This is a genomic window from Microbulbifer sp. ABF4_107 (assembly GCF_056312215.1).
Map to the genome: position 1 here is coordinate 3167403 of NZ_CM149983.1, position 57671 is coordinate 3225073.

The 57671-nt window shown below is 58.5% G+C and carries 46 protein-coding genes (2 of these 46 cut by a window edge); 24 read left to right on the forward strand and 22 right to left on the reverse strand.

The window, feature by feature from the left end; all coding sequences use genetic code 11:
- The 11 genes from gad to ACYX4K_RS13090 form a co-directional block, all read left to right on the forward strand.
- Positions 1–463, forward strand: partial view of a glutamate decarboxylase gene (gene gad / locus ACYX4K_RS13040; protein ID WP_475091691.1) — the final stretch only. It extends 947 nt beyond the left edge of the window; 463 of the gene's 1410 nt are visible here — the last part of the coding sequence; its start codon lies beyond the left edge, outside the window; it ends in the stop codon at positions 461–463.
- Between the two features lie 153 nt (positions 464–616).
- The gene (locus tag ACYX4K_RS13045) at positions 617–985 is read left to right on the forward strand and encodes a PH domain-containing protein (protein ID WP_475091690.1); all 369 of its coding nucleotides are present in this window, start codon (positions 617–619) and stop codon (positions 983–985) included.
- A 2-nt stretch (positions 986–987) separates the two neighbouring features.
- Positions 988–1419 (forward strand): DUF1294 domain-containing protein, encoded by a 432-nt coding sequence (locus ACYX4K_RS13050; RefSeq protein ID WP_475091689.1) that lies wholly within the window; start codon positions 988–990, stop codon positions 1417–1419.
- A 41-nt stretch (positions 1420–1460) separates the two neighbouring features.
- The gene (locus ACYX4K_RS13055) at positions 1461–2183 is read left to right on the forward strand and encodes a polyamine aminopropyltransferase (protein ID WP_475091688.1); all 723 of its coding nucleotides are present in this window, start codon (positions 1461–1463) and stop codon (positions 2181–2183) included.
- A gap of 93 nt (positions 2184–2276) precedes the next feature.
- Positions 2277–3626, forward strand: coding sequence for a DEAD/DEAH box helicase (locus ACYX4K_RS13060; protein ID WP_475091687.1), 1350 nt, complete (start codon positions 2277–2279; stop codon positions 3624–3626).
- A 297-nt stretch (positions 3627–3923) separates the two neighbouring features.
- A complete protein-coding gene (locus ACYX4K_RS13065; RefSeq protein ID WP_475091686.1) occupies positions 3924–5531 on the forward strand; it encodes an ABC-F family ATPase in 1608 nt (535 codons plus the stop codon).
- A gap of 260 nt (positions 5532–5791) precedes the next feature.
- On the forward strand, positions 5792–6001 hold the full coding sequence (locus ACYX4K_RS13070; RefSeq protein ID WP_043319538.1) for a cold-shock protein: 210 nt from the start codon (positions 5792–5794) through the stop codon (positions 5999–6001).
- Positions 6002–6190: 189 nt separating this feature from the next.
- Positions 6191–6610: a hypothetical protein gene (locus ACYX4K_RS13075; protein WP_475091685.1), complete on the forward strand. Its 420-nt coding sequence runs from the start codon at positions 6191–6193 to the stop codon at positions 6608–6610.
- A 239-nt stretch (positions 6611–6849) separates the two neighbouring features.
- On the forward strand, positions 6850–7191 hold the full coding sequence (locus ACYX4K_RS13080) for a DUF3574 domain-containing protein (RefSeq protein ID WP_475091684.1): 342 nt from the start codon (positions 6850–6852) through the stop codon (positions 7189–7191).
- A gap of 18 nt (positions 7192–7209) precedes the next feature.
- Positions 7210–7614 (forward strand): hypothetical protein, encoded by a 405-nt coding sequence (locus tag ACYX4K_RS13085; RefSeq protein ID WP_475091683.1) that lies wholly within the window; start codon positions 7210–7212, stop codon positions 7612–7614.
- A gap of 195 nt (positions 7615–7809) precedes the next feature.
- Positions 7810–8739 carry a tetratricopeptide repeat protein gene (locus ACYX4K_RS13090; protein WP_475091682.1) on the forward strand — a complete coding sequence of 310 codons (930 nt, stop codon included), beginning with the start codon at positions 7810–7812 and terminating at the stop codon, positions 8737–8739.
- A gap of 20 nt (positions 8740–8759) precedes the next feature.
- On the opposite strand, the gene ACYX4K_RS13095 is transcribed toward ACYX4K_RS13090, so the two are convergent.
- The 6 genes from ACYX4K_RS13095 to ACYX4K_RS13120 all read right to left on the reverse strand — a co-directional run bounded on the left by ACYX4K_RS13095 (position 8760) and on the right by ACYX4K_RS13120 (position 16362).
- On the reverse strand, positions 8760–10400 hold the full coding sequence (locus ACYX4K_RS13095; RefSeq protein WP_475091681.1) for an acetolactate synthase large subunit: 1641 nt from the start codon (positions 10398–10400) through the stop codon (positions 8760–8762).
- A gap of 103 nt (positions 10401–10503) precedes the next feature.
- Positions 10504–12321: an ABC transporter transmembrane domain-containing protein gene (locus tag ACYX4K_RS13100; RefSeq protein ID WP_475093920.1), complete on the reverse strand. Its 1818-nt coding sequence runs from the start codon at positions 12319–12321 to the stop codon at positions 10504–10506.
- 189 nt (positions 12322–12510) lie between these two features.
- Complete coding sequence (locus ACYX4K_RS13105) at positions 12511–13422, reverse strand: DUF6999 family protein (RefSeq protein WP_475091680.1); 912 nt, start codon at positions 13420–13422, stop codon at positions 12511–12513.
- A 41-nt stretch (positions 13423–13463) separates the two neighbouring features.
- Positions 13464–14144, reverse strand: a complete 681-nt coding sequence (locus ACYX4K_RS13110) for an iron-containing redox enzyme family protein (RefSeq protein WP_475091679.1) — start codon at positions 14142–14144, stop codon at positions 13464–13466.
- Between the two features lie 11 nt (positions 14145–14155).
- Positions 14156–15283 carry a 3-oxoacyl-[acyl-carrier-protein] synthase III C-terminal domain-containing protein gene (locus ACYX4K_RS13115; RefSeq protein ID WP_475091678.1) on the reverse strand — a complete coding sequence of 376 codons (1128 nt, stop codon included), beginning with the start codon at positions 15281–15283 and terminating at the stop codon, positions 14156–14158.
- A 152-nt stretch (positions 15284–15435) separates the two neighbouring features.
- Entirely contained in the window at positions 15436–16362 is a 927-nt protein-coding gene (locus ACYX4K_RS13120; RefSeq protein WP_475091677.1) for a LysR family transcriptional regulator, read from the reverse strand.
- Between the two features lie 160 nt (positions 16363–16522).
- Here ACYX4K_RS13120 and aptA point away from each other — a divergent pair, with 160 nt between their 5' ends.
- Together aptA and ACYX4K_RS13130 are read left to right on the forward strand one after the other, a co-directional pair.
- Complete coding sequence (gene aptA, locus ACYX4K_RS13125; protein ID WP_475091676.1) at positions 16523–17860, forward strand: omega-aminotransferase AptA; 1338 nt, start codon at positions 16523–16525, stop codon at positions 17858–17860.
- A gap of 315 nt (positions 17861–18175) precedes the next feature.
- Entirely contained in the window at positions 18176–19669 is a 1494-nt protein-coding gene (locus ACYX4K_RS13130; protein ID WP_475091675.1) for a CoA-acylating methylmalonate-semialdehyde dehydrogenase, read from the forward strand.
- 63 nt (positions 19670–19732) lie between these two features.
- Here ACYX4K_RS13130 and ACYX4K_RS13135 read toward each other — a convergent pair whose 3' ends face one another.
- Positions 19733–20848 carry a hypothetical protein gene (locus ACYX4K_RS13135; RefSeq protein ID WP_475091674.1) on the reverse strand — a complete coding sequence of 372 codons (1116 nt, stop codon included), beginning with the start codon at positions 20846–20848 and terminating at the stop codon, positions 19733–19735.
- Positions 20826–23651 carry a hypothetical protein gene (locus ACYX4K_RS13140; protein ID WP_475091673.1) on the reverse strand — a complete coding sequence of 942 codons (2826 nt, stop codon included), beginning with the start codon at positions 23649–23651 and terminating at the stop codon, positions 20826–20828. Before ACYX4K_RS13140 ends, ACYX4K_RS13135 begins: the two co-directional genes overlap by 23 nt.
- 446 nt (positions 23652–24097) lie before the next feature.
- Between ACYX4K_RS13140 and ACYX4K_RS13145 the strand changes: the two genes are divergently transcribed.
- Positions 24098–24475: a RidA family protein gene (locus ACYX4K_RS13145; RefSeq protein ID WP_406828384.1), complete on the forward strand. Its 378-nt coding sequence runs from the start codon at positions 24098–24100 to the stop codon at positions 24473–24475.
- Positions 24476–24536: 61 nt separating this feature from the next.
- Here the strand turns inward: ACYX4K_RS13145 and ACYX4K_RS13150 are convergent, their stop codons facing one another.
- On the reverse strand, positions 24537–26747 hold the full coding sequence (locus tag ACYX4K_RS13150) for an MltF family protein (protein WP_475091672.1): 2211 nt from the start codon (positions 26745–26747) through the stop codon (positions 24537–24539).
- 311 nt (positions 26748–27058) lie between these two features.
- Here ACYX4K_RS13150 and ACYX4K_RS13155 point away from each other — a divergent pair, with 311 nt between their 5' ends.
- The gene (locus ACYX4K_RS13155) at positions 27059–29326 is read left to right on the forward strand and encodes a serine hydrolase domain-containing protein (RefSeq protein ID WP_475091671.1); all 2268 of its coding nucleotides are present in this window, start codon (positions 27059–27061) and stop codon (positions 29324–29326) included.
- Positions 29327–29551: 225 nt separating this feature from the next.
- Complete coding sequence (locus ACYX4K_RS13160; RefSeq protein WP_475091670.1) at positions 29552–32065, forward strand: choice-of-anchor D domain-containing protein; 2514 nt, start codon at positions 29552–29554, stop codon at positions 32063–32065.
- An 81-nt stretch (positions 32066–32146) separates the two neighbouring features.
- On the opposite strand, the gene ACYX4K_RS13165 is transcribed toward ACYX4K_RS13160, so the two are convergent.
- The 4 genes from ACYX4K_RS13165 to ACYX4K_RS13180 all read right to left on the reverse strand — a co-directional run bounded on the left by ACYX4K_RS13165 (position 32147) and on the right by ACYX4K_RS13180 (position 35910).
- Complete coding sequence (locus ACYX4K_RS13165; RefSeq protein WP_475091668.1) at positions 32147–32905, reverse strand: TerC family protein; 759 nt, start codon at positions 32903–32905, stop codon at positions 32147–32149.
- A gap of 321 nt (positions 32906–33226) precedes the next feature.
- Complete coding sequence (locus ACYX4K_RS13170) at positions 33227–34744, reverse strand: aldehyde dehydrogenase (RefSeq protein WP_475091666.1); 1518 nt, start codon at positions 34742–34744, stop codon at positions 33227–33229.
- Between the two features lie 106 nt (positions 34745–34850).
- Positions 34851–35375 carry an asparaginase gene (locus ACYX4K_RS13175; protein ID WP_475091665.1) on the reverse strand — a complete coding sequence of 175 codons (525 nt, stop codon included), beginning with the start codon at positions 35373–35375 and terminating at the stop codon, positions 34851–34853.
- A gap of 127 nt (positions 35376–35502) precedes the next feature.
- On the reverse strand, positions 35503–35910 hold the full coding sequence (locus ACYX4K_RS13180) for an OsmC family protein (protein WP_043320461.1): 408 nt from the start codon (positions 35908–35910) through the stop codon (positions 35503–35505).
- Between the two features lie 336 nt (positions 35911–36246).
- On the opposite strand from ACYX4K_RS13180, the gene crp reads away from it, so the two are divergent.
- From crp to ACYX4K_RS13195, 3 genes are all read left to right on the forward strand, one after another.
- Positions 36247–36882, forward strand: a complete 636-nt coding sequence (gene crp / locus ACYX4K_RS13185) for a cAMP-activated global transcriptional regulator CRP (RefSeq protein WP_475091664.1) — start codon at positions 36247–36249, stop codon at positions 36880–36882.
- Between the two features lie 292 nt (positions 36883–37174).
- Positions 37175–39643: a TonB-dependent receptor gene (locus ACYX4K_RS13190; RefSeq protein ID WP_475091663.1), complete on the forward strand. Its 2469-nt coding sequence runs from the start codon at positions 37175–37177 to the stop codon at positions 39641–39643.
- An 86-nt stretch (positions 39644–39729) separates the two neighbouring features.
- A complete protein-coding gene (locus ACYX4K_RS13195) occupies positions 39730–41304 on the forward strand; it encodes a tetratricopeptide repeat-containing sulfotransferase family protein (protein WP_475091662.1) in 1575 nt (524 codons plus the stop codon).
- A 60-nt stretch (positions 41305–41364) separates the two neighbouring features.
- Here ACYX4K_RS13195 and trpC read toward each other — a convergent pair whose 3' ends face one another.
- The 8 genes from trpC to ACYX4K_RS13235 all read right to left on the reverse strand — a co-directional run bounded on the left by trpC (position 41365) and on the right by ACYX4K_RS13235 (position 49669).
- Positions 41365–42159, reverse strand: coding sequence for an indole-3-glycerol phosphate synthase TrpC (gene trpC / locus ACYX4K_RS13200; protein ID WP_475091661.1), 795 nt, complete (start codon positions 42157–42159; stop codon positions 41365–41367).
- Between the two features lie 4 nt (positions 42160–42163).
- Positions 42164–43198: an anthranilate phosphoribosyltransferase gene (gene trpD / locus ACYX4K_RS13205; RefSeq protein ID WP_475091660.1), complete on the reverse strand. Its 1035-nt coding sequence runs from the start codon at positions 43196–43198 to the stop codon at positions 42164–42166.
- 207 nt (positions 43199–43405) lie between these two features.
- Positions 43406–43984 carry an anthranilate synthase component II gene (locus tag ACYX4K_RS13210; RefSeq protein ID WP_475091659.1) on the reverse strand — a complete coding sequence of 193 codons (579 nt, stop codon included), beginning with the start codon at positions 43982–43984 and terminating at the stop codon, positions 43406–43408.
- The gene (locus tag ACYX4K_RS13215) at positions 43981–44835 is read right to left on the reverse strand and encodes an ion transporter (protein WP_475091658.1); all 855 of its coding nucleotides are present in this window, start codon (positions 44833–44835) and stop codon (positions 43981–43983) included. The genes ACYX4K_RS13210 and ACYX4K_RS13215 overlap by 4 nt, the downstream gene beginning before the upstream one ends.
- Positions 44836–44884: 49 nt before the next feature.
- Entirely contained in the window at positions 44885–46366 is a 1482-nt protein-coding gene (trpE, locus tag ACYX4K_RS13220) for an anthranilate synthase component I (RefSeq protein ID WP_475091657.1), read from the reverse strand.
- Between the two features lie 608 nt (positions 46367–46974).
- Entirely contained in the window at positions 46975–47643 is a 669-nt protein-coding gene (gene rpe, locus ACYX4K_RS13225) for a ribulose-phosphate 3-epimerase (protein ID WP_475091656.1), read from the reverse strand.
- Positions 47644–47842: 199 nt separating this feature from the next.
- A complete protein-coding gene (gene murU / locus ACYX4K_RS13230) occupies positions 47843–48538 on the reverse strand; it encodes an N-acetylmuramate alpha-1-phosphate uridylyltransferase MurU (protein ID WP_475091655.1) in 696 nt (231 codons plus the stop codon).
- Positions 48539–48562: 24 nt separating this feature from the next.
- Positions 48563–49669, reverse strand: a complete 1107-nt coding sequence (locus ACYX4K_RS13235) for an aminoglycoside phosphotransferase family protein (protein ID WP_475091654.1) — start codon at positions 49667–49669, stop codon at positions 48563–48565.
- A 351-nt stretch (positions 49670–50020) separates the two neighbouring features.
- Here ACYX4K_RS13235 and lptD point away from each other — a divergent pair, with 351 nt between their 5' ends.
- The 5 genes from lptD to ACYX4K_RS13260 are packed head-to-tail and all read left to right on the forward strand — an operon-like array spanning position 50021 to position 56713.
- On the forward strand, positions 50021–52624 hold the full coding sequence (lptD, locus tag ACYX4K_RS13240; RefSeq protein ID WP_475091653.1) for an LPS assembly protein LptD: 2604 nt from the start codon (positions 50021–50023) through the stop codon (positions 52622–52624).
- Positions 52624–53994: a peptidylprolyl isomerase gene (locus ACYX4K_RS13245; protein ID WP_475091652.1), complete on the forward strand. Its 1371-nt coding sequence runs from the start codon at positions 52624–52626 to the stop codon at positions 53992–53994. Before lptD ends, ACYX4K_RS13245 begins: the two co-directional genes overlap by 1 nt.
- Before the next feature lie 4 nt (positions 53995–53998).
- Positions 53999–55000, forward strand: coding sequence for a 4-hydroxythreonine-4-phosphate dehydrogenase PdxA (pdxA, locus tag ACYX4K_RS13250; protein ID WP_475091651.1), 1002 nt, complete (start codon positions 53999–54001; stop codon positions 54998–55000).
- Between the two features lie 57 nt (positions 55001–55057).
- A complete protein-coding gene (gene rsmA, locus ACYX4K_RS13255) occupies positions 55058–55876 on the forward strand; it encodes a 16S rRNA (adenine(1518)-N(6)/adenine(1519)-N(6))-dimethyltransferase RsmA (RefSeq protein WP_475091650.1) in 819 nt (272 codons plus the stop codon).
- 12 nt (positions 55877–55888) lie between these two features.
- Positions 55889–56713 (forward strand): symmetrical bis(5'-nucleosyl)-tetraphosphatase, encoded by an 825-nt coding sequence (locus tag ACYX4K_RS13260; RefSeq protein WP_475091649.1) that lies wholly within the window; start codon positions 55889–55891, stop codon positions 56711–56713.
- Between the two features lie 24 nt (positions 56714–56737).
- Here the strand turns inward: ACYX4K_RS13260 and ACYX4K_RS13265 are convergent, their stop codons facing one another.
- On the reverse strand, positions 56738–57671 hold the 3' portion of the coding sequence (locus ACYX4K_RS13265) for an anti-sigma factor family protein (RefSeq protein ID WP_475091648.1). It continues 77 nt past the right edge of the window; only the last 934 of its 1011 coding nucleotides appear in the window; the start codon falls outside the window, past its right edge — the gene reads right to left on this strand; the stop codon is at positions 56738–56740.

Consider the following 57671-nt stretch of genomic DNA (forward strand, 5'->3'; position numbering starts at 1 on the left):
GAATTTCAGCCGCCCCGGGGGGGAAGTCGTTGCCCAGTACTACAACTTTGTACGCCTGGGCGTGGAGGGTTACCGGGAGATTCAGCAGGCCTGTATGGATACCGCCGCATGGCTCGGTGAACAGGTGGCCGATATGGGCCCATTTGATCTTTTCTACGACGGAAGAGGCGGGTTACCGGCCATCAGCTATTCCCTCAAGCCGGGTAAATGGGGATTCGATCTCTACGACCTTTCCGACCGGCTGCGCATGCGGGGCTGGCAAATTGCCTCCTACCCACTCCCGTCCAACCGCAAAGGGACGGTTATCCAGCGTATCATGATCCGCCATGGTATCAGTCGGGATATGGCGGCACTGCTGGCGCAGGATATTCGCCGGGCCGTTGAATATTTTTCTACGCACCCGGCGACACCATCGGCACCTCGCCCCACCAGCAGTCACTCAGGACGCAAATCTCCCGGCTGATACCCGTCTGTAATTGGAGGCATTCACAGCGTGAGGGCATTTCAGCCACACACACCGCTTCGCCACTCAGAGCAGTTGATTTAAATGCAGTCTTGTCGCAGTCTACCTGGATATCACATATAACTTTCCAGACAATTCAGCGACCACTCGCCCATGATCGATTTTGACAATAAAAGCCTGTTCAAGCTCAAGCAAAACCCGGGGTTTGCAGAGAAAGTAACGCCACTCCTGATTGATGGCGAGGAAGTGCTAGATTCCTTCAAGTCCATGCGCGACGGAGTGGTATTTACCAGCAAACGCATTATTGCGGTCAATGTACAGGGCATTACCGGCAGCAAAAAGGATTTCACCTCCCTGCCCTATAAAAACATCATCGCCTACTCCGTGGAAACCACCGGCACACTGGACATCGACAGCGAACTGGAATTGTATTTCTCCGAGCTAGGCAAAGTCCGCTTCGAATTCAGCGGCAAGTGCCGCCTAATGGATATTGCGCATTATATTGCGCGATACGCGCTCTAGGCATGCGACGCAGTCAAGGCAAGCACGGCAACTTCCAAACCGGAACCTCCCGCACGCTATTGATAGCGGGATCTTTTTTTGGCCTTGTCACGTTATCCACGCTATTTGGTCGGCTTCCTCCCCTGGTACTTTTACTCTACGTCGGGATGAGTCTGCTGACTTACCTGATCTATTTTCTGGATAAATTGGCCGCTCGCAGGGGGAGCCGGCGCACCAAAGAGAACAGTCTGCATCTTTTTGCACTGGTGGGCGGTTGGCCCGGTGCATTGGTGGCACAGCAGTACCTGCGGCACAAAACCAGGAAGCAACCATTTCGGTTGATTTTTTGGCTTACGGTTGCCGCAAATATTGTTGCGTTAGCCTGGCTGCATTCCGCAGATGGCACCGCCTACCTGAACCATCTTCTGGGCGCCCACATTAACACCCCTTTTTAATAGGTATTACGGCGATACTTTTCGCGCAGGACAGTTACACCATGTCACTCTTATTTGAAGAAATCGATAGCCAGCCCTCAGCTCTGGGTGAAATCTCTCTACGCCGGCGGCGCATTCCGGCGCTGGGTGACCGCGACATCTACGAAGTGAAGCTCGGCGATGAGTTTTTGATGTCGAGTATGTTTGTAGAAGCGGAGGAAGCGCTGTCGACGCTTGGCCTGGCGCAAACCCAGGGCGATGCGCTTGACGTGGTGGTTGGCGGACTGGGACTGGGGTATACCGCGGTGGCAGCACTGCAGGATGCTCGGGTTGCCGAGCTGCTTGTTGTGGATGCCCTGGATACGGTGATTGGCTGGCACAGGGATGAAAAGGTTCCACTGGGAAAAGTACTCAATGCGGATAAGCGCAATCGCTATGTGCACGGCAGCTTCTTCGATCTGGCTACCAACCCGGCGAAAGGATTTGACCCAGAGTGCGCCGGGCGCAAGTTTGATGCCATTCTCCTGGATATCGATCACTCGCCGACGGAATATCTGAATGCGGACAACGCTGGCTTCTATACCACTAGAAACCTTTCTCTGATGGCAAAGCAGCTGAAGCCCAAGGGCGTCTTCGCCATGTGGTCACAAAATTTGCCGGAAGTCGATTTCGTCGCCCTGCTGAAAACGGTATTTGAAACGGTGGAGCCCCATGTGGTCTCTTTCTACAACCCGTTTCTCAGCGGGGAGTCCACCAACTCGGTGTATGTTTGCGTAAAAGACTAAGCTGGGATTATTCGATACCGCGATCGGGCATTGCTGGTACCATGCGCGGCAATTCCCGGCGCGGCCGCCGGCCCCGCCAAGCAGAGACACCAGATGACCTTTCAATCATTAGGATTGGGCACCCCAATCCTGCAGGCCCTTGAAAAAAAGGGCTATATCACTCCCACCGAGATTCAGCGCAAAGCGATCCCCGCCATCCTCAAGGGGCGGGATATTATCGCGACCGCACAGACAGGTACCGGCAAAACCGCGGCCTTCGTACTGCCGATGCTTGCGGCATTGAGTGGCGAGCGCAAGCGGCGGGCCAAACGCTTCCGCGCACTGGTTCTGGTTCCCACCCGTGAGCTGGCCATGCAGGTGGAAGAGAATATCCAGCAGTACGGAAAGCATCTTACCGTTGCGTCCATGACGATGGTGGGTGAGGTGGATCTTGAACCGCAAAAGCAGCGCTTGATTGAGGGTGTGGACATTGTGGTCGCCACCCCAGGGCGCCTTTTGGACCTGGCGCACCAACGCGCACTCTACTTTGATGAGTTACAGATGGTAGTGCTGGATGAGGCCGACCGAATGCTCGACATGGGCTTCATCGACGATCTCAACAAAATCATCGACCGCCTGCCCGCACAGCGTCAAAGCCTGCTGTTTTCCGCCACGCTGTCCAGCCAGGTTGGAGCGCTGGCAAAATCCGTGGTGGACAACCCTGTTGAGGTCGCCATCGCCGGGGACCAGAAAAGTGCACCGAAGATTGCCCAGTGGCTGGTGGCCGTCGACAAGCACAACAAATCGGCCCTGCTCAGCCATTTGATCAATGCGCGGGACTGGAACCAGGCCCTGATCTTTATTCGCACTCAGCACGGCGCAGCCAAGCTGGCCAGCCAGCTGGAAAAGCGCGGTATTCAGGCGGAGTCTATCCACGGCGGCAAGAGCCAGGCCTCGCGCAGTAAAATCCTGGCCGCGTTCAAGTCCGGTGAAATTCGTATTTTGATTGCCACCGGCGTTGCCGCACGCGGCATCGATATTGATGCGCTGGCACGGGTGGTCAACTACGATATGCCCGACGATGCCGACGAATATATCCACCGCATTGGTCGCACCGGCCGCGCCGGCTCCTCCGGTGAGGCCGTGTCACTGGTTTCCAAGGATGACTTCAAGCGGCTGTGTGCGGTGGAGCGGCGGCTGGGTAAGATCATTGACCGGGTGCAGGTTGCCGAATTTCCGGTGGTGAAGGATTTGCCAGAATCCAACCTCAACTTTTCCACCAAAGCCCGAGATCAATATTCCGGTGCTGGGGGCAAATCAAAAAGCCGCGTGAAAAAGGCTTCAGAGAAGGCTCCCATAAAGAAGACACGGGAAAAAGCACCGGAGAAACCGTCCGCACAGTCACCTGATAAACCACGGGCTAAAACTCCCTGGGGGAGCCCCTGGGGTAGTATCAAAAAATAGAGAACCCCGAATATACCGGCGCTATCTACCCGTTGAGCCCCCATTGAACCTCCCATTGAACCTCCCATTGAACCACCCATTGAACCACCCATTGAACCTCCCATTGAAAAGGGCCGCACACAGCGGCCCACCTGCTCAATAATCAGACAATATTCTCGACACCCCACCTCAAGCCCCGTATAGTGCGCGGCCCGCCATCCCTCTGGATTATGGCGACGCCGGCTAGCCGCACAGGGCATAGGCCGCCGACTATTCGCCTGCAAACGATTCACCTCAATAAGCCCCGGGAAGACACTCTTGATCACCACCGCCAATATCACCATGCAGTTTGGTGCCCAGCCGCTGTTTGAAAACATCTCCGCAAAATTTGGCAACGGCAACCGCTATGGACTGATCGGGGCCAACGGCTGTGGCAAGTCCACCTTTATGAAGATCCTGAGCGGAGCGCTGGCGCCGACTTCCGGCAATGTCTCCATGGCACCGGGGTGCACCCTGGGCATTCTGAGCCAGGACCAGTTCGCGTTCGAGGAGTACTCGGTAGTCGATGCAGTGATCATGGGTGATACGCGCCTGTGGGCGATCAAGCAGGAGCGCGACCGGATCTATTCCCTGCCGGAAATGAGCGAGGAAGACGGCATGCGGGTGGCGGACCTCGAAGTGCAGTTTGCCGAGCTGGATGGCTATACCGCCGAGAGCCGCGCAGGGGAAATTCTGCTGGAGGCCGGGATCGAGGAATCCCTCCACTTTGGCCTGATGAAGCAGGTGGCACCGGGCTGGAAACTGCGTGTGCTGCTTGCCCAGGCCCTGTTTGCGGATCCGGACATCCTGCTGCTGGACGAGCCCACCAACAACCTGGATATCCACACCATCCACTGGCTGGCGGAAGTGCTCAACCAGCGCAAATCCACCATGATCATCATTTCGCACGACCGGCACTTCCTGAACCAGGTGTGTACCCATATGGCGGATATCGATTACGGCGAGCTGCGGGTATTCCCGGGCAACTATGAAGATTTTGTGGCGGCGTCCACCCTGATCCAGGAGCAGCTGCACGCGGAGAATGCAAAGAAATCCGCGGAACTGGAAGAGTTGCAATCCTTTGTAAACCGCTTCTCCGCCAACGCCTCCAAGGCCAAGCAGGCCAGCTCGCGTGCGAAGAAGATGGAGAAGATCAAGCTGGACGAGGTAAAGCCCTCCAGTCGGGTCAAACCGTACATCACCTTCCAGCAATGCAAGAAGCTGCACCGGCAGGCACTGACTCTGGAAGACCTGGCACACGGCTTCGACGGCGAACCGCTGTTTGCCGGTGGCGAGTTGATTCTGGAGGCGGGGGCGCGCCTGGCGGTCATTGGCGAGAACGGCGTGGGCAAAACGACCTTCCTGCGCTGCCTGGTCGACCAGATTCAGGCCAACAACGGCGTGGTGAAATGGTCCGAGAACGCCGCCATCGGCTATTGCCCCCAGGACGCCAGCGCCGACTTCGACAACGACCTCACCATCTTTGAGTGGATGTCCCAGTGGCGCACGCCCAAGCACGATGACCTGACCGTACGCGGTATGCTCGGTCGCCTGCTGTTTACCGCCGACGACGCCAACAAGAAAGCGCGGGTCTGCTCCGGTGGCGAGAAGAACCGCCTGCTGTTTGGCAAGCTGATGATGATGGATACCAACGTGCTGATCATGGACGAGCCCACCAACCACCTGGATATGGAGTCCATCGAGGCCCTGAACAAGGCGCTCTCCCAGTACGAGGGCACCCTGATCTTCGTCAGTCACGACCGTCAGTTCGTCTCATCCCTGGCCACCCGGGTACTGGAGATCAAAGATCGCCGCCTGCTGGACTTCCAGGGGACCTATGACGAATACCTGGCCGATCGCGCGCGAGAGGCCGCGCAGGCGGCCTGAACAATGCCCAGCGACGATGGAATACCCGTTTAGACCGGGCTTTTGCAGCGATTGACGCCAAGTTGCCGAACAATTTATAGACAGATGAGCTTTCTACCACTAAAGTGTCAGCTGCTAGAAAGAAAGACTTTTATGAACACCGTTTTATCGCTGAACTTGACGTATTTATTCGTCCTGTCGTTTTAAGAGCCTTTACTCCAAGCACCACCCGCCTTTTTTTAAGGCTCTTTTTGTGAATTCACATACATCAGGAATTTGATATGTCAAATACAGTAACTGGAACCGTTAAGTGGTTCGACGAAGCAAAAGGCTTTGGATTTATTGAACAGCAGTCCGGTCCAGACGTTTTCGCCCACTTCAGCGCGATCGCCAGCACCGGCTTCCGCACCCTGACCGAAGGCCAGGCCGTAGAGTTCAACGTAACTCAGGGCAAAAAAGGTCCTCAGGCTGAGAACATCGTAGTGGTTTAACATCCTCGCGATGTAAATCTCGATGATTGCGAAAACGGGCCCAATTGGGCCCGTTTTTGTTATGGGGTAATGGCACCGAACCTATTCCACGCCTGTGGGTCCAATCTTGCATATAAGTGGTTGCGAACGGACATCCGCGTCTCTACGCTGATGCACGGTTAAAAAGAATAATGACCCGAGGCCCACGCCATGCCAGACAAACTCGCCATTCCGACTCTGTTGACCGCGAGCCTGATTCTTTCCGGCTGCAGCGGTATTCAGTTCAACTCGAGCCTTGAGCCGTACCTGGAAAATCGCATCAAAACCAGCCTGGTGCGCGAGTATTCCATTGCCGAGATAGACCAGTACAACGCCACTACCCTTGGATTCGTGGATGCCAGCTACTGCCAGGGGCGCCTGGATGATCGCAAGGCGAGCAAATCGCAGCTGGTACAAGACCTGAAACTTCGCACCAAAAACCTCGGTGGCAACGGGTTGGTTGTGGAAGCCTGCGGAACCGGGTCAGTTGCCGGTTGCTACTCTTATCTGGAGTGCCGCGGGGTGGCTTACTCAGTACCCGAACGCAAAGGCGATAGCATTCCCCCCTCCACCGCAAGCAATGCATTCTAGATTGGAGCAGCTCCAATCTGGCAAAAGCATCTAACAGGGAAGTGACGGATTCACTTGCTCATTGCTGATTCAGCCAACAAATCAGACTTATACGGACGAAGTACCTGACCATGAACAAGCACCCGGGGTTTCGGGGTTATACATCCACGATTTTCTCAGCCTCCCCCAGTCGGCGGATATGCACCGGGTTTCTGTTTGGTTTAATGATCACACTCACAGGCTGCACTCACCCCACCAGAATGACATGTCATCCCGACGAGGAGGCCCAGATACACGACCTGCTTTACTTCGGTACCGACAGGCCCGGTGGCCAGGTCTCTGGTGCCCAGTGGGCAGACTTTCTGGAGGGCGTGGTTACCCCACATTTTCCCGATGGCCTGACGGTAATTTCCGGGCAGGGGCAATGGCGCAGCGGTAACGGCGAGATTGTCCGAGAGGGCAGCCATGTTCTGTCGCTGATCCACAAACAGGAGCCACAGGTAGGACCCGCCATCGATGAGATCATCGCCACGTACAAACAGCGCTTTCAGCAGGAATCCGTTCTGAGAGTACGCAGTGCTGCGTGTGTATCTTTCCGCTAGCGCTACCGGGGCAGCCAGATGAATTTTGCCAGCCAGTGGTACCAGCTCAAGTTGACCTTCCGCGATCACACGGTCACCTTTTCCGCGGGGCGGAGCAACCTGCGCGCATGCATTCACGAGGCATTTATCCGGCTTTCCGCCTTTTCCAGCGGCACCCGCGCGACCATTCATGTCTCTCACCCGCGGCATGGCTGGCTCAAGGTCTGCGATGAAGCGCAGCGCTACCCGATCATCCAGAACCCACTCAGTCTCGATCCCACGCGTATCTGGCAGGCGATTGGACACACCCTGGCCGAGGCAGACAGCTGGCCCTCGGATGAGGAGATGGCCCGCATCAAACTGGAACGCCAGATACGCAGGCGCGCTGAAATAGCATCTGCACGCCGCAATCGCTTCCGGGTGATCGACGGCGGCGATCAATAGAAGCCGACCTTCACACCCAGTCACCCTTCCTGTGGCTCCGCTCACCGCACCGCTGATCCCTACCCAATACTCGCGATACCGATACAGGGCACAGGCCCATTCCACTCACCGCCAAAAACAGCGCTTTTATCGACACAGCGCATCCTACACAGAACTTGTGTGCGTCAATAAGCCAAACTTCAGGAGTATTGACCAATGCAATGGATGGCGATTTTAACCTGCGTGCTGCTGGCCAGCTGTGCCAGCGGCCCCCAGTCAGCGGACAGTGTGAGGGCGAACGCACCTTATTCGGTGCCGGCCAGTGATGGTTCGGGCAGCAGTGCGCTGGTCCTGGCGCAGCTCGATCAGCTGCGGCCATCGGACACGCCCCTAGCCCCTGCTTCAGAGCTCGCGCCGGGACTGCTGGCACTGTCGCCGGAGATGAAACGCTTTGTGGACGGCATCGGCCCAGGCCTGCCGCCGAAGCAGCGGTTCCGGCGGATTCTGCGCACCCTGAAACAGGATCGCTTTCACCTGGAGTACGACCTGGACACCACCGCAACCGCGGCAGAGGCATTTGCCAGCCGGCGCGGCAACTGCATTTCGTTCGCTGCATTGATCGTGGCTCTGGCGCGGGAAGTAGGTGTGCCGGCACATTTCAATCGGGTGGAGGCGCCCCGGGCGCGGCGGGCGACCCGCGGTGCGGACGGGCGCGTGCTGGTGCAGAACATTCTGCACATTAACGCGGAGGTTTCATTTGGCTGGAGTACGCAAATTATCGAGCTGAACTTCGAACCGCGCAGCCTGCACCGGCATGTGGCGATTGCAGATGCCGAAGTGCAGTCACTCTATCTGAACAACCTGGCCATGGATAAGGCCCGCGCGGGGCGAACTTCTGAAGCGCTGCCACTGTTGCGTGAAGCGCTCACGCTGACACCGGACTCCAGTATCCTCTGGAATACCCTGGGCTACCTGTATCGCCAGCAGGGAAAATTGGAACTGGCGGAGCTGAGTTACACCCAGGCGCTATCGCTGGACGAAAGAAATACTGCGGCAAAGAATAATCTCAAGCGCGTCTACGCACTGCAGAGCCAGCAGGCACTATCGCTGTCGAATACTGCCAGTGATGCCGACAAGGAGAGCTGATCGCGGTTAACGTACTTGCGTTAAAGCTTGCGAGACAACTCGCGAATCTCCCGGTTCAGGATCCGGTCATTGTCGCTGTAGTCCATCGGAATATCGATCAGGTGCACACCACCTCGTTGCATACATTGCTCGATGGTGGGCTGTAACTCCGCGGTTTTCTCTATGCGATGACCCGAAGCACCGTAAGCCTGCGCGTAAGCAACAAAGTCCGGGTTGCCAAAATCCAGTCCGAAATCGTGAAAGTCCATCTGCGCCTGCTTCCATTTGATCATGCCGTAGCCGTCGTCGCGCAGTACCAGAATGACCAGATCGAGCTTGAGGCGCACCGCGGTTTCCAGCTCCTGGGAATTCATCATAAAACCCCCGTCGCCACAGATGGCCAGCACCTTGCGTTCCGGGTGCACCAGCTTTGCAGCCATGGCCGAGGGCAGCCCTGCCCCCATGGTGGCCAGCGCATTGTCGAGTAAAACCGTATTCGGTTCGTGCGCCTGATAGTTGCGCGCAAACCAGATTTTGTACATGCCGTTATCGAGCGCGATGATGCCGTCTTCGGGTACGGCTTCGCGCACCTCTTTCACCAGCCGCTGGGGGTTTATGGGGAAACCGTCATCCTGTGCGCCTTCGAGGATATGCGCCTGCAGCGCATTGCGAATACGGTGGGCATCGGCGAAGCTCCAGTGCTCCTGGGGCTCCAGCTCTTCCTTCAACTGCCAAAGACTGTTGGCAATATCCCCCACCACCTCGATCTGTGGAAAATATACCGGGTCCACCTGCGCGGAACTGAAATTGATATGCACCACCGCCGGGCCACCGGGCCGCATAAAAAACGGTGGTTTTTCCACAACGTCGTGCCCCACGTTGATGATGAGATCTGCCTGATCGATGGCGCGGTGCACGAAGTCGCCATCGGACAGCGCGGTGTTGCCAATAAAATGCGCACTCGCTTCATCGATCACTCCCTTGCCCATCTGCGTGGTCACCACGGGAATACCCAGTTTCATAACCAGTTCCCGCAGCATTTTCGCGGTGAGCTTGCGATTGGCACCGGCACCGATCAGCAACAGGGGTTTGCGCGCGGCGGCAATCGCCTGCGCGGCCTGACACACGGCTTTTTCCTCGGCGATGGGCCGGCGGGTATAACTGGGTTCCAGCACCGGCATGGTGGAGTGTTCGCGGGCAATATCTTCCGGCAGTTCGATATGGGTCGCACCGGGGCGCTCCTCTTCCGCCTGGCGGAACGCCTCGCGCACATGGGCCGGCACATTGTCACCGCTGACAATCACCTTGGTGAACTTGGTCAGCGGCTGCATCATGTCGACAATATCGATGATCTGAAACTGCCCCTGCTTGGAACTCTTGATGGGTTTTTGCCCGGTGACCATTACCATGGGCATGGCGCCCAGCTGCGCGTAAGCGGCGGCCGTCACCAGGTTGGTGGCACCGGGGCCCAAGGTGGAGAGACACACCCCGGCATTCCCGGTCAGGCGGCCGTAGGTGGCCGCCATAAATCCGGCGGCCTGCTCGTGGCGACCGATCACCAGTTTGATTTTTGAGCCGCGCAGGGACTCCAACAGATCGAGGTTTTCTTCCCCCGGAATGCCGAAAACAAATTCCACGCCCTCCGCTTCAAGCGCGCGCACGAATAAGTCAGATGCTTTCACCAGAAACCCCCGCTCAGATTTTGTAACCGGCTCGGCGCGCGATCGATCACCGCCGCGCCGCAATAACCTGTTAAGCAGGGTAGCAGATGCGGGTCTGCGGAACTCAGTCGTCGCTGGCGTGACGGAGTTCCCCGCTCCCCGGTTCCCCGTCCTGAAACTGCAGTTCCGCCAGGCGCTGATACAGCGGCGATGACGCCACCAGTTCCCGGTGACTGCCCTGCGCGACCAGCCGCCCGCGCTCGAGAACGGCAATGCTGTCCGAATGCAGGATCGTGGCCAGGCGGTGGGCAATCACAATGGTGGTGCGGTTTTTCATCAGCGCCTGTAGCGCCTGCTGTACGTGGTATTCGCTTTCCGCATCCAGCGCGCTGGTTGCCTCATCCAGCAACAGGATTTTCGGGTCTTTCAGAATTGCACGGGCGATGGCGAGCCGCTGCTTCTGACCACCGGACAGACGTGTGCCCTGCTCACCCAGGTGACTGTTGTAGCCCTCGGGCAATTGCTCGATAAATTCGTGGGCATGGGCGGCTTTGGCAGCGGCAATAACCTCGGCTTCAGTGGCATCCGGTTTGCCGTAGCGGATGTTGTACCAGATATCGGCGGTAAACAGCGCTGGCTGTTGCGGCACAACGGCTATTTGCCTGCGCAGGGTGCCGGTGTCCAGCGCGCGAATATCCACGCCATCCAGGGTGATGCGCCCGCCCTGTGGGTCATAAAACCGCTGCAGCAATTCCAGGACTGTGGATTTTCCCGCACCGGAGGGACCCACCAGCGCCAGACTTTTGCCCGCCGCCACATGCAGACTCAACTGGTGCAGAGCCGGCTGATTCGGGCGCGACGGATAATTGAATTCAACGGCTTCGAAATCGATCTGCGCGGGCAGGTCGTACTGGGAATCGGCCTGGGCCGGGGATTGATTTTGGGATTGATCCGGGGATTGTGGTTGGGCCCTGTTCAGGGCCGCGGCGTTAGCGCCATTATCTGCCGGGGCGGGAATATCAGACTCGACACCCAGCAGATCCATCAGCCGCTCGGTGGCGCCGGTGGCCCGCTGCAGCTCACCGTACACCTCGGAAATGGTCGCCACCGCAGATCCCATCAGGAAGGCATAAAACACAAATGCGGCCAGATCACCGCTCGTCATGCGCCCGGCGATCATGTCATTGCCGCCCACCCACAGCAGCGCACTGACCGCGCCAAACATCAGCAGTATGACCACTGCAATCAGCAGCGAACGCTGGCGTATTCGCCGCCGGGCAACATCAAATGCAGCTTCCACTTCTCCGGCAAACGCCTGCTTTTCATAGTTTTCGCGGGTGTAACTCTGCACCGTTTTAATGTTCTGGATGATTTCCCCAGCGTAGCTGCCCACATCGGCGATGGAATCCTGGCTGGCCTTGGAGAGTTTCCGCACCCGCCGCCCGTACAAAACAATCGGCAGCAGCACAGCGGGCACACCGACGAGTACCATCAGGCTCAATTTCAGGTTGGTGATCAGCAACAGAACCAACGCACCGACAAACATCAGCGCACTGCGCAGCGCCATCGAAAACGAGGTCCCGATAATGTGCTGTAGCAGCGTGGTGTCGGTGGTGAGACGAGACATGATCTCGCCGCTGCGATTGGTCTCGAAATAGCTCGGATGCAGCGTCACGATATGATCGAACACCGCTTTGCGCAGGTCCGCCACCACGCGCTCGCCCAGCCATGAAATCAGGTAGTGGCGTGCATAGGTACCCAGCGCCATCAGACCCGCCAGCACCAGCAATACCAGAACCGCCTGGGTCAGGGCCTCGCTGGAGCTGCCGGACAATCCCCGGTCCACCAGCTGTCGGACACCCTGCCCGATGGACAGGGTCACCAGAGCGGTAAACACCAGCGCAATCGCCGCCCCCAGCAGTACCGCCTTGTGGGGGCGCATGAATTGCCAGAGTGCAACGAGCAATTGCCGCGCGCTCAGGGTCGAGGTGGAATCCGCCGGTGAAGTATTTTTCTCAGAACTCACGTGTATCCGCTTATGGGAAGAGATTGAATGTACAGGGTGATGCGCTGGCAGCCATCTATCGGTAACTATCTATCGGTAACTGCCTGCCGGTGACGACCAACCTTTTCAGGCTTCGCTTTCCAGTGCCACGGCATCCGCTTGCGGTAGCGCAGCCCGTTTCAGACTGCGCAGGTATCCGTGCAGCAGCTCCGCATCCAGCCCGTGCAGCATCAGCCGGAACCCCGCCTGCAGTGTCGAGTGCGGCACCATAGGGTGGCGATTGCTGACCAGAGACAGGGCCATACCATCGTTCAGCAACTTGCCGATATAGATCGAGATGGTTTCGTCCAGCTGCAGGGAGTTACTCGCGCGCCAGAAATCGTGATCGGAGAGGAACAGCGCATACAGTGGCGTGTACATCTCGATAGCGGTCTGCAGATCCAGCACATTGGTGGCGTGATCCCCCCCCGGTTGCAGATCGAATTCACCATCGGTGATTGCTGAAAAGTCCAACCGCTCGGCTGGGCCGATATCGCGATTGTCACGGCGCAGCTGTTCATTCAACTCGGCGATAAAGTTGTAGATATTCAGATCGTGAATCAGGAATGTATCGTCAAGCAGATCCCGCAAATTCTTCGGACGCAGCGGGCGGGTACTTTCAATGCGCACGTCGCCGACGTTGTCCGCAATAAACTGCAGCAGTTCGGTGCCGATATTGAAGTGACGCAATATCAGGTAGTTGGCATCGCCGCGGACAAAATACTTGAGCCCCCAGTAAATGGTTTTGTGCAACAGCCGGGATGAGTTCCAGCGTTCCGGAATCACTATTCGCAACAGCTGCACCAGTACGATGCTGAGCCGCGCCAGTGGCCGCACCACCGGTAACAGCAGGCGTCGCGACCAGGTATTGTTGCCGGCCAGCAGCGCCTTCTTGGCCGGCTCGTGGATAGGCAGGCTGCGATCCAGGTAGAGCGCCAGCCAGGGGTTGGGGTCGCTCCGGTCGCTGCGTTCCTGTGCGAAATCGCTGTTCCAGCTCATGGTTTCTCCCTGATTAACCGCAGCCTTTGAATAGTGGTCTTTTAATAGTGGCCCAGCTCTTCCAGCTGCAGCAGATAAAGGCGTCCGGTCACGCGCGCCGTTTCCAGTATCCGCTCCGCCAAACCGTCGACCTTCAGGACACCGGATTCCAGCACTTCCTGCAGCTCCTGCAGGTGGTCCTCGTCGTGCTCGGCGTGGTATCGATAAAAAGAGACTTGATGAGGTTCGAGTTGCAGATGTTGCTGCAGGGCACGGGCAAAAAGCCCGGCAAAATGCTTGCCCAGCCCCTCGATAATAAACATGGCGCCGAGCAGATCCAGCGGATCGGCGCTGCCTGCGCGCTGGAACATCCATGCGGACAGGGCTCGGGAACCGATATTCTGCTTGCCGCTGCGCAACGTCGCTACATCTCCGCCCACGGCCTGGTAATCCCGCTGCAGCATTTCATAGTCGCGATGCTCAGTGCGCGCATGCTCGAGAAAGCGTGAGCGCAACTCCAGATGTTCCCGGCCGATGGAGGATACCGCACAGGCAATCCAGCGGGATCCATCCAGCACCTGTTGGTAGTGGTCGTGCACCAGCAGCCGGTAGTCCTCCAGTCGCAGTGCGCCGCGCAGGGCGCGGGCGACAATCGGCACCTTGACCAAACGCCCCTCGAAATCCGCCCAGATTTTTCCCAGCTCGCGAATGATCAACACCGGCTCGTTTTCAAGAACTTCCATTTTATTCTCCATTACACCGCGGTCAGACACATAAACGACGCCAGGCAGCGGCCACTCTCCGGCACAAAACAGAGTATGCGATCGCCGCGTTTCAGCTTCTCCTCCCGCAGCAGCCGGTCAATCAACAGGAAAATAGACGCGGAACCCACGTTACCTACCTCCTGCTGGTGGTTGCGCCAACGTTCCTCGGGAATCATGGCTGCAGAATGGGTGAGCAATGTTTTCATTTTTTCACCCAGTGCGCGCGCGGAGTAATGCGGCAGAAAATAGCGGACATCCCCCGGCGACAGTCGGTGCTTGTCCAGCACTTCGAGAAAGTACCCCATCCAGACCGGAAACATCTGGTCCAGCAGTTCGAAATCCTGTCGCAACACGATGGCGCCCTGGTCATAGGCGATACCGGGAGAACCATAGTGCGCCCAGGGTCGGTAATCTTCCATACCATTGCTGCGGGTGCCGGCGTACATACAAGTGGGGAAACGATCGGCAAACGATTTCTGTTCGATCCAGTCAATTTTCAAACTGGGGCGCTGCGGGTCCGGCTCGGCCTCCATCACCAGCGCGCCGGCGCCGTCGGACAGGGTCCAGCGCAGAAACTCGTACTGCATTGCCTGATGCGTGCTCATGGAGGTGAAGTCGATGGCGCGGTAAAAACCAGGCTGAAACCAGCGGCTGGAAAATTCACTGCCACTGGCGGCGGCAATACGATGCTGGCCGGCGCGGATGTTCAACCAGGCGGATTTGATCGCCATCATGCTGCTGCCGCAGACACTCTGGTGCGAGCTGATTTCCATGCTGCTACCGCCCAGTTCTCCATGCACCGCACTGCCGATACCCGGTACCAGCAAATCAGCCTGGGTAGTGCCGCAGGCGAGATACTGCAACTGTACAGGGTCCCGGCGCGCCGCATCACAGGCAGCTTCCACAGCACGCGCAGCCATCTCGGCATTGGTAAATAGTGGGGTGCCCTCAGCGTCCAGGGCGTAGTGGCGATGGCGGATGCCGTTCTGGCGCAGGGTCAGCGCCTTGAGCTTGCGACTGTGCTCGCCCAGAAACCCGATGCGCGATTCCATTTCGCGGTTGTCCAGCGGTACACCGGGCAGGAAACTGCCGCTGCCGGTGATAAATACGTCCTGCATGTACTTTCCTTTCCGTCCGTTCTCTGGGCAGGCATATTATCACCGGGATCGTCCGGAGACAGATGTGCCGGAAACACCGGTCAACACTCCAACCAATACGCCAGCCAATAAGCCAGCCAACTCTCCAACCAATACATCGTCCGAAATACCAATCAATCCGCATGTGCCTCGGCCAGGCAGTCCCAAAGGGTCTGCACGATTCTCGACGGCCGCGGCGAGAGCCGCTGGATCGCGACGAAATCACATTCGTACTGGTAGCGCTGCGGGTGGATTGCGCGGATCTCGCCCTTTTTCAAAAACGTCTCCGCATAGTGGTCCGGCAGGTAACCGATATAGCGCCCGGTCTGCAGGCAGTGAACGATGGCTTCCTGGTCATTGACGGTGATGTCCCGCTCCAATCCCAACCGGTTGCCCACTTCCATATTCGGCGAGTGGTAGCCGAGGCCGGCGTATTTACTCTCGCGAATGGCATCGTCGTCGATGGAAATATCCGCGGTGCCAAACAGCGGGTGGCGGTAGCCGCAATAAAGGTACATCTGCTCGTAAAACAGATGCTGGTACTCGAGGCTTGGCGAGGTGCGGTGTGCGGGTACCACGCCGAGCTGGAAGCGCCCCTCCATTACTCCGCGCTCGATTTCATTGATCGGCTCGATATGGATATCCAGGCTCACCTCTGGCGCCAGGTCGTCAAAGCGCCGCAGGGCCGCACTGATGCGGGCGGCAGGATTGGTCACTATTTTGTCGAACAGGGCGAGTGAGATGTGCCCGGTCATGCGCCGGTGGACGTCCGCCACCTCGCCGCGGAAGGTATCCAGGGATCCCAGCAAACGCAGGGTAGCCTGATAAATCTGGCGCCCCTCGCTGGTCAGGGCAAAGCCGCCACGCCCCCGCTGGCACAGGGTGACCCCGAGACGCACCTCCAGGTCCTTGATATGCCGGCTGATGGTGGAGCGCCCCACATTCAATTCCAGCTCGGCGGCCGAGAAACCGCCGGCCTCGGCCACCGCGCGAAACACCCTCAACAGGCGCAGGTCGATATCGCTGAGCTGGCCCAGCAGGGCGGTTTGTTTGCGGGCCATTGGGACAACTCTCCGGGCTCCTACAAAGAGGGAGCATTAGTTTCAGTTTTATGAAACCAAACATCGATAAACAGCAGTTTATGAAACATTAAAGCTCTTCTACATTTGTCGCAACCCATCGGTCAATCGCGCCGGATACCCGGCCAAATGGAGAATAAGAGTGAGCGACAAGTTTGCCGGGCTAAACCAGTCTCAGCTGGATGCCTACTGGATGCCCTACACGGGCAACCGCCAGTTCAAGCAGGACCCGCGGATCATCACCGGGGCGGAGGGCTGCTACTACACCGACGCCGATGGACGCCGGATTTTCGATGGACTGTCCGGCCTGTGGACCTGTGGTGCCGGGCACAACCGGGTGGAAATTGCCGATGCGGTAAGTGAGCAGTTGCGTACTCTGGATTACGCACCGGCCTTCCAGTTCGGTCACCCCAAGGCATTCCAGCTGGCGGAGCGCATCACCCAGTTTATGCCGCAAGGACTGAACCGGGTGTTCTTCACCGGCTCCGGTTCCGAGTCGGCGGAAACCTCCCTGAAGATTGCCCGCGCCTACTGGCGCAAAAAGGGCATGCCCTCCAAGACCAAACTGATCGGCCGCGCCAAGGGCTACCACGGGGTGAACTTTGGCGGCATCAGTGTTGGCGGTATCGGCGCCAATCGGGCCCTGTACGGCACCGCGGTAGACGCGGACCACCTGCCCCACACGGTGCTGCCACAGAACAAGTTCTGCAAAGGCATGCCGGAAGAAGGTGCGCACCTGGCGGACGAACTGCTGGAAATGATCGCCCTGCACGACGCCTCCAATATCGCCGCGGTGATTGTGGAACCCATGGCCGGCTCCGCCGGCGTGCTGCCGCCACCGGTGGGCTACCTGCAACGCCTGCGCGAGATCTGCGACCAGCACAACATCCTGCTGATTTTCGATGAGGTGATCACCGCCTTCGGCCGCATGGGTGCGGCCACCGGTGCGGAGGCGTTCGGGGTAACCCCGGATATCCTCAACACCGCCAAACAACTCACCAACGGCGCAGTGCCCATGGGCGCGGTGATCGCCAGGCAGGAAATCTACGACACCTTTATGGATCAGGGTGGCCGGGAGTACCTGCTGGAATTGCCCCACGGCTATACCTATTCCGCCCATCCGGTGTCCTGTGCTGCGGCGCTGGCGTCACTGGACATTCTGGAAAATGAAAACCTGTTCAACCGCGCAGCGGAGCTGGCAGTGATTCTGGAAGACCGGGTGCACCAGCTGAAGGGCACACCGCTGATTTCCGATATCCGCAACTGCGGCGTGGCCGCGGGCCTCACTATCGAAGCGGCGCCGGGCGAACCGCTGCTACGCCCGTACCAGATCGCAATGAAAATGTGGGAGAAAGGCTTTTACGTGCGCTACGGTGGTGACACCATCCAGCTGGGCCTGCCATTTGTGGCGGAGGCGGAGGGAGTGGATACGCTGGTAAGTGCGCTTGGCGATGCAATCAATGAAGTCGCCGCCGGTTAACAACCATCGTCATGCCGGACCTGATCCGGCATCCAGTAAGCGCGGCACTATCCAGCTTCGTTGCACTGGATCCCGGATCGAGTCCGGGATGACCCGGTTCGTCATGCCGGACTTGATCCGGCATCCAGTGGGCGCGGCACCATCCAGCTTCGCAGCGCTGGATCCCGGATCGAGTCCGGGGTGACCCGGTTCGTCATGCCGGACTTGATCCGGCATCCAGTGGGCGCGGCACTATCCAGCTTCGCAGCGCTGGATCCCGGATCAAGTCCGGGATGACGGGAACAAAACAATTAAATATTTTCGAGAGGAAACAACATGAACACCGTAGGCCATTTTATTAACGGCAGTACCACCGACGCCGCCGAGCTCACCCAGGACGTATTCAACCCGGCCACCGGCGCCGTATCCAAACAAGTTGCGATTGCCGGCAAGGCCACCGTGGAAGAAGCCATTGCCGCCGCGGGCGAAGCCTATAAAAGCTGGCGCAACACCCAGCCCGCCAAGCGCGCGCGCATCATGTTCAAGTTCAGGCAATTGCTGGAAGACAATGCGGAAAAAATCTGCGCGCTGATCGGCGAAGAGCACGGCAAAATTTCTCACGACGCCATGGGCGAACTGACCCGCGGAATCGACAATGTGGAATTTGCCTGCGGCGCGCCGCAAATGTTGAAGGGTGAACACAGCCGCAATGTGGGCCCGGATATCGACTCCTGGAGCGAGATGCAGCCGCTGGGCGTGGTTGCCGGTATTACCCCGTTCAACTTCCCAGCCATGGTACCCCTGTGGATGTTTCCGCTGGCCATTGTGTGCGGCAACACCTTTGTACTAAAACCTTCCGAACGCGACCCTTCCTGCTCCCTACTGCTGGCACAACTGCTGCAGGAAGCCGGCCTGCCGGACGGCGTATTCAATGTGGTCAATGGCGATAAGGTCGCCGTGGATACACTGCTTACGGATCCGCGCGTGCAAGCGGTCAGCTTTGTGGGCTCCACCCCCATTGCCGAATACGTCTACGCAACCGCCACCGCGCACGGTAAACGCTGCCAGGCGCTGGGCGGAGCCAAAAACCACGCGATCATCATGCCGGATGCGGATATGGACAATGCCGTCGCGGCACTGACCGGTGCGGCCTTTGGCTCCTCCGGCGAGCGCTGTATGGCCCTGTCGGTAGCGGTTTGTGTGGGCGACGAAGCGGCGGATACGTTTATCGACAAGATGTCCGCCGCCATGCAGGACCTGAAAGTGGGCGCCTACAGCGACAGCGGCAACGACTTTGGCCCGGTCATCACCGAGGCGCACATGAACAAGGTCAACGGCTATATCGCCAGTGCCGCCGAGCAGGGCGCCACCATTGTGGTGGACGGCCGCAACCCGAAAGTCGCCGGATTTGAAAGTGGCTTCTTTGTCGGCGGCACCCTGATCGATAACGTGAAAGCGGGCATGACCTGTTACGAAGAGGAAATCTTCGGTCCGGTACTGCTGGTGGTGCGCGCGGACTCCATGGAGCAGGCCATGCAGATGATCAACGATCACGAGTACGGCAACGGCACCTGCATCTTTACCCGCGATGGCGAAGCGGCGCGCTACTTCAGTGACAATATTCTGGTAGGCATGGTCGGTATCAACGTTCCCCTGCCCGTACCCGTGGCCTACCACAGCTTCGGCGGTTGGAAACGCTCCCTGTTCGGTGACCTCGGCACTTATGGCCCGGACGGTGTGCGCTTCTACACCAAGCGCAAAACCATCACCCAGCGCTGGCCTTCCAGCGGTGTGCGGGAAGGTGCCCAGTTCTCGTTCCCCAGCAATTAATCACAGGCAAATAAAAACGCCCGCAGCCAATACTGCGGGCGTTTTTTTTGTTGGCGCGCAGAATTACAACTGCGCCGACCAGGCCATTGCCATTGTCAGGCTGTGGGATTTGTCCAGGCTGGGGTTGTCAAAACCCAACTGGAATTTGACCAGGCCACTGTCGTCACTCAGGGCGAACAGCCATTGGCCCTCCTCACCGTCCACACCCACATACGGGTTGCCGGGTAAGTTGCCCCAGCGGATTCCCGGGCGGTAGCGCACCGTGTCGGCGAAATACTCTACGTCCAGTGAAAGCTGATAGCCGCTCATCTGCTCGACGTAGCGGCCAGTGGCGTACACCGGCATGGTGAACTCATGGTCCTCGAGTTCACGCCAACCGGAAAATACCGGGGCGAGCTGCACCTCGTCTTCTACATCGCGGTCGGCGGTATCGAATTTACCGTAGGTATAGGGTGCCCGCTCCCAGCGAATCAGGCTGTAGGCATCCTCCACCCGCACAAACATTTTGCGCTGGTTGTTCTGGTACCCGGCCACCAGATCCAGGGTAAGCCCCTCACCTTCGGGCTTTTCGAAATCGTGCGCGAGCAACAAATCTTCGGAATAGCGGTAGTCCAGAGACGCATTACCGGCAAAAAACTGCTCGTCGCTGCTCAACAGCCCATCGATAGTGCCGTCCTGGAATTCCCGCGCTTTCAGCAGGCTGACATCCGCCTGAAAGAACAGGCCGCTGTCGAGACTCCAGCGACGCTTCAGGCGAATACCGTCGGCCAGTAGTTGCAGCGCGTTCAGATATACCGGCACCGCACCCTCAGGCGGAGTGAGGTCCTGTTCGTCGCGATAGTAGAGATCGGCCGTGGCGCGGTTATAGGTCAACTGGTAGTCGTAGCGGACCGTGTAAGACAGCCCCCAGTCCCCAAGCCAGACACCGGTATCCAGGCGATTTCTGGTCCAGGAATTCTCGCCGCGGCCCGGGGCCTGCTTCCATTTGCCGGCAAATTCGCTGATGGGCAGCGCTTCACTGACGGTACGGCTGGAAAAATCGAGAGAGACTTCCGGGCTGGGTAGTGCGACTGACTGTAGCGGCACATTCATCAACCCCAGAAACAGAAAGGGCCACCAGTGGTGGCCCGATCCATTTCTGCGAATATCTCCCTGCTTAGAGCAGAGTTTCAATCGCATTGTCGATCCAGGTGATCAGGTAAATATCGTTTTCTTTGCTGACAGTTCCGTAGACGGTACCGTCTTTGATGATGTGCCCGCGCACGAGATCATCGCTTTCGAACTCGGCAAACTCCAGCATAAAGGCTGCACCTTCACCGTCGCTCATGACGATGTTTTTCGGCTCGTTGTCGGCCAGATCAAGTTCGATACGCAGTTGATCGGAACCCCAGGCCAGAGCCAGCACCACGTCACCCACGGTATAACCGGTGCGCTTCACAACCAGCTCCACATCCATGGTGGGCAGGTTGGCGGACAGCTTACCGGTGGTAGCAACACGGGCGGTGGCTTTAAGGTAACGGCCTTCCGCGTCGAAGTCCATTTCGGCATTTTCCAGGGTTGCCATCAGATTGCCACTCTCACTATCCGCAAAAAGAGAGGTGGTCCACAGGCCTGCACCCCACCAGTCTTCCGGACCTGCGGAGTACACACCCTCCGACGGCACAGTTGCTTCCAGGCCGTTGATCAGGTTCTGGTGATCAGCGGTAAACGCGATGCGAATATCCTGAGCGATATTGGTCTCGCTAGCAGCAACGCCTTGAACACACTGGTTGCTGTCCCAATTCCAGTATCCCCAGACGGGTTCATTCTCACACTCGAACTGGCTGGTAACGTCCTCAAGCAGCTCGTTTACGCCCCAGAAGTCATAGCTCTCGCCAGTCCACGGGCACTGCGCATCGCCCTCGACACTGCAATTTACATCGATAAAGTGCTGGAAGTTTGCCTCTTCATAGCGATGGGAGTAAACCACAGTCACGCGATTTCCGGCTTCACCATGTACAAGGGTCAGAGTGTTGTTTTCGGCGTTGTAGGTGTAGCTGGCCAGGTCTTCACGCTCAAAGCCTTCGAGGGTGTAACTAAAGTCATCGAGGTTATCGATGGTCAGGGACACGGAAGCGTTAAGCAGCTTGTCGGTTGCCTTTTCCTTGAACTCACCGGACAGAGCAACCTTCTGCGGCAGCAGGGCTACAAAGTTCTGCTCACCGGCATCAACAATGCCGTCTATCGAAGCGAACATTGCTTCAGACCGCGCCACTACGGCTTCGATGCCCCCCTCAAACGCGTACTCCGCATTTTCAATGCTGGCCGTCAGCTGCAAAGACAATTGCTCAACTTTCGGTGCCGCTTCCAGCTGTTCAAATACATCTTCACCAATCACGACTGCCGCCTGGGAACCTTCGGCAACGGTCAGTGTTGCGTCACCGGTAACGGCGGTGCCGTTAATGGCGAGTGCGTGCGTCCCTTCAGCGAGATAGCGCATTTCCTCTGCTTCGGAGTACTGAATTTCGGGCAGGGTAATGTCAATATCGACATCGACAACACCCTCACTATCACTGAGTGCGACTTTACCGCCAGTGAGGCTCAGGGTGCGATCAACCAAGGCGATGGTACCTGCCTGGAATTGAGCCAGATAGGCATCCTTGGCTTGCTCAAACTCCGATTCACAGGTGGCATCACCTTCGCACTCCGCATCGCCGAAAGATACCTCGGCAGCACCGGCAAGTGTCGCGGCGTAATCCGCATCGTTTTCGAAGTTGTCCAGAAGCTGCACGGTGAGAATACCCGCGGCGAGAGAGAAGGCTTCCAGGTTCTCACCATTCGCTTCGGCCAGGATTTCTGCCGCGCCTTCCATCTGTACAACCAGGTTGTCCTGGTTGTAAGTGTCGGCAGTGTCGTCCAGTTCTGATGCGATGGCTTCAACCGCTTCGATGGAAACTTTACGCGCGGTAGCAATCAGGTTTTTTGCCGCCTGCAGGTTATCCGCCAGTTCGGAGTCTACTTCTACCGGTGGGGTACAGCTGGCGCGATCGCCACAATTTTCTTCGACGGCCTCGTCGGCGTCACTCTGGGCTGCGCTGGCTGCGTCGGCCACACCGGCCAGACTTTCGTTGTTTTCGCTGGTGGCAGTGGCCACTTCTTCCAGCGCAGCGCTGATCGCTTTCACCGCTTCCGCATCAACGGTATTGGCATCGAAGCCGGCACTGAGGCTGACAAGTTGTGCAGCCACGTCACCGGAAGCCGCGGCTTCTACCGCCGCGTTCAGCAGGGCGAAACGCAGTTCCTGCTCTCCGGCTTCCGTGGCACTGGTCAGGTCAACCGGAGCGATGGTGCTCGGGTTTGCATCCAGACCAAAGGTGTCTTTGACAAACTGGTTGGCAGCGTTGATGGATGCCTGGGTGGGTGCAGGGCCGGCTTTTTCAGCCACCAGCGTGGTCAGTGCGGTAATGCTGGAGGAAACACTGGTTGCGCTGGCATCAACAAAAGTCACCGAGCTCAACTGGTAATCCAGTGCGTATTTTTCCCCAAAGTCGATGCTGCCATCTTTATCGGTGTCATCGTCGCTGTCGCCGGCGGTGCGGCACACGGCGGTATCACAGGTCACCATGGCGACACTGTCTGCCGGGTTTTTCAGTACCAGTTTTACCGCGCCGGTGTAATCGGCGAGATCAATGGAATAGCTGCCGTCAGAGCCAGTGGTGGCCGAGCCCAGCAGGGTATTGTCCGCGCCATAGGCCTCAACAAGTGCACCGGCGATGATGCCCTTGGCGGCCGTACCGCCAACGGGAATGGCGCTGCCTGTACCACCGCTACTGGATCCAGAGCTGGAACTGGAGCTGGAACTACCACCGCTCGAGCTACTGGAACTGGAGCTCGAACTGCTTGAGCTCGAGCTACTGGAGCTTCCGCTGTCTGAAGAACTGCCACCGCCGCCGCAGGCTGTGAGTGCAGTGACCGCAATGGCCAGTGCGAGTTGTTTGTACATGCTTTCCCCTTCACTCCGGCTGGAGTGCTTCCTTGTCGATAACCGTTTGAAAAACTCGGGACACCACCCATTGACTGGATCACTCTGTGCCCACCTCTCCTTTCGGGCTGCCCCCAAGCAGCCGCCCAGAAACTGTGACGCGCATCTCACTTCGTCACAGGCGGAAAATGATGCCGGTGGATGTTTGGCGCCTCAATAGCCCCTTTTAATCATTTTTATGGCCCTCATTGATTGCCCTGCGAGCAATGTGGTGACATTCCACCCAGAATTGTCATTGCATGAGTAAAAGGGGTTAACGACGACGCTCTCTTGCCGTAGGAGAAAACGCTGCCCTGTGTCATCATCCGCGCGCCAAAAAACTGGCCAACCAAAGCAGAAAAGCCCGAGCGGGTGGCCACCGGCCAGATCTGTTTCAGGGAAGCCAATCAACGAAAGGAATACACAGAATGAGCAGAAAGCTGATTTCCAGCGGATCGGAGTTTGAGAGCAAGATTGGTTACTCCCGCGCAGTGGTGGATGGCGACTATGTTTTTGTCTCCGGCACCACCGGTTTCAATTACGCTACCAACAGTATCAGCGACGATGTAGCCGAGCAGGCAGACCAGTGTTTCGCCAATATCGAGCAGGCGTTGAAGGAAGCCGGCAGCAGTATCGAGCGCATTGCGCGGGTTACCTATATCCTGCCGAACCGGGATGACTTCCAGCCTTGCTGGCCGGTATTTCAGAAGTGGCTGGGCGAGGTGCGCCCTGCCGCCACCGTTTTTGAAGCGCGACTGCTGGACGATGCGATGAAGATTGAAATTCAGGTCACCGCGCGGATTTGATCCGGTCACCTGAATGGTAAATTAAGGAAGGATCGCCAGGTCCTTCCGCATTCACACGGGATTAACGCTCTGACGCCCGCTCGTTTTGCGCCACCGACAGGTAGCCAAAATAGCGGTCGCGAATTTCCCGCACATAGTTCACTGGCTCACGCCCCCGCACGTAACCGAAGCGGGCTTTTTTATAGTGCTCTGGCTGTGACAGCAGCAACATGGCCTCTTCCACATTGCCGAACCAGCGGTTCGGGTCTTTCCCCAACCTTTCCGCGAGCACCCGCGCATCCCGCACGTGCCCGTGGCCCGCGTTATACGCGGCGAGGGTGAAATAAATTTTCTGGTCAAACGGCAGGGCTCTCGGGAAGCGCTCTTCCAGCCAGCCGAGATAAGAGATACCCGCGCGAATTCCGTTTTCCGGCTGATATAAATCGGAAATGCCCAATTGCTGACCAGTGCGCGGCATCACCTGCATCAGGCCACGGGCACCGGCAAAGGAGCGCGCCTTGGGATTGAAGCGGCTCTCCTGATACATCTGCGACACCACCATGCGCCAGTCCCTGTCTGCGGGCACCGCGTGCTTGCGTACCAGTGGATCGTAGGGAGACAGTTCCGAGGTATCCCGCAGCCGCTCCCGGTGCTTGCCGCGGATGCGCTTCTCTTCCCTGAAGTATTTGTTGTAGGTGACATTAAAAAACAGGCCGCGATAATACTGATTGAGGAAGCCGTTCAGCTTGTCGAGCAATTGCGGCTGATCCCCGCGTACCGCCCAGGCGATATCCTGTTCGCCGGAAAGATTGCCCACCACCATAAAATCGTCGCGGTAGGTCTGCTCGATCTGCACCAGGTGGGAGTCCGCCACGGTGTAGTCATAGTGCCCTTCGGCCACCGCATCGATCAGCTGCTCGGTGGTTGCCCCCTGCACCGCGCGAATATCCAGCGTCGCGTCCGCGCTCACGGAGGCCTGCAGCAGCTGCAGGCTGGAGTAATAACTGCTCAGCGGGTTCACCGCCACCGACTGCCCCTGTAAACGCTCAGCCACGGGGACTGCCATATCCAGCTGCGCACTGCTGTCCACCGCAGTGATCAACTGCTCGGTCACCTGCATATAGGGACGGGTAAACACCAGGCCCTGCTGTTGGCGCGCCTCGGTGATGGTCAGTGACGCGGCGATAACATCGCCCATTCCCTCAGCCAGTGCATTCGCAAGATCCACCTCGGGGCCGGGCACCACCATACTGAGGCGCAGGCTGTTATCCTTCGCAAAGCGTTTCAGTAAATCGTAGTCAAACCCCATCAGCTCACCGCGCCACATAAAGTAGGACGCAGGATGGTTGCGGGTCAGCACCCGCAGGGTTTTGGTCTGCTTGATCTGCTCCCAGTCACGCAGGGCGCTGGCGCGGCGCTGGGCCGCAATCAGATGCTCTTCGGTAAAATATTCATTCAGCGCCTGCTCCAGTTGCGCGCTGTCTCTGCGCACGGCCCAGGCGATGGCGCGGCGGCTGTCCCGCAGGTTTTCAGCCTGCAACGTCGGGTAATCCGCAAGCATGACCTCGGCGAGGTTGCTGTCGATCACGGTACCGTCGTATTCACCTGAGGCTACGCCATCGAGCAGTTCATCCTGGGTGACGGGTCCGTCAAGTACCCGGGGAATCAACACCCGCTCTTCGCTGGACTGTTGTGCGAGAGTGGCAACGAAGGCACTGCCGTTGCGCAGTGCGACTTCCAGCTCCGCCGTCTGTTGCTGATGGTCGCGACGGGTGATCAGCTGCTCCTGCACGTATTCCAGGGGCCGGGTGAAGGCGACCTGTGTTGCGCGCTCCGGGGTGCGGGAAAAGTTGACCGCAATCAGGTCACCGCGCCCGTCGATAAGGGCGGGAATCAGTTGTGCAAAGTCTTCCACATAGATCCACTGCGGCTCGAGCCCGCGCTGGCGGGCGAACTTTTCCGCAAGTTCACGCCACTCGCCGGTGGGCAGCCCATCCCGCGGCAGCGACTCCTCCTCCAGGCCCTGGGGGGCCAGCAGCCGCAAGGTGCCCCGTGCGGTAATCGCTTCGAGGTCGCCCGTCTCTAGATAATTTGTGAACGGGGCCTCTTGTGGATGTGGCGGCGCAGTGACTGCACCATCGCCCGGCCCGGTATCTTGCCGGTCCGCCCCCTCGTGGTTTTGGATCTCCGGTGCGTCGGTACCCGGGCGCTCGGACGTCCTTTCGCCACAGGCCACTAGAAGAAGGACCACAGTGAACCAGAACAACCCGCGATAAAACCCTGTGACAGCCACGCTATTCCCCATAGAAAAAATTCCCTGTTCCAGCGACACTGCAAAAGCCAGAGCGTGATTCAGCGCACGCGCCCCCTGAGTGCCACCGCTAAAGTTACTGTCGCACAATCTCTGCTTTGTGACCAACCTGACCACTTTTCACCCAGCCAAGTCACTCGTCACAGCCTCTGGCCCTATCCCGCACCTTCGGTTGGCGCTATGCCTGTCATCGGTTTTCGGCGAAGTTAATCCTGCCCATTCATGAATTCGGTGGCCGGTAATTGTGTTCTGTCCCGGCAGCCACTCAAAACAACAGACAGGCGAAACCAAAAATGAAAATAATTCGACACCTCACCCTGGCCGCGCTGCTCAGTGCCTGCGCGACGCCAGGCCTGCACGCAAGTACGCTTCTCGACGAGGACTTTCAAGACGGAGATATTGCCGGCTGGAGCACTACCGGTAACGTTTACACCAACGCCTACTACGGCAACTATTCCATCGGGCTGCGCGGGCCCAATGCCAGCGCCAGCTACACACTCTCTACCGCTGGCTACGTAAACGTCAATATTTCCCTGGATATTTCCGCCTACTCCCTGGAGAGCACCGACAGCTGTATTGCCGAGGTTTCCAACGATGGCGGCAGCTCCTGGACAAATGCCATTACCCTGGTGAACGGTCAGGACAACAGTGCCCTCTACACGGCAGGTAGTGTTGCCATCGATGCGGACAACAAAAATCAGCTGGTCATCCGCTATCGCAACGCGGTCAACCGCTACAATGATTACTGCTACGGTGACAATATCCTGGTCACCGGCGATGTGGACACCGGTGGCGGCAGTAGTAGTAGCAGTAGTAGTAGTAGCAGTAGTGGCGGATCGGGAAGCGGCGGCAGCAACGATGACTACTACGATGAGCTGACCGGATCCGGCAGTGTCTCCCGCAGCACACTCAGCTATGCCACCCTGATGAACGGTAGTGATCCGGGTAGCCGTGTGGACCTGGCCGCGTACGGTGTACCGCAAAACGCCGCGCATCCAGAGCACGCGTTTACCGGAACCCTGACACTGAGCGGTGAGGATACCGGCGGCAGCTTTGCGGAAGTGGTCGACACCTACAATTACACCGGCAGCGGCGACAACACACGCAAGCATTTGCCAGAATTTGAATTTCAGTTTGTGCAGACCGGCAGCCATATTTTCCCGCTGGAGCGCGGCTCCATCGCCAGCACACACCCGAACTGGGAATACGTGCTGACCCCCGGCCGCGTGTGGCAGGAGAACAGCGATAACGGCTACAGCCGTGCCGCCATTCCATTTGCCCTGCAGCAGCGCAACGCAAACTGTATGCACAACGGGGTGATGACCTTCCTGTTCAAGGAAGACGGCTCGACCTCCAAGGTGGCGTATCAGATCAGCAGCGAGACCTGCCTGTATTTCAAGGCCGACTGGTGGGGGCTGCTTAGCGCCAGCTACACCCCGGAAACCATTGCCAACGAGAGCCAGCTGATCCAGGACTACCAGGCCGAGATCGCCGCTCGTATGCCCACCAAACCGCTGTCCGCACTCAGTACGGACTACCCCGGTACTGATCCTTCCGCGTTTGAGGCTCCGAACAGCACCGATGCCAGCCATGTTTCTACCGCCGGATTTATTTATGGTGGCGTGCACTACCGTGGCGACTGTGTGACCCGCAACGGCGACTATCCTTACTGCGACTCCATGGTGATTCCATCCTACTCTTCGGCGAAATCCTTCTTCGCCGGCGTGGCCATGATGCGACTGGAAAAACTTTACCCCGGCGTACGGAACACCTCCGTAGCAAGCCATGTTCCCGCGTGCAGCAGTAATGGTAATTGGTCCGATGTATCCCTGAACAACCTTCTGGATATGGCGACAGGAAACTATGGCAGTACAACCTACATGTCGGATGAAGGTGCATCGCACACCGACGGTCTGTTTCTGGTCGACAGCCACAGCAACAAGATCAACTACAGCTGCGGTCAGTACTCACGCAAAGCGTCACCGGGAACTCAGTGGGTTTACCACACATCGGATACGTATATTGCCGGTACTCATATGAATGATTACCTGAAGGATCAGCAGGGCAGCAATGCAGATATCTTCGATAGCACCATTGTCGCCGACCTGTGGGAACCGATTGGCGTGAGCCCTACCGGCCAGTATACCCGCCGCACTTACGACTCTGTTGAACAACCATTTGCCGGTTGGGGCCTGATGTGGCTGCCGGACGACGTGGCGAAAATCGCAAGCTTTGTGGGAATTGACGATGGCGAGATCAACGGCCAGCAGATGCTCGACAGCAACCAGCTCGACGCCGCCCTGCAACGCAACAGCAGCGATACCGGCACAGTACCGCTGACCGACTACCGCTACAACAACGGTTTCTGGGCACACAATGTGGCCGGCAACCTGAGTGGCTGCAGCGGCGCCCAGTGGATTCCATTCCTGTCCGGCTTTGGCGGCATTACCGTGGTACTGCTGCCGAACGACAGCGTGTACTACTACTTTAGCGACAATGACACTTACTACTGGCTGGAAGCCGTACAAGAGGCGCACCAGATCCAGAGCGCCTGTCAGTAACCTTTTGACTCCTGCGCAATCGCGCTTCGGCGGGCCCGGCAACGGGCCCGCCTTTTTTATATCCGAAGATTGATTTCACGACATTTCGCCACTGGTACTACGCCATCGCGGTAGCTGGTCCTACAGGATGTTCGACCGCACATTCATGTTAAGTCCGTGCCAATGTACGCGCTAGGCGCTTGTGCAAAGGCAGTCCCAGCTCATAAAAATAATCAAGGTGCGAATATGAAATCGACTAACCAGCGATCGCGAGCAGGACTCGCGACGGCCATTCTGCTATTGAGTGCGGCGGGCTCAGCCAGCGCTCAGGCGGAAACTATTTATTCCGACAGTTTCAGCAGCGGCAATATCAGCGACTGGAGTACAACCGGAAACGTGGGCCCACACAATGGCACCATGCGCTTGCGCGGTGGAGCCAGTGCAACCCACACGTTATCGACCGCCGGTTATTCCGCGGTTTCGGTATCGCTGACCTTGTCCGCAGGTTCACTGGAGAACAACGAATTCTGCTACGGGGAAATTTCCACCGATGGCGGCAGCAGTTGGACCACCGCAGTCACTGTCGCCAATGGTGACGATAATGGCACCCAGTTCAATAGCAGCAGCTCACCGGCCGGGATCGACAACAATACCGATGTGCAACTCCGCTTCCGCGGAACAGGCTCCACTAACGGTGACTACTGCTACGGTCACCAGGCGCTGGTCACCGGCACCAGCGGCGCCCCCACCGACCCCGATATCAGCGCGCCGGCCAGTGTCAGCTTTTCAAATGTTGCCCCGGGCAATACCAGCTCCCAGGTCATTACCGTATCCAACCAGGGTTCTGCCCCACTGGTGATCAGCAACACCAGCGCACCCACCGCGCCATTCAGTATTACCAGCAACAATTGCGGCACCGTTGCCGCAGGCAGCAGTTGTGCAATTTCAGCGACCTTTTCGCCGTCCAGCGAAGGCAGCTTTGGCAGTGCCATTACCCTGACCTCCAACGACCCGGATGAATCCAGCCTCACCATCAACCTGAGCGGCTCATCGAGTGAGGGCGGCGGCAGTGTGGAAGATTTTGACCCGCTCACTGGCAGCGGCAATGTTTCCCGCTCCGCGCTTACCATGACCACTCTGATCAACGGCAGTGACCCCGGCAGTCTGGTGAATTTTTCCCACTATGCACTGCCAGCCGACGCAGCCATGCCCACCAATCAGTTTGAAGGTTCTCTGGAGCTCTTCGGCGAAGCCAGCGGCGGTGCCTTTGACGAGCACAAGGATACCTTCCGTTACACCGGGTCCCAGGATGCAACGCGCAAACACCTGCCGGAATTCGATTTTGAATTTGTGCAGACGGGCAGTCATATCTTACCCAGCCAGCGGGGCTCCATTCCCAGCAGCCACCCGGAATGGGAATATGTACTGACACCGGGACGGGTGTGGAATGAAAACGGTGATGCGGGCTACAGCCGCGTTGCCCTGCCCTTTGCCCTGCAACAGAAAAACGCCAACTGCATGCACAATGGGGTGATGAGCTTCCTGTTCAAGGACGACGGCTCCGTTTCTGATGTGGCCTATCAGATCGCCAGTGAAACCTGCCTGTATTACCAGTTTGATATGTGGGGGCAGCTCTCCGCCAACTACACGCCACAGTCCGTCGGAAACAGCGCGGCTCTGGTTAGTGACTACCAGGCTGAAGTCGCAGCGCGTATGCCAAGCAAGCCTCTAAGCGCACTGACACAAGACTACCCGGGCACGGATTACACCGCCTTCGCCACACCCAACGGCAAGGACCCCCTGGCAATCTCCCTGGTGGGCTTTGTGATCGACGGCACCCACTATGTCGGTGGCTGCAGCACTCGCCAGGGTACTTACCCATACTGTGAATCCCTGGTGGTTCCGTCCTATTCCAGCGCCAAGTCAGTATTTGCCGGTGGCGCGCTGATGCGACTGGAACAGAAGTATCCGGGCACCTTCAACCAGTCCATCGGCAGCTATATCAGCGAATGCAATACCAACGGCAACTGGAATGACGTGACCTTTGGCAATGCACTGGATATGGGTACCGGTAACTACAAGCTCGCCGGCTATATGAGCGACGAAGGCGCCAGCCATACCAACGACCTGTTCCTGCCGGAAGATCACGCCAGCAAAATCAATTACAGCTGTACCGAGTACCCACGCAAGGCGACCCCGGGCACCAAGTGGGTATATCACACCTCGGACACCTACATTCTGGGTACCGCGATGAACGCCTACCTGCAGGGTATTGAAGGCAGCAGCAGCGATATCTTCACCGATATTCTCCTCGATGAAGTATTAGCGCCGCTGGGTGTCAGCCCCACCGCAGAATTTACTCGCCGCACCTACGACAGCGTGCAACAGCCTTTCGCCGGCTGGGGGCTGATGTGGTTACAGGATGATGTGGCGAAAATCGGCGCGTTCCTAGCGGACGATAACCAGTCCGTGCTGCACCAAGGGCAGCTGGATGCGGCTCTGCAGCGGGATAGCAGTGACCGCGGTCTGGAACCGCTGAACGACTACAAATACAACAACGGCTTATGGGCCCACGAAGTCAGCAGCGATATGAGCGGATGCAGCAACCCCCTGTGGCTGCCGTTTATGTCGGGCTATGGCGGCATTTCTGTACTGATCCTGCCCAACAACTCGGTCTATTACTACTTCGGTGATGATGACGAGTATCTGTGGATGGATGCGGCACAGGAAGCGCACGCTATCCGCAGCCTATGCCAGTAATTCACTACCGGTAGACTGAAATGAAAAAGGGGCGCGGGCTTTCCACCAGCGCCCCTTTTTTTGGATATTTCCGTGTATCCCCTACTCCGTCTCCCGGATTGGCTTGCGTAATTCTACCGCTTCGACCGCTTTCGCCTTCTTGCTGCGCATGCGGATATTGAGCATTTCCACCGCCACCGAGAATGCCATGGCAAAGTAGATGTAGCCCTTGGGTACGTGTACCTCAAAGCCTTCGATAATCAGGGTGACCCCCACAAGAATCAGGAACGACAGCGCCAGCATCTTGATGGTGGGATGGCGGTCGACAAAATCGCCAATGGGCTTGGCCGCCAGCAGCATCACCGCCACTGCAAGAATGATGGCAATCGCCATAATGGAGATATGGTCCACCAGGCCCACCGCGGTGATTACCGAATCCAGTGAGAACACGATATCCAGAATCGCAATCTGCGCCAGCACCATGCCGTAGGTGGCAGTCTTGGTCGAGGTGGCCTCGCCATCGACACCTTCCAGGCTGTTGTGAATTTCGTGGGTGGCCTTGAACAACAGGAACAGGCCACCGCCGATCAAGATCACATCCCTGCCCGAGATTTCCTCACCAAACACGGTAAACCAGGGCTCCGTCAGCCCCATGATCCAGGCGATGGAAAACAGCAGCCCCAGGCGGGTGATCATCGCCAGGGCCAGACCAATAAAGCGCGCGGACTCCCGCTGCTTTTCCGGCAAGCGGCCAACGAGGATGGAAATAAAGATAATGTTGTCAATGCCCAGCACGATTTCCAGGGCCGCCAGGGCGGCCAGGGCAATCCAGGCCTCCGGGCTCGCAATCCATTCGAACATGAGGTTCCCCAAAGCAATAAAGGCGTGCAGAAAATTAACCAGCTGCGCAACCGCACTGGCAAATACATTAATTCCGCGGAGAGTGTATGCGGTTTGCGGCAATCAGGCCAAGCCCCAGCCAACCGACAAAAAAAGGGCCGCAATAGCGGCCCAACGGAGTCGTTCGTTATTAAGCAAATCAGGAATCGCTGAAAAACGTAGCGAGCGGGTGCCTGGTGGTGGCCGCCGGAGCGGAGGCAGCGGAGTGTATGTCGAATACATGAGCTGCCGAGCACCGCCGGACGCCGCCAGGCGCACGCGCAGTAGTTTTTCAGTGATTCCTCAGCTGATGTCGATCCAGGTGGATTTAAGCTCGCAGTACTTATCCAGCGCATGCAGGGACTTGTCGCGGCCGTTGCCGGATTGTTTGAAGCCGCCGAACGGCACGGTGATATCGCCACCAAAATAGTTGTTCACCCACACAGATCCGGCACGGATATCGCGAGCCATACGGTGGGCGCGGCTGATGTCTTTTGTCCAGACACCGGAAGCGAGGCCGTAGATGGAATCGTTGGCGATCTTCAGCGCTTCCTCTTCGGTCTCGAATTCGATAATGGACAGCACCGGGCCGAAGATTTCCTCACGGGCGATAGTCATGTCGCCGCTTACGCCGCGGAAAATAGTCGGCTCGTAGTAGTGCCCCCCTTCCACCGCTTCTGCGGGCTTGCCGCCGCACACCAGACTGGCGCCCTGCTCCAGGCCCTTGGCCACGTAGAATTCGACGGTGTCGAATTGGCTCTGGTCGATCAGCGCACCCATCACCGAGTTCGGGTCCTGCGGGTGGCCCGGCTTGAAGCGCTCGGAGGCCTTCTTCACTTTTTCGATAAAGGTATCGGCAATGCCTTTTTCCACCAGCAGGCGGGTACCCGCGGTACAGGTTTCGCCCTGGTTGTAGAACACGGCCAGCGCCGCCGCTTGCGCCGCCTTGTCCAGATCCGCATCGGCAAACACGATATTGGGGCTCTTGCCGCCCAGCTCGAGGAAGGTGCGCTTGAGGTTGGACTGGCCGGAGTACTCGGTCAGCGTCTTGCCCACTTCGGTGGAGCCGGTAAACGTCAGACCATCGATATCCATGTGAAGGCCGAGGGCCTTGCCGAGGGTACTGCCGGGCCCGGGCAACACGTTCAGTACGCCGTCCGGCAGGCCAGCTTCTTTCGCCAGGCCGGCCAGTTTGATGGCGGTGAGCGGGGTGTTGGAAGCGGGCTTCAGAATCACGCTGTTGCCGGTGGCCAGTGCCGGGCCCAGTTTCCACGCGGTGGTGGAGAGCGGGAAGTTCCACGGCACAATCGCCGCGATCACCCCCAGGGGCATACGGGTAATCAGGCCTATCTCCGTGGGACCTGTGGGAGCAACCTCGTCGTAGATCTTGTCGATGGCTTCGGCGTTCCAGCGAATAGTGGTCACCGCACCGGGCACATCCACATTCATGGTATCGCTGATGGGTTTGCCCGCGTCGAGGCTTTCCAGCAGGGCGATTTCCTCGCGGTTGGCTTCGATCAGCTCGGCAAAACGCACCAGGATCTTCTTGCGATCCATGGGAGGCATATGGGACCAGACACCGGATTCGAAGGTGTCGCGGGCGATCTTGACCGCCACCTCGGCATCTTCCGGGCCACAGTTAGCGATCTGCGCCAGCTCGCGGCCGTCTGCCGGGCTGGTACAGGGGCGGGTCTGGCCACTGCGGGCATCCACATATTCGCCATTGATAAAGGCGCGCCCCTCGATGGTGAGGCTGTCGGCCATGGCGAGCCACTCCTGCAGGGATTGCGGGGTGGATTGCGGTTTCTGCTGATCGGTCATGAACACCTCGGTCTTCAATATGAAAATTGGCAGCCAGTAAAACTGAAGGGTTGTTCAGCCTACACCTAAAATGTGATCACAATTAAAAAGGCGCAGTGTAACAGGGTTAAATGGCTTCGAAGGTCCCGGTTTCCAGGTTCTTGCGCGCACCGGGGATGGGGAACACCCGGTTGTGGAAGGCAATATAGAAGCCGGGCTGCATCAGGCGCGCGGTGAGCAGTGCCTCGGTGACATTCTGGCGGGCATCGGAATCGATAAAGCCCATGGGGCGCATGGCGCCGGTGAACACTACCGGGACGGACGGCGTACCCATCTTTTCAAAGCAGTATTCGGCGGTGATCGACATGGTGTCGGTACCGTGCAGGATAACGATGGGGTCGCCCTGCTGCGCGGTGCTGGCGATGGCAGCGCAGATCTGGTCGCGGTCGCTGTTGTCCATCTCCAGGGAGTCCTTGTTGAGGATGCTCTCCAGCTCCAGATGGGTATAGGGCAGGCGCAGGCTGCTGATCAGCCCCTCGCGAATGATGGACGCTCGGTTCTTGAGGGTGCCCTCGGATTCGCAATAGCTCTTTTCAATGGTGCCACCGGTGGTGAGAATACGGATGGTGGTCTTGTGGTTGAGATCTGTCATCGTTTTTCCCGCTGAATGAGTACAAATGTGCGCATATTAGTGGGCACGGGAGAACGAGACAATTGTAGCGTTAGGGACAGTCACCCGCAGCCGCACGCTGCGGGCTTACAACAGGAAAGCTGGCGGCTCAGACTTCTTCGATACGGTAGGAGTGCACAATCTCCACCCCGGCCTTGCCCAGCATGATGGACGCGGAGCAGTACTTCTCTGCCGACAGCTCCACCGCGCGCGCCACCTGGGACTCCTTGATATTGCGCCCGCGCACCACAAACTCCATCTCGATCTTCTCAAACGGCGCCGGTACCGCATCCGGGCGGTGGCCCTTCAGTTCCACATGACAGCTGGCCACGTCCTGACGGGTCTTCTGCAGGATACCCACCACGTCGTAGGAGGCGCAGCCACCCACACCCAGCAGGATCATCTCCATGGGGCGAATGCCATTGTTCTTCTGGCCTCCTTCCATCACCACGGAATTGCCACTGCCCGACTCGCCGATAAAGGTGACACCATTCACCCAGGTCACCTGCCCCTGCATTACGCCCGCCATGGAACTCTCTCCTTCATATTGAATGGGGGCCGGGAGCTTATCACAAGAGTCGCGGGAATCCTCAGCACGCTGTGGTGCCTCGGGCACCGTAACAGCTCGTACCAGCGGCAGGCGCTACAGAGTGAGCCTTTACTAACGGTGGTTGTCACCGGTGCCGACAACCGCTATAAACAACACCCTGTCCCCACGTCGGACAAAAAGTGGCCCAGATCACATTGCTGAGCATTGACCTGTGATGCCCCCTGTTGGCATCGGGGTTTTAGCGGGATAATCATCCACTTACCCGGGATCAGGCACAAAAATTTCAAGAAAAGGAGTAGATCCGTGACGGTCGCTACCGAAGACACTCTGACTACTGGCAACATCGAAGACTTTCTCGCCCACTGCCATCGCCGCCGCTACCCGGCCAAGAGCACCATCATTTACGCTGGCGACCGCTGTGAGTCCCTCTACTTCATCATGCGCGGCTCCGTAACCGTACTGATCGAAGACGACGAGGGCCGCGAGATGATCGTGGCCTACCTGAACGACGGCGACTTCTTCGGCGAAATGGGCCTGTTTGACCAGGACACCCGCAGTGCCTGGGTGCGCACCAAGACCGAATGTGAAGTTGCGGAAATCTCCTACACCAAGTTCCAGGAACTGACCCGTCAGCATCCGGAATTCCTGTTCAACCTGGCCACCCAGATGGCCGTCCGCCTGCGCAACACCACCCGCAAGGTGGGTGACCTGGCGTTCCTGGACGTGACCGGCCGCGTGGCCCGCACCCTGCTGGACCTGTGTAACGAGCCGGATGCGATGACCCACCCGGAAGGTATGCAGATCAAGATTACCCGCCAGGAAATCGGTCGCATTGTCGGCTGCTCCCGCGAGATGGTGGGCCGGGTACTGAAGACTCTGGAAGAGCAGGGCCTGGTGTCCGTAAAAGGAAAAACCATGGTGGTCTACGGGACACGCTAGTTCCTCTTACACAAGAATCCAACGAAGAAGCCGGGCAAGCCCCGGCTTTTTTGTGCCTGTTTGGCGCCAGCCCCACGCAAAATACAAGACGACCGTCTAGCATTTTATTCTGCACAAGCACCATAATGATGCGCTATTCGCACATTAAGTGCCCGCAAGAACCAGTTTGACGCACACGCGCAAAATTAAACTCTGCAAATTGCCGCTTTTTAGCAAAATATTCTCCCCTGCACTGGTACGTTGGTTGCAGCCAATTCAACACACAAACAAGAAAAAGTCTTAGGGAGATCTTATGAGGGACACCAACAACTACCTCACGCTAAAAAAATCCCACCTGGCGCTGGCCATCTCTTGCGCGGCAATGCCCCTGCCGCAGATTGCCGCCGCGCAGGAAACGGATAGCAAGAGCAAACCGGTTTTTGAAGAAGTCGTGGTCACCGGTTCGCGGCGGGAAGAAAACGTGATGGATATTCCCATCAACATTTCTGCCGTGGGTGGGGAGAAAATCGACGAGCTGCGCCTCGACAGCATCGCCAAGATCGCCTACTACACTCCGGGCCTGACCGTGGTGGATCGCGGCCCCCGCGATGAGTCACCCGATGTGCTGGTGCGCGGACTGAACACCGGTGGCCTGGGCCCGGGCTTCAGCAGCAGCACCGTGGCCACCTACCTCGGCGATATCCCGCTGCAGGTTGACCTGAAGCCAATTGACCTGGAGCGGGTAGAAGTCCTGATTGGCCCCCAGGGTACCCTTTACGGACAGGGCACAATGGGCGGCGCCATTCGCTATATTCCCGCCAAAGCCGACCCCTCGGGTTTCTCCGCCAAGCTCCGCAGTAGCGCAAGCAGCACGAGCGAAAGCTCCGGACTCGGTCAGGAGTACGGCGCAACCCTGAACTTCGCCATCACCGACACCCTCGCCGTGCGCGTGAATGCCGACAGTATTCAGGATCCGGGGTTTATTGATTACAACTATGTTGTGCGCGAATCTGGCGTATCCAATCCGGACCCTGACTTCAACGATCCCGATGATGTCGCCGCGAACCTGCGCAAAGTCAAAGACGCAAATGGCGAAGACACCAAATCCGGCCGTATCAATGTGCGCTGGCTCGCCACCGACTGGCTGGAAGCCAACCTTTGGCACTACTACCAGGATACTAAGGCAGAGGGTCGCCAGCTGGCCAACCAGCTCTCCTTCGGCACCGGTCCCTACGAATCCGGCATGCGCTATGAGGAGCCCAATCACTACACCAACAAGCTCACCAGTATCGAGCTGATCGGTGATCTCGGCTTTGCCCAGGCCACCATGGTTTACGGCCAATCCGAGTATGAAGAGCTGGGCCAGCGCGACCAGACCGACCTCTTGCTCGACCTGGACTACGGCTACGATTCCTTTCCGTCGTTCTCGGCCTACACGCGCGAGGAAGTAAAAGACAAAGCCGATACCTTTGAACTGCGCATGTCCTCACAGCATGAAGGTCCGTTCAAATGGGTCGCCGGTTACTTCCAGAACAAATATGTTTCCGATGCGATCAGTGAAGAATATACCCCCTTCTTCGACCAGTTCGCTGTGGATAACTGGGGCGCCGAGCAGCTTCGTCCAGACAGTCTAGAGTACATTCAGCTTACCGATATCGACGAAAAAGAATCTGCCTTTTACGGTGAACTGACCTATAGCCTGACCGACACACTCGCGGTCACCGGCGGTTACCGTCGCTACAATTTTGAAACCGACATTACCGGCGGCTTCGGACTCCCTCTGTACGATACCGTATTCCTCGGGGCTCCTCAGGACGCCATCAACATTGACCTCGGTACCAATCAGGGGGAAGACGAGGGAGACCTGTTCAAGTTCAACCTCGCCTGGGATGCGACCGATTCCGGCATGGTGTATTTCACATACTCCCAGGGCTACCGCAACGGCGGTGTCAACTCCGTACCGGAATGTACCCCGGAGCAAATCGCCAGCGATAATCAGCAACTGTGCGCACTGCCGGAAGAAGTACTGATTGACCCGGACAAAATCGACAACTACGAAATCGGCTACAAAGGCCTGGTCGGCGAGCGCCTGATTATCAGCACCGCGCTGTACTACATCGACTGGACCGACCTGCAGGTTGCCACCACCACCCAAAATGGATCTCTCCCCATTACCGGCAACGGCAGCGCCGCCGTCAGCCAGGGGTTTGAGCTCCAGGGAAGCTGGCTGATCAGTGACAGTCTGGATCTGGCCTTCACCTACGCGTATACCGATGCCGAGCTCACCGAGGATGCCCCCGGCCTGGTCGGCCCCTACGATGTCTATGCGGGCGCTCGCCTGCCGGGACACGCCGAGCACCAGGGCTCTCTCAACCTGAACTACTCAACCACGGTAATGGGCAACTATGACCTAGCCCTGAACTACGGGCTCGTGTTCGCCAGCGATGTGTACAACATGGTTGGTGGCCCGGAAGACCCGCTGTATATGGTCGAGGAAGATGGCAGCATTACTGCGGGTGACCGCGGTGGCGAAGCCATTCCGGGTTATGCGGTACACCACCTGTCTGCCACCCTGTCACTGGACAAGTGGACGGTGCAGGCGTTCGCGGACAACCTGTGGGACAAATACTACATCACCGGAACCCGCACCAGCCGCCGCAACCTGCAGGACGAAAACAACGGTCCGGGTATCGAGTGGGGCAACGGCTTCACCCAGCGTTCCTACGGCCAGTACGTCGGTACTCCGCGTACCATTGGTGCCCGCTTCACCTACAGCTTCTGACACCTGTAGGCTTTCTATCAAGCCGGTCTGGGATACACTGTCCCGGCCGGCTTTTTTATTTGTTGATCCTTATTTTATTGCCATCTATGCAGACTCCCTCCATTGCGCAATTGCACAGTGCTGCAGAGCAGGCCCTCAACCGGGGCGACATGCGCGCACTCCACCACTACTGCCGCCAGATTTTGCAGGGTGACCCGGCGCACAGCGATGCCTGGTTTCTCGCCAGTATCGCAGCGGCAGCGGCGGGCCAGCTATACAAGGCAGTCGAGATGGTCGAACGGGCGCTGGCAGGCTGCCCGGAGAATCCTGAATATCTCGCGCAAAAGGCGCGCTACTATGCGCAACTGAATGACTACGACCGGGCAATTCAGGCGGCAGACTTGGCACTTGCGGCAAACCCCGAGAGGCCGTTGATTCTCGATACACTGGGTGTGATATACGCGCGATTCGACGAACACCACAAGGCCATCAACCCCCTGCGCCGCGCCGTGTCACTGGCACCGGAAAATCCCCAATTTCAATTTAACCTCGCCTCCACCGAGCAGTTCCTCGGCAATATGGATGCAGCGCGCGCAGCCTATGAAAAAGCCATTGCGCTGCAGCCAGATTTTGCCCGCGCGCGCTGGGCGCTGTCGGAATTGGGGAAGAACAATGCGAGTGTAGAAAATACGGCCGAATTGAAAAAACGACTACAGCTGCCGCAACTGAGCACCGAGGACCGGCTCTATTTGAGCCACGCGCTGGCGCGTGATTGTGAGCGCAGCGGCGACTACGCACAGGCTTTCGAATACCTGGAGACAGCCAAGCATCGCTACCGGGAAAAGATCGGCTATTCCTTTGCGCAGGACGCGACACTGTTTGACGGGCTGAAATCCGCGTTCTCATCGGCAGCGCCGAATAGCGCAACAGGGCTCGGCAACCAATCTCTGTTTATCGTGGGCATGCCCCGCTCCGGCACCACACTGGTAGAGCGTATTCTCGCCAGCCACTCACAAATCGAATCGCTGGGTGAACTTCACGAGTTTCCACTGGCGATCAAGCGCCACTCAAACACCGGTTCCCCGCACACACTGGCTTTGGAAGTCATTGACGAAGCACTGAATGTGACCCCTGCAACTATCGGACAGGACTACGAAACCCGTTGCCGCGCACGGGGCAAAAGTGCCGCATACCTGATCGACAAACTGCCAATGAATTTTCTCTATCTCGGGTTTATTCTGCGCAGCCTGCCGAATGCGAAAATCGTGGTACTCGACCGGCACCCACTGGATGTATGCCTGAGCAATTTTCGCCAATTGTTTTCTTTCAACTTTCGCTACTACCACTACCACTACAGCCTGGAAGATACCGCGCGCTATATCTGTGCCTACCGGAACCTGATCGATCACTGGCAGACAATTTTCAGAGACAGGATCCACACGGTAAGTTATGAGCAGCTCACCGAGAACCCGCGGAGGGAAGCGCACGCATTAATGGACTATCTGGGGTTGCCCTGGGAGGAGGCCTGCCTGGAGTTCCACCAGTCCGATGCGGCGGTTTCCACGGCGAGCAGCGTACAGGTACGCCAGCCCATCTACCGCAGTGCGGTGGCACGCTGGCGAAAGTATGAAAAAGAATTGCAGCCGGCCATCGAAATCTTTGCGAAGGCCGGGTTAATTTAACCCGGCCTCGGGCAATGCACTCTGTAGTGCCGGATCCCTGGTCGAGTCCGGGGTGACGTGTTAGTTGAACAGCTCCATCAGGCGACGGCCCGGTTCTTCCTCGCGCATAAAGGCTTCACCCACCAGGAAAGTATCCACATTGTGGCCGCGCATGGCCGCCACGTCGTCGGTAGTGTGGATACCGCTTTCGGTGACCACGATTCGGTCATCGGGAATCCGCTCCAGCAGGCCGAAGGTAGTTTCCAGCTGCACTTCAAAGTTGTGCAGGTTGCGGTTGTTGATACCGATCAGGCGATTGGGCAGTTTCAAGGCCCGCTCGAGCTCTGCGCGATCGTGCACCTCCACCAGCACATCCAGACCCAGCTCCAGCGCCAGATCGTTCAGGCCGGTGAGCTGTGCGTCGTCCAGGCAGGCGGCGATCAGCAGGATGCAGTCGGCACCGATAGCGCGGGCCTCGTACACCTGATACGGATCGACAATAAAGTCCTTGCGGATCACCGGCAGCCGCACCGCGTTGCGGGCCTGCTGCAGGTATTCATCGGCGCCCTGGAAAAAGTCCACATCGGTCAGTACCGACAGACAGGCGGCACCGCCCTTCTCGTAACTGGTGGCAATTTCTGCGGGAATAAAATCTTCGCGAATCACGCCCTTGCTCGGGGAGGCCTTTTTGATTTCAGCGATCACCGCCGCTTCGCCGGCGTTACGCTTGGCCTCGATGGCCTGTACAAATCCGCGGCAGGTTGGCTGCTTGAGCGCGCGCTGCTGCATCTCATCCTGACTCACCAGCTTCTTGCGCTCGGCCACTTCTTCCCATTTGCGCTCGACGATGGTCTTCAGAATCGTTGGAGTATTCATTACTTCACTCTTTGAATGCGCTGGTAAAGGCGGCCAGCTCGTTAATCTTCTCTCCGGCGAGGCCGCTGTAGATGGCGTCCTGCGCCATGCTCACCCCTTCCGCCCGGCTAGCTGCCACACCACTCACGTAGATGGCCATGCCAGCATTCATGGCAATGATATCAGCTGCCTTGTCCCCCGCGGCGGTTTCACGCTTGCCGAGGGCATCGCGGATCAGTGCCAGAGATTCTTCAGAACCATCCACGCACAAGCCGTCCAGGTTCTGCCGCTCGATACCGAAATCTTCCGGAGAAATGGTGACTTTTTTCAGCTCACCGTTCTTCAGCTCCCATCCGCGGGTGTCCGCTGCGAGACTCACCTCATCCAGCCCATCGTCGCTGTGCAGTACCAGCACATGCTCGGAACCCAGTGTCTGCAGTACTTCCGCCAGCATGCGACAGTAGTGCGGATCGAACACACCGATCACCTGGCGCTTTACGCCGGCGGGGTTGGTGAGCGGCCCCAGTAAATTGAAAATGGTGCGCAGCCCCAGTGCCTTGCGCGGCCCAATGGCGTGGCGCATAGCGCTGTGATAGCTGGGCGCAAACATAAAGCCCACCCCCACGCCGTCGATACAGCGGGCGACCTGCTCGGGAGTCAAAGGTAGATAAATACCGGCCTTTTCCAGCAGATCTGCTGCGCCGGACGAGGAAGAAACGGAACGGTTGCCATGCTTGGCCACCCGCGCGCCGGCAGCGGCGGCAACAAAACTGGAAGCACTGGAAACATTAAACAGGTTGGCCCCATCACCGCCGGTACCGACGATATCCACCGCATTGGTCTGGTCGATCTCGACCTTGGTACACAGCTCGCGCATCACCTCCACCGCACCGGTGATTTCCTCCACGGATTCACCGGCCATACGCAAGGCCACCAGAAACGCGCCTATCTGCGCGTCTTCCGCTTCCCCGCGCATAATCTGGCCCATGGCCTCGCGCATTTCCCCGCGGGTGAGATGCTCACCCTCGACCAGTTTTCCGATGGCCTGTTGGATATTCATTATTCTTGCTCCCCGCTCCCTATGAACTTGCCCTGAAAGGCGATCAGCGCCCTGATTCTGCATGCGAAGGTACTGATGCCGGGATCCATCTGCGAGACCTTCTAAAACAGGGACGTTTTAGAAGAGCCCCCATGGATGGGTTCACGGCGTGTCTCGCAGATGGATACCGGCAGCAGTACCGCCACCGGCCCTTCTACAAAGCACCCTTCAGGACTCCAAAAAATTCCGCAACATATCGTGCCCATGCTGAGTCAAAATCGACTCGGGGTGGAACTGCACCCCTTCGATCGGCAATTCGCGATGGCGGATCCCCATAATCTCATCGATCTCGCCGCTCTCGGTCTCGGTCCAGGCAGTAACTTCCAGACAATCCGGCAGACTGCCCTTCTCCACTACCAGTGAGTGATAGCGAGTCGCCTCGAACGGATTGGAAAGACCGTTAAATACACCCAGATTGTTGTGAATGATCGGCGAGGTCTTGCCGTGCATCACTTCCCCGGCGCGCACCACGCGGCCGCCAAACACCTGGCCGATACTCTGGTGTCCCAAACAAATACCCAGAATTGGCAGCTTGCCGGCATAAGTGCGGATGGTATCCATGGAGATTCCCGCTTCGTTCGGCGTGCAGGGCCCCGGGGAGATCACAATTTTCTCCGGGTTCAGCTTTTCAATATCCGCAACGGTAATTTCATCGTTGCGCTTGACCACAACCTCCGCGCCCAACTCCGCCAGATACTGCACGATGTTGAAGGTGAAGGAGTCGTAGTTGTCGATCATCAGGATCATGATTCGCTTCCTTTCTCATCTCCCATGTCTCCCAAACGCTTCTGCAAGCGGGCAAGAGAGTCCTGGGTTGCGCGGAGTTCGCGCAGAATTTCGGTCTGACTCGGCGGCATCGCCAACTCGTCCAGGCGGCGCAGCTTGGCCTCTTCCAGGTTGTTCAGCACTACCCCGATAAACAGGTTGATCATCACAAACGCGCCCATCACTACAAAGCTCAGGAAATAGATCCAGCTGTAGGGCATGGACTCCATCGCGGTGTACATGATGTCGGTCCAGTCCTCAAAGGTGACAATGCGGAACAGACTCAACAGCGCGATGGGCAAGTTGCGCCAGTGGGTGGGGTCGATTTCGTGAAACAGGAAATAACCGGCCACCCCGTAAATGTAAAAAATAATGCCCATCAGCAGACTGATATGGAACATGCTCGGCAAGCTGCGCAGCAGCGTGTCCACCAGCAAACGCAGTTCCGGGAACGCCGATACCAGACGCAAAACTCGCAGCACCCGCACCAGGCGCGCCAGCGTAGCCATCGGGCCAGCCGCCGGGACCAGGCTCAGCACGATGATGGAGAAATCAAACACGTTCCAGCCATTGGCGAAGTAGCGCCAGGGGCGGTTGCCGTGGGCGGCGATCTTGATCGCGGCCTCCACCATAAACGCCAGCAGGATCAGCTGGTTGATACCGTGCAACGCGCTGCTAAAACGCTCCAGCACCCAGGTGGAGGTTTCCAGCCCTACCACCACGGCGTTCACCGAGATCAGGGCGATAATCACCTGATTAAAGATCGGTGCTTCTACCAACCTGCGGCAGCTTTCTGCAAAGCCGCGTTTCTGTTCAACTAAAACTTCACTCATCGGTCTTACTGCTTCCAATGGATCAAGAAAAAAAGTTAAAAGGTATTCGCTATTGCCCGGTAGCGATGGCCACGGCGCGGAACAGTGCCCGCGCCTTGTTCATGGTCTCGTCCCACTCGGATTGCGGATCGGAATCCGCGACCAGGCCGGCTCCGGCCTGCACGTATACTTTTTCATCCTTGATCACCGCGGTGCGAATCGCGATGGCGGTATCCATATTGCCGTTCCACGCCAGGTAACCAACGGCACCGCCGTAGACACCGCGCTTTTCCGGCTCCAGTTCATCAATAATTTCCATGGCGCGGATCTTGGGCGCACCGGACAGGGTGCCTGCCGGGTGCGCCGCACGCAGGGCGTCGATGGCATGCAACTCCGATTTTATCTTGCCGGTCACATTGGAGACGATGTGCATCACGTGGGAGTAGCGCTCCACCACCATTTTTTCGGTGACCTGCACAGTACCGGTCTGCGCAACACGGCCCACGTCGTTGCGGCCGAGGTCGATCAGCATCAGGTGCTCGGCGATCTCTTTCGGGTCTGCCAGCAGGTCTTTCTCCAGCGCCAGATCCTGCTCCTCGGTGGCACCGCGGCGGCGGGTACCAGCGATCGGACGCACGGTCATATCCCCATCTTCCAGATGCACCAGAATCTCCGGGCTGGAGCCCACCACCTGGTGGTCACCCAGGTCGAGGAAGTACATATATGGTGACGGATTCAGGCTGCGCAAGGCGCGGTAGAGATTCAGTGGTGGAACCGTGAATGGCGCGGACAGGCGCTGGGACGGCACTACCTGCATCACATCGCCGGCCAGGATGTAATCCTTGACCTTGTGTACGCCCTGTTTGAAGGCATCTTCGCCGAAATGGGAGGTAAAGGTGTCTTCTGCGGTATGTTCGCCGTCGATACCTAACGGTTCGACGCTGGCCAGCGGCTGGGAGAGCTGGCCCACCAGCTGGTCCAGGCGGCGCTGGGCAGACTCAAACGCGTCTTCCTGTTCCGGGTCGGCGTGTACGATAAACAGCACGGCGCCGGCAAGGTTGTCGAACACCACCAGCTCATCGCTGACCATCAGCAGGATATCCGGGTTACCCAGAGTATCCGGCGGGCAGCTGTCGGCGAGCTTGGGCTCGATATAGCGCACCACGTCGTAGCCAAAGTAGCCGACGAGGCCGCCGTTGAAGCGCGGCAGGCCTTCGATTTCCGGCACCTTGTAGCGGCCGCGAAACTCTTCGACGAAGGCGAGTGGGTCTTCGACGGTGTTCTGCTCGACGATTTTGCCATCGCGCTCGACTACTACATCATGACCAGTCACTTTCAATACGGTGCGCGCGGGCAGGCCGATGATGGAGTAGCGCCCCCACTTTTCCCCGCCCTGTACGGATTCCAGCAGGTAGCTGTAGCGGCCGCCATCGCGGGCGGCGAGCTTCATGTAGGTGGTCAGCGGGGTTTCAATGTCGGCCAGTACGCGGCGGACAAGAGGTATACGGTTAAATCCTTTAGACGCAAGTTGGGCGTATTCGCTGGGGGTCATGGCGACTCCGGTCTGTGCAATGCTTGGTATTTTTTGTTCGGGCCTGGATTGCGCATCTTTGGTGGAATCCTACCCGCGGGAAAGGCGCCCGTCGGACCGGTATCTCGGTCTTCAGGCTCTATGGGTCAGTGGCGCCATCGCCAGCTGTTGATGTGGGGGGCAGTGCAGTTCAATGTCAGAATCTCGCAGCGTCGAGTTGCTTCCCTGTATTCCGGCGAGCAAGTGTACAAATCTCTGGTAGAGGCGGCAAGCTCGGGATTTTCTTGGCCCTGTGCAGTCCTTTGAGGTCCTTTATAACCTCTTGTGGCGCCGGAGCACCGGGTAAAGGTTTTTGAAACCGCTGTGGACCCATCCCTGGGCGCTGCGGCGCAAACATCCTGTTTGCGACGCTTTCAAAAACCTTTACCCGGTACTCCAGCTTCGCATGGCACTTAATAACGCTGAAATACGATGCTAAGGCTGGGTGCCGGGTGGAGCTTTTCGGGATCGTCGGCAACAGGGATGTTGCCGACGAAGCGTACAGGGACGTATTCACAGCGGTCCCGAAAAGCTCCGCCCGGTGCCCGGCCGCCACGGTGCCCACTACGAAGCCACCATGGCTACGAAGCTCAAACCTGCGCCAACTCTGAGCGCATCACTTTGATCACTTCAGCATAGTCATCCGCATTGAAGATGGCGGAGCCGGCGACGAAGCTGTCGGCGCCGGCCTGGGCGATTTGGCGGATGTTGTCTTTGGTGACGCCGCCGTCGATTTCGAGGCGGATGTCGAGGCCGGAATCGTCGATGAGTTTGCGGGCTTCCTTGAGTTTGTCGAGGGTGGCGGGGATGAATTTCTGGCCGCCGAAGCCGGGATTTACGGACATGAGCAGGATCATGTCGAGCTTGTCCATGACGTATTTGGCGGCGTCGAGGCTGGAAGCCGGATTGAACACCAGGCCTGCTTTGCAGCCGAGGGATTGGATGAGCTGCAGGGAGCGGTCGACGTGTTTGCTGGCTTCCGGGTGGAAGGTGATGTAGCTGGCGCCGGCGTCGGCGAACATGCGGATCATGTCGTCGACGGGTTCGACCATGAGGTGGACGTCGATTGGGGCGGTTACGCCGTGGTTGCGCAGGGCTTTGCAGACCATGGGGCCGATGGTGAGGTTGGGGACGTAGTGGTTGTCCATTACGTCGAAGTGCACCCAGTCGGCGCCGGCGGCGAGGACGTTGTCGACTTCTTCACCCAGGCGGGCGAAGTTGGCGGAGAGGATGGAGGGTGCAATTTTGTAGTCTGGCATTTTCTCGTCTCGGTGCTTTCGTCGTGGCCCCTTTGATTCAGGCCTTGTGGCGGCCGGGCACCGGGTGGGGCTTTTCAGGACCGCTGTGAATACGTCCCTGTACGCTTCGTCGGCAACATCCCTGTTGCCGACGATCCTGAAAAGCCCCACCCGGTGCCCGGCCTTCGATTTGTGCTTTTGTACTTCGTGAGCGGGTGGGTTAACTCGCTCTTAGTCTTTCTTCCAGCTTGTTCAGGCGCTCCGGGGTGCCGACATCGCACCAGTCGCCCTCATAAACTTCCGCCTGCATTTTGTCTTCGTTATACGCGAACACTTCTCCCAGACCGTAACATTCCCGGGCTTTGGGATAACCGGTGAGAACTTCCGGGCGCAGAAAGCTGATACCGGCGAAGGTGAATCTGGGTTTGGTGGTGCCGGAAAGCAGGCCTTCTTCAATCCCAAAGTCGCCCTCTGGATTGTGCGGCGGGTTGGGCACCATGAGTAGGCGGCCGGGGCAGTTTTCCGGCAGCGGGTTGTCCACCCACTGGGCGAAATCGAAATCGCACCAGACGTCGCCATTGACCACCAGAAAAGGCGCGTCACCCAACAGCGGCAGGGCTTTGCTGATGCCGCCGGCGGTTTCCAGGGGTTGGCTTTCTTCCGAGTATTGAATGGTTGCGCCGAAGCGCTCGCCATTGCCGAGGTGTTCGCGGATTTGCTCGCCGAGATGGGCGAGATTGATGACCAGGTTGGTGACACCGGCCCGGGTAAGGCGCTCAATGGCGTATTCGATCAGGGGTTTGCCCAGCACCGGGATCAGTGGCTTTGGCGTGTGATCGGTGAGCGGGCGCATGCGCTTGCCAAATCCGGCGGCGAGGAGCATGGCGGTGGGCGCCTTGGTGGTTTGAACTGTCATCTCTTGGCTTTTTTCGGGCGTTGATCAGTAAATTTCGGTTTCTGAGTTCCGGCGATCACCAGCGGTGCGGTAGTCGCGGTACCAGTCCTGCAGTTCGATCAGGGGCAATAATTCGGCCCGGAACCACTGGGCAAAGGGCTGTGTCTCTTCGTATTTATCGCACACTTCCAGGGTGTAGCGTATGACAAGGGGAAGATCCGGCAGGTAGCCGTGTTTGCCATCGCGCAGATACAGACGCGGGAAAAGCCCCAGAACTTTGAAGTGGCGCTGCAGACCGATCCAGTCGAACCAGCGCAGGAAGGTCTTGCCGTCGACTTCGGGAATCACGCCGGCGTCCATGGCGGTGGAGGCGTAAGCGAGCGCCCAGTTTTCCACCTGTTCCCGCGGCCAGCGGATATAACAGTCGCGCAGCAGTGATGCGAGGTCGTAGGTGACCGGACCCCAGACGGCATCCTGAAAGTCGACCACCCCGGGGCGTTCGCCATCACGGATCATCAGGTTGCGGCTGTGGTAGTCCCGGTGCACCAGTACCTGGGGCTGGCTACTGGCGCTGTCGAGCAAGTGCGCGAAGGTGCGCTCCAGCAACTGGTTTTCCTCCTCGCTCAGCGCCCGCTGCAACAGTTTTCCCACCAGCCACTCGGGCAGCAGGCGCATTTCCATATGCAGCAGTTCGCGGTTGTAGGGCGGGAACAGTCCTTCCTGACGACTGATCTGCTGCAGGCACAGGAGTTCGCTCATGACTTCCGCGTAGAGACCGGAGACGCTGTCGTCATCCAGTTCTCTGAGCAGCTGGGTATCGCCGAGATCTTCCAGCAGCATATAACCATGCTCGATATCCGCGGAGATCACCATTGGCGTGTGAATGCCATTGCGGCGCAGGTAATCGGCCAGGGCGACAAAGCGGCTGACGTTGGTTTTGCTTGGCGGGGAGTCCACCGCGATCAGGCTGGGACTGGTATCGGTGCGGAAATAGCGGCGAAAACCCGCATCCCCGGACAGAGGCAGCAAATCGAGGCTGGCATCCAGTGGTGGCAATTGCAGCGGTTCGTGGCCTGCCTGCAGGGCGCGGGCGGCCCACTGGCGCAGCTGCTCTTTGCGCTCATCGGGGACCTGGGTTACACACTCGTTCATCCACCACCTGTCATTATCGAAACGTTCATTTACGGCCTGTGGCGACCGATTGGCGAAAAATACGCGGCCACTCTTCTTTGTCGCCTGTTTTTGCTGCCTAAAAGCTGAGCATTGTAGCGGCACCGGAGGTGCGGATCACCCGCTAATCTGGCCCTGCCACCGCACGGGCGGTTTCCATGGTTACGGCCATTCAAGTAGAATCGACCGCTGATTTTTGCGCGCCGGTGCCGTCTTTACCGGAAGCGCGCTTTTCGGCGCCACGCGCGCGGTCTCGCCCAAGGCCAAACCAGGGCCACACTCTATGGCCAGAATACAAGACAGACTCTAAAGATAGCTGGAACCAATCACTCGATGCTGGAAGCTTCCCGCTGGCGCCGTCTTGCGCTGGCCATTGGACAATTGTCACGCCCCCGCTCCCTCGCTTTCGGCCTGCTCGCCGCCCACTCTCTGTGGCCGCTCACCGCTACGGCCGAAACGGAATCCGCGCCCGAGCCCGAGGAAAACCCCTACCTGTACCTGGACTGGTTCCCGAAAAGCCAGCTGGACCCCACCCTGCGCAGTCAGGTGTCGCCGATCTGTGGCGGCATGTTTGTGGAGCCGCTGCGGGCGTACCCCAACGCGGACCAGCTGCCGGAGGACTCGCCCCTGCGCGCCACCGCCGACAGTTCCGACTGGCTGGAAAACGGTACCGCCCAATTGCGCGGCAATGTGCACATTACTCAGGGTTACCGCCAGCTCTTTGCCGACCAGGTAGACGTCAACCGCGAGGAAAATACCGCCTACCTGAGCGGCGCCATCGAAATGCGTGAGCCGGGCATGCTGGTGCGTGGCAAGGCCGCCGAGGTACACACCGACAGCAAGGCTGCCTCCATCGAGGACGCCACCTACGTGGTCCATGAGGATGCCGCCCACGGCTCCGCCCGCTTTGCGTCCCGCGAGGCCAGCGGGGAGCTGATTCTGACGGAAGGCAACTACACGCGCTGTGAACCGGACGACGTTTTCTGGCGCATGTCCGGCGGCGAAATCGCCATCGACAATGTGGAACGCCAGGGCACCGCGCGCAATGTGCGCCTGGAAATCGCCGATGTGCCGGTGTTCTATTTCCCTTATCTGCGCTTCCCGGTAGGAGATGAGCGCCTGTCGGGCTTCCTGTTTCCGAGCCTCAGCAACAGCGACGAAAACGGCTGGGACATCGCGGTGCCCTACTACTGGAATATCGCACCGCAACTCGATGCCACCATCGCCCCGCGCTATGTGCAGTACCGGGGTACCGGCCTGGAAATAGAGGGCCGCCACCTGAGCCCGGTATTCAGCACCGAAGTGCGCCTCGCCGGGCTGCCCAACGACAAGGGCGGCAATGACGAAGACGCCCGTCGCCTGATTGACGAGGGCTTTCCGGAAGATCTGGTACTGCCGGCAAAAGGCGAAGACCGCTGGTATGCAAACCTGAACCAGGTCGGCGGTACCGGGGGCCTGTGGCGTACCAAAGTCAATTACACCAGGGTCAGTGACCCGGACTATTTCCGCGATCTGGACAATGCGGAAATCAAGGTACCGCAGAACGTCAACGCCCGCGCCATGACCAGCCTGAGCCAGACCGCGCAAGCCAGCCTCAGCACCGAGCACTGGTTTGCCAGCCTCCGCGCCCAGGAGTACCAGCAGCTGGTGAAGGACCGCTTTGACACCTACAGCCAGCTGCCGCGACTCAACGTAAACGGCAACTACAAGTGGGATGACTGGCAGCTGCTGCTGGACCACGAGATCACCGCTTTCGATCACCAGGATACGCAGACGATCCAGTTTATTGCGGATGTGAACGATCCGGACAGCGTCACGACTCGTACCCGCGACTTCGTCAATGCCACCCGCGCCTACGCCAACTACAGCTTTGGCTGGGACAAACAGTGGCTGTGGGGCTTTTTCAATCCGCAGATCAACGGCATTTACCTGGGCTACGAACTGGCGGAGACCTTTCTCGCCGACCCGGATATGAACACACCGGAGGCTTCCGCCGCACAGATCTCCATCGACAGCGGTCTGTTTTTTGAACGCTACGGCAACCTGTTCCAGCAGGAGTATGTACAGACCCTGGAGCCGCGCCTGTTCCTGATGGCCAGCACCGACGCGGACCAGACCGATTTTCTCAATGTCAGCACCAGCCCCAGTGACGGCGGCAACGACCTGCTGTACGACACCTCGCTGTTCACCTTCAGCTATGACCAGTTGTTCCGCGACAGCCGCTTCAACGGCCACGACCGCATCGACGACGCCGACCGCGCTTCGTTTGGCCTCACAACCCGGTTTATCGACCCGCGCAGCGGTCGCGACCTGTTCGCCGCCAGCGCCGGGCAGATCTTCTATTCCGAAGCCAGCCGAATCGAGCTGAGCGACTTTATCGAAGATGTGCCGCGCTCGGAATTTGCCGCGCGCCTGGAAAGTCGGCCCAGCGACGCCCTGCGCATCAGCAGCGAGGTGATCTACCACGACACCGACCACACCATAAACCGCGGTAACGTCACCCTGCGCTACCTGGACGACAATTTCCGCCTGATCAACGCCAGTTACCGCTACCTGCGCAAGGAAGAGGTGTACGACAGCACCGACACCTATCTGATCCAGGGGCCGGTCAAGCAGATAGACCTCTCCGCCGCGTGGCCGGTGAATGACCGGCTTTCACTCCTAGCCCGGGCCAACTACGATTTGACCTTTGAAAGGGAACTGGAGTACCTGGCGGGGATCGAATACGACACCTGCTGCTACCGCACACGGGTGCTGTGGCGCCGTGAGCTGGACAATGACCTGGCCGACGTCGTCCCGCCGGAGGAGCTGGAATTCGACGAAGGCGTCTATATTGAACTGCAGTTGAAGGGCCTGGCTGGCATTGGCGGCTCGGTCACACGCATACTTACCCAGGGCATTGCCAACTTTGAACAACGAGAAGTACTGAAACAGTGATGACAATAATGCAGATGTTCACCTCTCTTCGCCGCGGTCTTGTGACCCTGGCCGCCGCCAGCGCCATTGCGCTTCCCGCCTGGGCCCAGGTACAACAGCTGGACCGCGTGGTGGCCGTGGTGGACGACGACGTGGTGATGGCCAGTGAGCTGCATCAGCGCATGCAGACCATCAGCCAGCAGATTGCCGCACAGAACGTGCAGGCACCGCCAGTGGATGTACTGCGGCGCCAGGTACTGGAACAGCTGATTATCGAGCGTCTGCAGTTGCAAATGGGCGCCCGCGCCGGCGTCACCATCGCCGAGGAAGAGCTGGACCAGGCCATCGCCCGGGTACAGCAGAACATGAATATGTCCCCGGCCGAATTCCAGCAAAAACTGGAAGCGGACGGTATCTCCAACAACGCCTTCCGCCAGCAGATTCGCCAGGAGCTGATCATCCGCCGGGTGGAGCAGGGCAGTGTCAGTCGCCGCATCCAGATTACCGACCAGGACATCAACAACTTCCTGCGCTCCAAAGAGGGCGAGTTCTGGAAGTCACCCCAGTACCTGCTGGGCCATATCCTGATCCCTGTCAGCTCCAGCGCCCCCGCGGAGGAAGTCACTGCAGCCCGCGCCAAGGCGGACTCGGTGTATGACAAGTCCATGGGTGGCGAAGACTTCCGCGCCCTGGCGATTTCAAGTTCCGCCGGCCAGAACGCCCTGCAGGGCGGTGATCTGGGCTGGCGCAAAACCGTGGAACTGCCCACCCTGTTCGCCGATGCCCTGGACGGCGTCAGCGTGGGCGAGACCACCAAGCCGTTCCGCAGTGACGCCGGCTTCCACCTGCTGAAAATTCACGAGCAGCGCGGCGCCACCGAACAGGTGGTCGAGCAGACCAAGGTGCGCCATATCCTGGTAAAGACCTCCGCGATCCGCGACGACGACGCCGCCTACAAGCTGCTCACCGAGTTGCGTGAAAAAATCCAGGCCGGCGAACTGAAATTTGAAGACGCCGCCAAAGACAATTCGGAAGATATTGGTACTATGCTGCAGGGCGGCGACCTGGGCTGGTCCAACCCCGGCCAGTTTGTACCGGAATTCACCCAGGCCATGGACAACACCCCGGTGGGCGAGATCACTATGCCGTTCCGCAGCCAGTTTGGCTGGCATATTCTGCAGGTGGAAGGCCGCCGTCAGCAGGACATGACGGACCAGTACATCCGCAACCAGGCCGCCAACCTGCTGCGCAACCGCCGCTACGAGGAAGAGCTGCAGAACTGGCGCCAGGAAATCCGCGACCAGGCCTACGTGGAAATCAAACTCCCGGATGCCAAGCCACCCGCGGATGAGTCCGCGGCCGGCGACACCAGCGAGGGCGACAGCCAGTAACGGAATGACCCCACGCATTGCCTTCACCCCCGGCGAACCCGCCGGGATTGGCCCGGAGCTAGCAGTCAAGCTCGCCTGCTCCGAGCGCCCCACCCCAATTTCCCACGCCCAGATTGTTGCCATCGCCGACCCGGACCTGCTGCAGCAGGAAGCCGCGCGCCAGGGCAAGAGCCTGCAACTGATTCCTTGGGATTCGAATCGCCCGGCAGAGCCAACCCCCGCCAACTGCCTGCATATTCAGACGGTCTCACTAGCGGCTAGCGCAACCCCCGGCCAACTCAACCCCGCCAACGGTACCTATGTGCTGGAAACCCTGCGCATCGCCGCCGAGGGCTGCAAAGACCGCCGCTTTGATGCGGTGGTTACCGGCCCGGTGCACAAGGGCGTGATCAACGAGGCGGGCGTGCCCTTTAGTGGACACACCGAATTTTTTGCCGACAACGCCGGCGTGGAAAAGGTGGTGATGATGCTCGCCGCCGACGACCTGCGCGTGGCACTCGCCACCACCCATCTGCCATTGAAGGATGTCAGTGCGGCAATCCGCGGCGAATCCCTGCAACAGGTGCTCACCATTCTGCACCGCAGCCTGCGCGACCAGTTCCGCATCGAAAGCCCGCGTATCGGTGTGTGTGGCCTCAACCCTCACGCCGGCGAAGGCGGGCACCTGGGGCGCGAGGAAATCGATACCATCGAGCCGGCGCTCGATACCCTGCGCGCCCTCGGACTGAACCTGATCGGCCCTCTACCCGCGGACACCCTGTTCACCCCACCACAACTGGCCCGCTGTGACGCCGTATTGGCCATGTACCACGACCAGGGCCTGCCGGTGTTAAAATTCAAGGGATTCGGGCGCGCGATCAACATCACCCTCGGGCTGCCGTATATCCGCACCTCGGTAGATCACGGCACCGCGCTCAACATTGCAGGCAAAGGCATTGCCGATACCGGCAGTCTCCTCGCAGCCATGCACCAGGCCATCGAACTGGTCCAGCTCCGCAATATTTAACCGGGCCAAATTTAACTGTGCGTCCCGCGCGCAAACCTCATTCAAACGAACACATTCATGGACAATTTTTTCCAACACAAGGCGCGCAAGCGTTTCGGCCAGAACTTTCTTGTCGACGAGAACATCATCGAGCGCATCGTGCGCGCCATCGGCCCCAAGGACACCGACAAGCTGGTAGAGATCGGCCCCGGCCAGGGCGCCATCACCGCGCTACTGCTGGACAAGTGCCCGTCACTGACCGCGGTCGAACTGGACCGGGACCTGATCCCGATGCTGGAATTCAAATTCCGCGGCTACCCGGATTTCACCATCATCGAGAAAGACGCGCTGAAATTTGATTTCGGCAGCATGGTGAAGGACGGTGAGCAGCTGCGCATTGTGGGCAACCTGCCCTACAACATCTCCACACCGCTGCTGTTCCATCTACTGAGCTTTCGCGGCAAGGTGCAGGACATGCACTTTATGCTGCAGAAAGAAGTTGTGGACCGTCTGAGCGCAGTACCAGGGGTCAAAGCCTTTGGCCGCCTGAGTGTGATGACCCAGTACTACTGCCGCGTGCAGGGCCTATTCCCGGTGCCGCCGCAATCCTTCCGCCCGGCGCCGAAAGTCGATTCCGCCATCGTGCGCCTGGTACCGCACCAGACTCTGCCGCACCCGGCGGAAGACGAAGCCCTGCTGGAGCGCATCGTCAGCGTCGCCTTCCAGCAGCGCCGCAAAACCCTGCGCAATGCGCTGAAGCCCCTGTTCCCGGATCTGGATCCCGAACAGCTGCCGGTAGACACCAGTCGTCGCCCGGAAACCCTCAGCGTGAAAGAGTACGTAGAGCTGGCAAATTTCTGCAGCAAGCTCATGCCATCGCAAGATCAAGCGCAGTAAACGGGGAACGTTTTGGCCACCTATGCAATCGGCGATATCCAGGGCTGCCTGGAACCATTGGAAAGACTGCTGAAAAAAGTCCGCTTCAATCCGGACAAGGACAAACTGTGGCTGGCCGGCGATATGGTCCACCGCGGCCCCGACAGCCTCGGCACCCTGCGCTTTCTTTACCAACACCGCAGCCAGATCACCGCGGTGCTCGGCAACCATGACCTGCACCTGCTGGCCATTGCCCACGGCGCCAAGCGACTGACCGATAAAGAACACGATCTCGCCGAAGTATTGCGAGCCAAAGACGCCGACCAACTTCTGGAGTGGCTGCAAAAGCAGCCGCTTATGGTGCACAAAAAGGTCAAGGGCAAGTACTTCTCCATGGTTCATGCGGGCATTCCGCCCATATGGAGCATGAGCAAAGCCCTGGAGCTGGCAGGTGAAGTACATCAGGCACTGCAGGATCCCGCCATGGCCGAGGCTTATTTCTTCGGTATGTACGGCAACGAACCGCACAAGTGGAGTGACCATCTGATTGGTGTAGAGCGACTGCGCTCCATCACCAACTACTTCACCCGTATGCGCTTCTGCAAGGAAGACGGCACCCTCGACCTGATTACCAAGCAGGGTCCGCTGGCGGCGCACCACGATTACCAACCCTGGTTCAGCTATAAAAACCGCAAGACCAAAGATGACCGGATTATTTTCGGTCACTGGGCGGCGCTGGAGGGGGAAGCGAATACCAAAAATGTGTATGCGCTGGATACCGGTTGCGTGTGGGGCGGCTATCTCACCGCGATGAAGCTGGAAGATGAATCGTTTTATTGCGCAGACTGCACGCTCTAAACTGGCTCCACAAAAATTGTGCAGTCACATTTTGCTAAACCCGGGGGCGGCTTCCCGCGACGCGGGATCTAGCATACCCGACGCGCCCCGCCCCTCAATCGTTTCCGTGGCGCGAGGCGCTACCGGTACCCATTGCAACTTCTGCTGCTCACGTATTTGCATCGCCGTGGCAAAAAGCTCCGCAGCAGTAAGGTTTCCCGACAACACGTACAGCGTGTCAGAGAAATTCCAGTGCACCCGGCCCCGCCTTTCTTCGCCCACATTGAATCCATCCCCGCTCGCTCCACTCCTGCCCGGCAGGACGCCGTCGGACAAACGCTCAGGTATGCGCTCATTGAGCGTGGCTTGCGACGAGGACGGCAGCGAAAAACCTTCCAGCGTCAGCAGGACGCCGCCCCCACCCTGAAAATTCAGGCGAAAGTATTCGCCAGCCGGGTGCGGACTTTTGGGAAGCAGATGCTCGCCTGGCGGCACCTGCTCACCGTTCCCACCATTGAAATCGGTACCGCTGGTTTCCTGGGACGGCGTCTCGCCGGTAATTTGTTGCGGTGTCACTTCCAGGTCTGGCACATTCATTTCCGGGGTAACCGCTGCGACGCGAACCAGAGCAGCGCCCGCCTGTTCATCGACGATGGGATCAGCCTGTAAAGAGTGCGTGTCATCAGCTGTTGCGGTAAAACTTTGGGTCGCGTCGGCAGTATTTTGCTCAAGGCTGAGCGCCCACAATCCCAGAACCAGTAGTCCGCCCGCCGCCACACCACTCAGCCAGGGCAAGCGGGAACTGGCTCTCTTCTCGCGCATGGCGTTATGACGCGCTGCCGCGATCACTTCATCGCCGCTTGCCGCATGTATTTGATCCAGCAGCTCGCTCTCAATACACCAGGTGTCGAATATCTTTTGCGCCGCCTGTGGATTAAGCCGCACATACTGAGCCACCTGTCGCGCGCGACGCGGCGGC

What these genes read in the sequence shown, in the direction of transcription:
- trpD (WP_475091660.1), bottom strand. Translation starts at nt 43,198, where the DNA reads ATGAATATCCAACAGGCCATCGGAAAACTGGTCGAGGGTGAGCATCTC.
- ACYX4K_RS13195 (WP_475091662.1), top strand. Translation starts at nt 39,730, where the DNA reads ATGCAGACTCCCTCCATTGCGCAATTGCACAGTGCTGCAGAGCAGGCC.
- ACYX4K_RS13170 (WP_475091666.1), bottom strand. Translation starts at nt 34,744, where the DNA reads ATGACCGATCAGCAGAAACCGCAATCCACCCCGCAATCCCTGCAGGAG.
- ACYX4K_RS13050 (WP_475091689.1), top strand. Translation starts at nt 988, where the DNA reads ATGCGACGCAGTCAAGGCAAGCACGGCAACTTCCAAACCGGAACCTCC.
- ACYX4K_RS13215 (WP_475091658.1), bottom strand. Translation starts at nt 44,835, where the DNA reads ATGAGTGAAGTTTTAGTTGAACAGAAACGCGGCTTTGCAGAAAGCTGC.
- ACYX4K_RS13245 (WP_475091652.1), top strand. Translation starts at nt 52,624, where the DNA reads ATGACAATAATGCAGATGTTCACCTCTCTTCGCCGCGGTCTTGTGACC.
- ACYX4K_RS13190 (WP_475091663.1), top strand. Translation starts at nt 37,175, where the DNA reads ATGAGGGACACCAACAACTACCTCACGCTAAAAAAATCCCACCTGGCG.
- ACYX4K_RS13075 (WP_475091685.1), top strand. Translation starts at nt 6,191, where the DNA reads ATGCCAGACAAACTCGCCATTCCGACTCTGTTGACCGCGAGCCTGATT.
- murU (WP_475091655.1), bottom strand. Translation starts at nt 48,538, where the DNA reads ATGACAGTTCAAACCACCAAGGCGCCCACCGCCATGCTCCTCGCCGCC.
- trpE (WP_475091657.1), bottom strand. Translation starts at nt 46,366, where the DNA reads ATGACCCCCAGCGAATACGCCCAACTTGCGTCTAAAGGATTTAACCGT.
- ACYX4K_RS13140 (WP_475091673.1), bottom strand. Translation starts at nt 23,651, where the DNA reads ATGTACAAACAACTCGCACTGGCCATTGCGGTCACTGCACTCACAGCC.
- ACYX4K_RS13105 (WP_475091680.1), bottom strand. Translation starts at nt 13,422, where the DNA reads ATGAGCTGGAACAGCGATTTCGCACAGGAACGCAGCGACCGGAGCGAC.
- ACYX4K_RS13070 (WP_043319538.1), top strand. Translation starts at nt 5,792, where the DNA reads ATGTCAAATACAGTAACTGGAACCGTTAAGTGGTTCGACGAAGCAAAA.
- ACYX4K_RS13135 (WP_475091674.1), bottom strand. Translation starts at nt 20,848, where the DNA reads ATGCGATTGAAACTCTGCTCTAAGCAGGGAGATATTCGCAGAAATGGA.
- ACYX4K_RS13175 (WP_475091665.1), bottom strand. Translation starts at nt 35,375, where the DNA reads ATGACAGATCTCAACCACAAGACCACCATCCGTATTCTCACCACCGGT.
- ACYX4K_RS13115 (WP_475091678.1), bottom strand. Translation starts at nt 15,283, where the DNA reads ATGCAGGACGTATTTATCACCGGCAGCGGCAGTTTCCTGCCCGGTGTA.
- rsmA (WP_475091650.1), top strand. Translation starts at nt 55,058, where the DNA reads ATGGACAATTTTTTCCAACACAAGGCGCGCAAGCGTTTCGGCCAGAAC.
- ACYX4K_RS13085 (WP_475091683.1), top strand. Translation starts at nt 7,210, where the DNA reads ATGAATTTTGCCAGCCAGTGGTACCAGCTCAAGTTGACCTTCCGCGAT.
- rpe (WP_475091656.1), bottom strand. Translation starts at nt 47,643, where the DNA reads ATGCCAGACTACAAAATTGCACCCTCCATCCTCTCCGCCAACTTCGCC.
- ACYX4K_RS13155 (WP_475091671.1), top strand. Translation starts at nt 27,059, where the DNA reads ATGAAAATAATTCGACACCTCACCCTGGCCGCGCTGCTCAGTGCCTGC.
- ACYX4K_RS13110 (WP_475091679.1), bottom strand. Translation starts at nt 14,144, where the DNA reads ATGGAAGTTCTTGAAAACGAGCCGGTGTTGATCATTCGCGAGCTGGGA.
- ACYX4K_RS13210 (WP_475091659.1), bottom strand. Translation starts at nt 43,984, where the DNA reads ATGATCCTGATGATCGACAACTACGACTCCTTCACCTTCAACATCGTG.
- ACYX4K_RS13080 (WP_475091684.1), top strand. Translation starts at nt 6,850, where the DNA reads ATGACATGTCATCCCGACGAGGAGGCCCAGATACACGACCTGCTTTAC.
- ACYX4K_RS13100 (WP_475093920.1), bottom strand. Translation starts at nt 12,321, where the DNA reads ATGCGCCCCCACAAGGCGGTACTGCTGGGGGCGGCGATTGCGCTGGTG.
- ACYX4K_RS13060 (WP_475091687.1), top strand. Translation starts at nt 2,277, where the DNA reads ATGACCTTTCAATCATTAGGATTGGGCACCCCAATCCTGCAGGCCCTT.
- ACYX4K_RS13090 (WP_475091682.1), top strand. Translation starts at nt 7,810, where the DNA reads ATGCAATGGATGGCGATTTTAACCTGCGTGCTGCTGGCCAGCTGTGCC.
- trpC (WP_475091661.1), bottom strand. Translation starts at nt 42,159, where the DNA reads ATGAATACTCCAACGATTCTGAAGACCATCGTCGAGCGCAAATGGGAA.
- pdxA (WP_475091651.1), top strand. Translation starts at nt 53,999, where the DNA reads ATGACCCCACGCATTGCCTTCACCCCCGGCGAACCCGCCGGGATTGGC.
- ACYX4K_RS13120 (WP_475091677.1), bottom strand. Translation starts at nt 16,362, where the DNA reads ATGGCCCGCAAACAAACCGCCCTGCTGGGCCAGCTCAGCGATATCGAC.
- ACYX4K_RS13160 (WP_475091670.1), top strand. Translation starts at nt 29,552, where the DNA reads ATGAAATCGACTAACCAGCGATCGCGAGCAGGACTCGCGACGGCCATT.
- ACYX4K_RS13165 (WP_475091668.1), bottom strand. Translation starts at nt 32,905, where the DNA reads ATGTTCGAATGGATTGCGAGCCCGGAGGCCTGGATTGCCCTGGCCGCC.
- ACYX4K_RS13055 (WP_475091688.1), top strand. Translation starts at nt 1,461, where the DNA reads ATGTCACTCTTATTTGAAGAAATCGATAGCCAGCCCTCAGCTCTGGGT.
- lptD (WP_475091653.1), top strand. Translation starts at nt 50,021, where the DNA reads ATGCTGGAAGCTTCCCGCTGGCGCCGTCTTGCGCTGGCCATTGGACAA.
- ACYX4K_RS13180 (WP_043320461.1), bottom strand. Translation starts at nt 35,910, where the DNA reads ATGCAGGGGCAGGTGACCTGGGTGAATGGTGTCACCTTTATCGGCGAG.
- ACYX4K_RS13145 (WP_406828384.1), top strand. Translation starts at nt 24,098, where the DNA reads ATGAGCAGAAAGCTGATTTCCAGCGGATCGGAGTTTGAGAGCAAGATT.
- ACYX4K_RS13130 (WP_475091675.1), top strand. Translation starts at nt 18,176, where the DNA reads ATGAACACCGTAGGCCATTTTATTAACGGCAGTACCACCGACGCCGCC.
- ACYX4K_RS13045 (WP_475091690.1), top strand. Translation starts at nt 617, where the DNA reads ATGATCGATTTTGACAATAAAAGCCTGTTCAAGCTCAAGCAAAACCCG.
- ACYX4K_RS13235 (WP_475091654.1), bottom strand. Translation starts at nt 49,669, where the DNA reads ATGAACGAGTGTGTAACCCAGGTCCCCGATGAGCGCAAAGAGCAGCTG.